The organism is Colwellia sp. D2M02 (assembly GCF_018860755.1).
Taxonomy (GTDB): Bacteria; Pseudomonadota; Gammaproteobacteria; order Enterobacterales; family Alteromonadaceae; genus Colwellia; species Colwellia asteriadis.
Genome location: NZ_JAHKPW010000085.1, coordinates 11,573 through 69,243 on the forward strand (window position 1 = coordinate 11,573; position 57,671 = coordinate 69,243).

The following is a 57,671-nucleotide window of genomic DNA, read 5'->3' on the forward strand; positions in this document are numbered from 1 at the left end:
CTCTTAAACCGAGTTCAGGCTAAATATTTTCAAGAGATATAGAGCCTGATGAACTTAAGTTAAATATCTCAACATCAAGTAAAAGAAAAGCGAGACAGTGTCTCGCTTTTTTGTGTTTAACAATTTTATTTAGCAATTGTTTTTAATAATAATGAGTTAATGTTTACTGGGTCATTATTTAATGACTTTTAAACTTGCCTTGCTTTTTACTTTAGGCAAAGCACTCTTATCTCTATCATCACTGTCTGATGTAACACTACTCAACGTCGTTTTTGACTTTTCAGGCGCAGGCTCTGATGTAAGCGTTTCCTCATCTATTTCTTCATCACTTGGATGTTCAATAGGTAATGACGTACCTGCACCATTTTCTTTAGCGTAAATAGCTGCAATAGCCCCGTAAGGCACTGTCATATGTTCAAGCTTACCACCAAATCTAGCGCTAAACTCTATAGCAGTTTCACCCATAGAAATTGCGCCCACTGCTGAGCTGGCAATGTTTAACACTATTTGCCCATCTGCCACATAGTTCATCGGTACCAAAACGCCATAAACATTAACATCAACAACAATATAAGGCGTTAAATCGTTATCCGATATCCAATCATAAAAAGCGCCAACTAAATAAGGCTTATTTGAAGTCATATTGTTAATATTTGAATCACTCATTAGGCAGGGTTACCAAAACGTAATTCGCGCTCAGCTTCCGTTAATGAAGCTTGAAATGATTCACGTTCAAACAAACGTAACATGTATGTTTTAAGCTCTTTAGCGCCTTGACCTTCAAGTTCAATACCAAAGGCAGGTAAACGCCATAATAGCGGTGCTAAATAACAATCAACAAGACTATACTCTTCACTCATAAAGTACGGCGCTTCATTTAAAATTGGCGCAACACTTAATAAGCTTTCTTTTAATTCTTGGCGAGCTTTCGCAGCTTGCTCAGCAGTACCTGTATTAATAGTTTTTGCAAGGCTGTACCAGTCTTGCTCAATTCTATGCATCATTAAACGGCTACGACCACGAGATACCGGGTAAACAGGCATTAATGGTGGGTGTGGAAAACGCTCATCTAAGTATTCAACAATAATTTTAGCTTCATATAACGCTAACTCACGATCAATTAGTGTTGGCACTGTACCGTATGGGTTTAAATCCAATAAATCTTCAGGTAAATTTCCCATTTCAACTAAGTGTATATCTACACCCACGCCTTTTTCTGCTAACACTATACGAGTTTGATGACTATACATGTCATCGGCAAGTGAGTACAAAGTCATCACAGAGCGTTTGTTTGCTGCTACGGCCATTGGGCCTCCTAAAATTCTATCTATTCAAAACTAACAAAGGGGCATTTGATAAAACTATCAAATCCCCCTACTTTTACCGACTACTTCAACAACTTAATGTACGTCTTTCCAATATTCTTTCTTAAGTAAATAAGCAATAATAAAGAAGAAGAATAAGAAAGCAATAACCCAGTAACCTAAGCTTTTACGCTCAAGTTTGTTTGGCTCACCAACATACTCTAAAAAGTTAGTTAAATCACGCACTAGGTCATCATATTCCTCAGTTGTTAGCGTGCCACCTCTTGCAGGCTCTAAATGGCTAACTTCTGCTTGCGCTTTAATGCCATTTTCAGGATCTGCGGCAATAGCTGGCTTATCAACAACCTTAACCTGTATCCCTTGAAGATCTTGCAATACATGTGGCATGCCAACATCTTTAAAGGTTGTATTGTTTACACCAAATGGACGCGACTCATCAATATAAAAAGTACGCAAATAAGTGTAAATATAATCAGGGCTTTTTAAACGGGCTATTAATGTTAAATCAGGTGGCGCAGTACCAAACCATTTAGCCGCGTCTTTCTTAGGCATAGTGTTAGTAATATGGTCACCCGATTTTTCACCAGTATACATATAGTTTTCAACACCATCCGCTTCTTCAATACCTAAATCAGTAAAAGTACGGTTATAACGTTGATACTGTAGCTGGTGACAACCTAAACAATAATTAATGTAAGTTTGAAAGCCTCTTTTTAATGACTCTTTATCTGATAAATCATTATTTGCTTTATCTACTGGCACACTTGGACCAGCAGCAAAAGCTGCTGACGGTGCAAGGGCTGCAATGCTAAGTGCAAAGGCTAAGATTAATTTTTTCATTAGTGAGAAACCCTCTCTGGTACCGGCTTAGTATTCTCGTTTTTGCTGTAGAACCATAAAGCGATAAAGAAACCAAAGTAACCACACGTTGTGATTACACCAATAAGGTTAGCAATTGGTGTTGCTGGCATAGTACCTAAAATACCTAATATTATGAAACAAATAGCAAATTGAATTAAGTTAGCTAAGTGCCACTTTGAGCGGAAACGCACAGATTTAACTGTACCACGGTCAAACCAAGGTAGAGCAAATAACATACCAATTGCCGCAAACATTAGAAGCATTCCACCAAGCTTGTCAGGTACTACACGTAAAATGGTGTAGAAAGGACCAAAGTACCATACTGGCGCAATATGCTCAGGTGTTTTCAAACCATTAGCAGGTGTAAAGTTTGGCGCCTCAATAAAGTAACCACCACCTTCTGGGAAGAAGAACATTACCCAACAAAATAAAATTAAGAAGCCTGCAACACCCATAATATCTTTAACAGAGTAGTAAGGGTGGAAAGGAATAGAGTCGACGATATCGTATTTCTTCGTGTAGCTCTCATGGAACTTAAATTTAGATAGCTCTTCAGGTTTAACACTACCCTTAGGCTTCTTCGTTTCTACACCTTCTGGGTTATTTGACCCAACTTCATGCAGTGCAAGAATATGTAAGAATACAAGTATTACTAATACCAATGGCAATGCAATAACATGTAGAGCGAAGAAACGGTTTAACGTTGCACCAGAAATAACATAGTCACCTTTGATCCACGTTGCTAAGTCTTCACCAACAATTGGAATAGCACCAAAGAGCGAAATAATAACTTGTGCGCCCCAGAACGACATATTACCCCAAGGTAATAAGTAACCCATAAATGCTTCAGCCATTAACACTAAGTAGATTAACATACCGAAAATCCACAATAGCTCACGTGGTTTTTGGTAAGAGCCGTACATTAGGCCGCGCATCATGTGTAAGTACACAACAACGAAAAATGCTGATGCACCTGTAGAGTGCATATAACGAAGCAACCAGCCGTAATCAACATCACGCATGATGTATTCAATTGAGGCAAAAGCACCATCACCTGATGGTTCATAGTTCATCGTTAACCAAACACCCGTAAGGATTTGATTAACAAGTACTAGCATGGCTAAAGAGCCAAAAAAGTACCAAAAGTTAAAGTTTTTTGGTGCTGGGTATTGCCCAACATGCTTATTCCAAGCTTCTGTTACAGGCAAACGTTTGTCTACCCATCCCATTAGGTCGGTAACGAGTTTAGTCAACATTATGCCTCTCCTGGTGCAACACCAACTAACAGGGTGTCGTCGTTAATGAAAGAGTGCTCTGGAACAACAAGGTTTAACGGAGCAGGAACACCTTGGAAAACACGGCCAGCCATATCAAACTTACTACCATGACAAGGACAGAAGAAACCATCATCAACGCCTTCAACGAATTCAGCGAAATCGCCACCGTGGTGAGTTGGGGCACAACCTAAGTGAGTACAAACACCTAAAGCAACCAAGAATTCAGGCTTAATTGAACGGTAAGCATTAGTGGCGTACTCGGGTTGCTGAGCATTTTCAGAATTAGGGTCACGTAATTGGTCATCGTGTTTAGCCAAGGCATCAACAGTTTTTTCTGTTCTACGCACTACGTAAACAGGTTTACCACGCCATTCAGCACGGATTAATTGACCAGGCTGTATTTTACCTACATTAACTTCAACTGGAGCGCCCGCAGCTTTCGCACGAGCACTTGGGTTCCAGGAAGCAATAAAAGGCACAGCCGCTCCGACGACGCCAACACCACCAACAACTGCAGTAGCAGCCGTTAAGAAGCGTCTGCGGCCGTTATTAACAGGCACATTGCTCATTCATACTCTCCAACTAAGACACTAATTTAAACAATTTTTTAACGCTTGAGGCTATATAATTATAATTACCAACAAGCATAGCGTTTGTTTTTATTAGATCAAATTCATACCAAGCGGTATATCGATAAAAAATTTTTCCGATCATAAAGAAAACCCCCATTTTTTACAAGGTAAAAAGGGACTTAGGCTAAGTAAAAGACGAAATAAATTGAAATAGTTTGAAATAAATCAAAACAGAAGAATATAAGTAAAAACAACACGGCTTTAATCATAATGATTAGCTTTTAAAGAAACCTTTTTAGGTACCTAGCACTCATTAATTTTTGGGCATAAAAAAACCGACACTGAATGTCGGTTTTTTAAATGTATATTTACTAAATATTCTGCACTTAAATGAGTCGTTTAATTATAATTTTTACGATTAGGTTACTAAACTATAAAAACCAATAATGATAACAACCAAGTACAAATACCGAATATAATAAAATTAACGTTTTGAGAATTGTGGTTTCTTACGTGCTTTATGTAAGCCCACTTTCTTACGCTCAACTTTACGCGCATCACGAGTTACGAAGCCAGCGTTACGTAAAGAACTACGTAAAGTTTCATCGAATTCCATTAATGCACGAGTAATACCGTGACGGATTGCGCCAGCTTGACCAGAAATACCACCACCAACTACAGAGATGTTAAAGTCAAACTTTTCTAACATTTCAACTAACTCTAATGGTTGACGAACAACCATACGAGCAGTTTCACGACCGAAGTACACAGAAATGTCACGTTTGTTAATTGTGATTGCACCGTTACCAGCTTTCATGAACACACGAGCAGTAGAGCTCTTGCGACGACCAGTACCGTAATATTGATTATCAGCCATTGCTTAAAGCTCCAAAAGTTGTGGTTGTTGTGCAGTATGCTTGTGCTCAGCACCAGCATATACTTTTAATTTGCGGAACATCTCACGACCTAAAGGACCTTTAGGTAACATGCCTTTAACAGCAAATTCAAGAACGCGTTCTGGTGCTTTTTCAATTAGCTTTTCAAAGCTAATTTGCTTAAGGCCGCCAGGGAACTCAGTATGCGAGTAGTAAATTTTACCTTTCGCTTTGTTACCTGTTACACGTACTTTCTCAGCGTTAATTACAACGATGTAATCGCCAGTATCAACATGAGGAGTATATTCTGCTTTATGCTTTCCGCGTAAACGGCTTGCAATTTCAGTAGCGATACGACCTAAAGTTTTATCTTCGGCGTCCACTAAGAACCATTCGCGTTCAACGCTTGCTGGTTTAGCTACAAAAGTTTTCATTAAAAAACCCAATTTTAAAAGTGTTACTTAAATGACAACCTAATACCCAACTAAAGCTAGTATAAGTAATAAATCATCGGTTAAATGGACTACGCCATTGCCCCTTCGAGCATCGAGCCCAGCGCCTTTATTGTTAAAGCCGACGTACATCAAGCAATAAAACAAAAGCATTTGTAACGTAGGGAGCGCGGATTATACAGAAACACTTTAAAAAAATCACGCACATTTTTTAATCTTTTGCATTTTATAGCTATATTAATAATGACTCTTAACTATAACGCTATTTATAGCAGATATAAGTTTCCTAGACTTAATTAAAATAAGGTACACAAATAACTACAATTACCCACATTTATAAATAGCAAGACAATACCAAACAAAAAGGTAACAAGTTATGTTTATTAACTCATAAAACAAAATTGGGGCACAGATCAATGTTTCTCACAATAATTAAAAATTTAAGTTAACTTATAGATAATAATGAGTTATAAAATAAATCATTGCTGGTATGCCAGCGACAAACGTAAAATAAGTTGTGAAAAAGTTTTACATTTGTAGAATTTTATCGCAGTATGAATTTAGTCCCCGTAGATAATTAAATGGAAATATAACTATGAAAAACTTACAACAAGTAAAAAACAACGCTCAAAAGGGTTTCACCCTAATTGAATTAATGATTGTTGTTGCAATCATCGGTATTTTAGCGGCGGTAGCATTACCTGCATATCAAACTTATGCTGATAGAGCTCGTTTCTCAGAAGCTATTTTAGCAACCAGTGTATATAAAAATGCAGCCAATATCGCAGCTCAAACTCGCCAAGCAGCTGTTGCTGATTTAGACGCCGGTGCTTTAGGTATACCAGCTGCAGATGATCCAGGCGCATTAGTAGGTGATACTGTTACAGCAGCCACAATTGCTGATGGGTTAATTACAATTACTACTAATTTAAGTGCTGGTACTGTAACTAACGCTACTTACACTCTACAAGCTGTAGATGCAGGTAATGGCGGCCTGACATGGACTGAAGGTGGTACTTGTCGAGACGCTGGTCTATGTTAATAACTACTATATAGACTTTAAAAAAAGCCCTTAAAGGGCTTTTTTTATATTTAAATAAAAGTAATATAAAGCATGTTTATTATATGTTTGTAATACACTTTATGCTTTAATTGTATAATGAATAATTTAAAGGGTTTTGATCTACATAATGAAAGGAAGTCACCAACAATCAAGCGTGTTATCTGCGCTTGCTAAACAAAACCTGATATCTCCTGAGCAACTTGATGAAATATCAGATGACTTTGCCGATAAAAGCATCCCTTTTATCCGTTACCTTATTGAAAACAAAAACCTTGATGGCGAAAAAATAGCTAAGGTGCTTTCTAAAAGCTTTGGTTACCCACAAATACAGCTTAGTAGCTTTGATACCAGCTTAATGCCTGAAGGCGTGCGCAATGAAAAACTGATATTAAAACATAATGCCCTACCATTGTATTTACGCGGAAAAGTGCTATTTGTTGCGATGTCAGACCCGACAAACTTAAACGCATTAGAAGAAATTCAATTTAATACAGGATATAGTACCGAGCTAATTTTATGTGATGAAAAAAGCTTACAAAGCTGTATTGAAAAAGTATTAGAAGATGAAAGCAGTGCTTTAGATATTAGTGATATTGACTCTGATGAACTTGCCGGCATTGATGTTGAAGAAACTAAAAAAGATGATAATAATGGCACCGATGAAGATGCACCCATTGTTGTTTTCATTAATAAAATATTATTAGACGCAATTAAAAAAGGCGCTTCGGATTTACACTTTGAACCTTATGAAAAATCTTTTCGTATCCGTTTTCGTATTGATGGTATCTTAGCTGAAATTGCTCGCCCGCCAGTAAACTTAGCATCAAGAATGGCAGCTCGTTTAAAAGTAATGTCAAAACTCGATATTGCAGAACGTCGTGTGCCACAGGATGGTCGGATAAAATTAGCTTTGTCCCAGAAAAAATCGATCGACTTTCGTGTCAGTACGCTGCCTACCATGTGGGGCGAGAAAATAGTAATGCGTATTCTTGATTCGTCCAGTGCTATGCTAGGTATTGATATGCTTGGCTATGAGCCAGAGCAAAAACAAATCTATATGGATGCATTAGAGCAGCCGCAAGGCATGATTTTAGTAACGGGCCCAACCGGCTCAGGTAAAACCGTTTCTTTATATACCGGCTTAAATATTCTTAATACTCAAGAACGAAATATCTCCACAGCAGAAGATCCAGTTGAAATCAACCTAGAAGGTATTAATCAGGTTCAAATTAATAATCGCGCTGGTTTAACCTTTCCTGGGGCATTACGCTCTTTTTTACGTCAAGATCCTGATATTGTAATGGTTGGTGAAATTCGAGACTTAGAAACCGCTGAGATTTCAATTAAAGCCGCACAAACCGGTCACTTGGTATTATCGACCTTACATACCAATTCTGCCGCAGAAACCCTAACCCGTTTATTAAATATGGGAGTGCCTTCATATAACGTTGCTAGCTCAGTTTCAATTATTATCGCGCAACGCCTTGCCAGACGTTTATGTCCGCAATGTAAAGAAGAAGAAGTGCTATCCGAAACGCAATTATCTGAGCAAGGATTTCCTGCAGATAAGCTAGCTGAAATAACCTTATATAAAGCGGTAGGCTGTACTCATTGCACGGGCGGTTATAAAGGCCGTGTTGGCATTTATGAAGTCATTAAAATCAGCCCTCAAATTGCTTCAATTATCATGGAAGGTGGTAACTCCCTTGATATTGCAACCCAATGTCAAAAAGAAGGTTACAACAACTTACGTCAATCTGGTTTGCAAAAAGCCATGAATGGTATGACTAGCTTAGCGGAAATTAATCGCGTGACTAGCAGTTAATATTAGTTTAAGTTATTGTACATTAAGTATAAAAACTGCACTTACCTTACCTCATAGTTACTTGTAAAACACAGTGTTAGCTTTTATTGATCACGTAATTAAATTTTATATTTGCTAGTTATAGCTAGGTATCACAATGGCAATATCAACAACAAAGAAGTCTAAAGCGTCAGAAAAAATAAAAGAGCAAGATATTTTTATTTGGCACGGTGTTAACCGTAAAGGCAAAAAAATAAATGGTGAACTTCCCGCTAATAATGTTATTGAATTAAAAGCACAACTACGCAAACAAGGTATAACTCCTAGCAGGGTTAAGAAAAAACCTAAGCCATTATTTGGTTTAGGTGGTGATAAGCCCATTAAACCTGCAGATATAGCCGTAATAACACGCCAAATAGCTACTATGCTTGGGGCTGGTGTACCACTAGTACAAACTATAGATATGATAGGTACAGGGCACGATAATGGCAAAGTGAGAAAATTACTTGGTGAAATAGGCCATAAATTATCTTCTGGTATTCCACTGTCTGACTGTTTACGGGAGCATCCATTATTTTTTGATGACCTATATTGTGATTTAGTTGCCTCTGGTGAGCAATCAGGAGCCCTAGAAACCATTTATGCTCGTATCGCAACCTATAAAGAAAAAGCAGAAGCTCTTAAAAGTAAAATTAAGAAGGCACTAACTTACCCCATTGCTGTACTTGTAATCGCTTTTGTAGTGACGGCAATATTACTAATTTTTGTGGTACCTGTTTTCCAAGAAATTTTTGCCAGCTTTGGCGCTGAACTCCCCGGTTTTACGTTATTAGTAATATCAATATCCGAATTTATGCAAGCCTATTGGTATATTGGGTTAGGAGTATTATTTGCTTTTTCTTATTTATTTAAACGCGCACATCGCAATAGTCAAAGCTTACGCGATAAAGTTGATAAAAATATTTTAAAACTGCCGGTAATTGGTGATCTTTTAGAAAAAGCGGCCGTTGCACGCTATGCTCGCACTTTATCAACAACCTTTGCGGCAGGTGTACCCTTAATAGATGCGTTAGCTTCTGCGGCTGGTGCTGCTGGTAATGCTGTATTTCGTGATGCTATTTTAGAGGTTCGCACCGAAGTATCTTCAGGTATGCAAATGAACTTAGCAATGCGTAATTGTAAAATATTTCCTGATATGGTTATTCAAATGGTCGCTATTGGTGAAGAGTCTGGCGCTGTAGATGACATGCTTTCTAAAGTAGCTGTAGTATACGAGCAGCAAGTAGATGATGCGGTAGATGGTTTAACGGCACTATTGGAGCCGATGATAATGGCCGTTTTAGGGGTAGTTATTGGTGGTTTAATCATTGCTATGTACTTACCTATTTTCCAAATTGGTATGGTTGTATAAAGCGATTAACTAAGCTATTAACTAAACTATTAATAAAGTTTAAGGTCTCGATGTATAAACTATTTCCGAGACCTTAATTAACACTATCATCATACTCAAACCGCTTAGGAACTCAACCTTGTTCAATATCAGCTTTATTTCAACCTTAACAGATAACATTTACCACTTATTTCAAACTGTACCTAGCTTCTTCTACTTGTCCGTTGCGCTTATATCACTGTCAGTAGGAAGTTTTTTAAATGTAGTTATTTATCGTTTACCTAAAATGATGGAATACACTTGGTACCAAGAGTGTCGGGAGTTTTTAGCTGATGAGGTCAAAGATGTTAAAGCAAAAAAGTTAGAAAAAGTTACCTTATCAACTCCCGTTTCAACTTGTCCGCACTGTCAGCATAAAATTCGTTTTTATGAAAATATTCCGTTAGTTAGTTGGTTGGTATTACGTGGAAAATGCAGCCAGTGTAAACAAAGTATCTCTAGTCGCTATCCATTGGTAGAGCTATCAACAGCATTGTTAAGCCTCGTTGTCGCCGCACATTATGGGCCAAGTATAGAAACCTTATATGTTCTACTGCTCACTTGGGGATTAGTCGCATTAACTATGATTGATTTTGATCATATGTTATTGCCTGATCAAATTACTCTACCGTTACTTTGGTTTGGGTTATTAATCAATATTAATGGTACTTTTGTCCCGTTAACCGATGCTGTTATAGGTGCTGCTGCTGGTTATATGAGCTTATTTTGTGTTTTCTGGTTATTTAAATTACTCACCGGCAAAGAAGGCATGGGCTTTGGCGATTTCAAATTGCTTGCGGTTTTTGGTGCATGGGCTGGCTGGCAATTATTACCCATATTAATTTTAATGGCTTCAGTTGTTGGCGCTATTATCGGTATTACGTTAATGCTCTTTAAAAACCACCAAAAAGATCAAGGGATCCCTTTCGGGCCTTATTTAGCTATTGCTGGTTGGATCACCCTGTTATGGGGCAATAATTTATGGTCATGGTATTTAGCAACATTACTATAATCTCTAATCTAGCCTCTAATTTAATCTCTTAATCTAAAAGATAAGAAGCAAAGTATGTCAGAGTTTATTATCGGATTAACTGGCGGTATTGGTAGCGGTAAAAGCACCGTAACAGCAATGTTTGAAGCCTTAGGTATCGATATTATTGATGCCGATATAATTGCTCGAACAGTAGTTCAACCTAACAGCGCGGCATTGCATGCAATTGCTGAGCACTTTGGTGATAGTTATATTAATGCTGATGGTCAATTAAACCGCGCTTTATTGCGTACTCGAATATTTAGCAATACCAATGACAAAGAGTGGCTTAATAATTTACTGCACCCAATAATTAGAGCTGAACTAGTACAACAAACAGCTGCAGCAAACTCCCCTTATTGTATTTTAGTGGCACCTTTACTTATTGAAAATAACCTAATGCCACTCATTGATAGACTACTAGTGGTTGATGTTAGTGAGGCAACTCAAATTAAGCGCACTCTGTTACGTGATACCAGTAATACTGATGAAATTAAAGCGATTATCGCCAGCCAAACGAGTAGAGAGCATAGACTCTCATTAGCCGATGACATTATTTGCAATGATGCAAATAATACTGAAAATAATGTAAGCAATCTACTTTTGGATAATGTTCACCAGCTTCACCGTAAATACCTTAGCTTAGCGTGACTTAACTTATTAACTTAGCCTAAGCAAAATAACAGTCTTTATTAAGTCACATCGCCTCAAAATACTATTGAAATCAAGCTAATTTTAAGTAAAATTGCTAAATAATTCGCCATTTAGCTTGGGTAGAGGTAGTATATCTTTACCTTTTTTGCAATTAGACTTTAGCTTTGTATGTCAACGGTTTTATATGAACACCCGCTCAATGAGCGTATTCGTAACTATTTAAAGCTTGAGCAGCTTTTTGCCCAGGCAAACCGTTGTATTGAAGGTGATCTACAAATAAACAATCAAGTATTTTTTAACAGTTTATTTGCCATTATCGATACGCTTGAGCGTTGTGATATTCGTGGCGATCTTATTAAAGACATGGAAAAACTTGAGCAGAACTTAGTTATTTGGTCTAAATCTCCAGATATTGACACTAGCGCTCTAGAAGATAACTTATCTGAAACAGTAAAGTTAATAAGCCGTTTACGCTCTAATAAGCCAACATGGTATCAACTCAAAGACAATAAGTTTCTTGCCGGTTTAAAGCAGCGTTTTGCTATTCAAGGTGGTAGTTCAAGTTTTGATTTGCCTCAGTTAACCTTTTGGCTTAACCAACCGCACCATATAATACAGCAAGAAGTCGTAAGCTGGATAACCTTACTCAATGACGTAAATCAAGCACTAAAGCTAGTATTACGTTTTATTCGCCAACGCGCAGAATTTGAAACCATTAATACCGATAGTGGCTTCTACCAAGATAACGGCGAAGGTCTATTATTATTGCGTATAAAATTAGCCCAAAACTTACAATATTACCCCACCGTCAGCGGCAATAAATTCCGGTACTCTATTCGCTTTATGTTACCTTGCCAGCATACGGGTAGACGGTATTCAAATCAGGCTACTGAATTTCAACTTGCTCGCTGTTAGCACATCCTCTTTCGGTGTATAATCCTTTCTACCATTAATAATAGCGCCTTGCCCTTATGACTCTTGAAGTATCATGTCCTCACTGTAAAGCTAAAGTAGCGTGGCTACCTAGCAATGAATTTCGTCCTTTTTGCTCAAAACGATGTCAGCTTATTGATTTAGGTGAATGGGCAGAAGAAGGGCATAAAATTAGCCAACCCATACAGATGGACAGTGCGATAAGCGAAGAAATGCTAGATGCCTTAGAAGATGAGTTTTTACTGCATAATAAATTTTTTGTTGAGCCAGAATAAGCGACTAAGGCACATTATTAAAATATTGTAACCTGAGTTCAGATTAATGTATCAAGTAGCTCAATAATAGTCTGATTAGCCGCAGGAAAATCTAGCGTTTTTAATGAGGGTAAAGAAAACCACCCTTGTAGCTGCCCTTCTTGCGCAATCGGCTCATGTAAGAAGTTTTCTACGATAAAAACCTCTAACGACACACACTTATCACCGTAGTCGTGCGTTATTACCGTTAAGGGTTGACCAGACAGCACCTCAATACCAACTTCCTCGTTAAGTTCTCTAGCAAGCGCTTGAGCTACGGTTTCGCCGTCTTCGACCTTACCCCCTGGGAATTCCCATTTCCCCCCCTGATGGACATGTTCTGCGCGTTTAGTTAGGAAAAATTCTCGCTGATTATTATTATCTACTCGGGTGATAACTCCAACAGCAACCTGAACAAGTTGACTCATAGCTTGCGTACTCCTCTTTAGCTTACTCGATATAAACGCTTCGTTTTATATTGATGTAACTAAACCTATGTATTAGGGGCTTTTGATGACAAAACAAAAAAATACCAGTCATTGACTGGTATTTTATAAACAATTCGATTTAAATACTTTTTAAGTAGTCATATGACTAGTTAAGAGAGTTTGCCATGACATTGTTTGTATTTCTTACCTGAGCCACACGGACATGGATCATTACGTCCTACCCTTGGCATTTGCGATGCAGCGCTTTCATTTTGCGTTGATTCATGCTGAAAGTCTTTAGCAACTTCCTCCGACTTTCTGTGTTGCTCTTCTACCGCTTCAACATCAGACTCTGCTCGGATTTGTACTTTTGATAAAATACCAACAACATCATATTTTAGGTTATCTAACATTTCTGTAAATAACTCAAAAGACTCACGTTTATACTCTTGCTTAGGGTTTTTCTGTGCGTGAGCACGTAAGCCAATACCTTGTCGCAAGTGGTCCATTGCCGATAAATGCTCTTTCCAATGCGAGTCTAAGCTTTGTAACATCACGGCTTTTTCAAACTGACGTAATACATCAGCGCCGACAGCTTCTTCTTTATCTTTATATTCTTGCTCAAATGCCGCAATAATTTTTTCACGTAAATTTTCTTCGTGTAAGGTATTATCTTCTTCTAACCATTTTGTAATTGGTAAGTCAGTTGAGAATTCACCTTTAAGCTGCTCTTCTAACCCAGGAATGTCCCACATTTCTTCGAGAGATTGCGCTGGAATATGTTGAGCAATAACGTTATTGATGACATCACTACGAATTGCTGCAACGACTTCATTAATTTCAGCCTCATCAAGTAGTTCATTACGTTGTTCATAAATAACACCACGTTGATCATTAGCAACATCATCATACTCAAGCAATTGCTTACGCATATCAAAGTTACGACCTTCAACCTTACGTTGCGCATTTTCAATACTGCGAGTTACCCAAGGATGTTCAATAGCTTCACCACGCTCCATACCTAACTTACGCATCATATTTGAAATACGCTCTGAGGCAAAAATGCGCATCAATGAATCTTCCATTGATAAATAGAATCGTGTTGAACCTTTATCACCTTGACGACCAGCACGACCACGTAATTGGTTATCAATACGACGAGATTCATGACGCTCTGTGGCAATAATATGTAAACCACCTAAGTCTAACACGCGTTGGTGATCAGCTTGCCATTGCGCTTTCGCTTTTTCTATTTGTTCTTCCGTTGGGTTATTGAGTCGCTCAATAATACTATTTAGGTTGCCACCTAATACAATATCGGTACCACGACCTGCCATATTGGTAGCAATAGTTACAGCACCTTCGCGACCAGCATCAGCAACAATTTCAGCTTCTTGTTGGTGAAACTTAGCATTCAATACTTTATGCTTAATTTTTTCTTTTTTCAGTAAGTTAGATAAAAACTCTGATGTTTCAATACTAATAGTACCAACTAATGTTGGCTGACCGCGCTCAACACAGTCTTTAATATCAGCAAGAATTGCTTCAAATTTTTCTTCTTCACTTAAGTAAATTAAATCGGCTCTATCATCACGTACCATAGGCTGGTTGGTTGGAATTAACACAGTTTCTAAACCATAAATGTGTTGAAATTCAAAAGCTTCGGTATCAGCAGTACCTGTCATACCTGATAATTTTTCATAAATTCTAAAGTAGTTTTGGAAAGTGATTGATGCAAGGGTTTGGTTTTCATTTTGAATGTTAACCCCTTCTTTTGCTTCAACTGCTTGGTGTAAGCCTTCTGACCAACGACGCCCTTCCATTGTACGACCAGTATGTTCATCAACAATAACAATTTCGCCGTCTTTTACAATATAATCAATGTCTTTCTGGAAAAGCTTATGAGCACGAAGGGCAGCCATTACGTGGTGTAACAGCGTAATGTTAGCGGCAGAGAATAAAGTATCGCCCTCTTGCATCAAACCTTTTTCAACCATGATCTCTTCAATATGAATTTGACCACGTTCCGTTAAGTAAATTTGTTTCGCTTTTTCATCAATAGTGAAGTCACCAGTACTCTCTTCACCCTCTTTGTCTTCTTCATCTTGCTGTTCAAGTGTTGGAACAATAAGGTTGATGCTTTTATATAACGCAGAGCTATCTTCTGCTTGTCCTGAAATAATTAACGGCGTACGCGCTTCATCAATTAAAATAGAGTCAACTTCATCAATAATTGCGAAGTTTAATGGTTTTTGCGTGCGCTCTTGTGCAGAGAACACCATATTGTCACGTAAGTAATCAAAGCCAAATTCGTTGTTGGTACCGTAAGTAATGTCAGACTGATACGCAGCTTGCTTTTCTTGTGTCGATAAACCGGCAATATTACAACCTACCGTCATACCTAAAAATTCAAATAATGGGCGACTCCAGTCTGCATCACGCGTTGCTAAGTAATCATTTACGGTAATAACATGTACGCCTTTACCCGTTAACGCATTCAAATACGAAGGTAGTGTTGCGGTGAGTGTTTTACCTTCACCAGTACGCATTTCGGCAATTTTACCGTCATTTAAAACCATGCCACCAATCATTTGTACGTCAAAGTGGCGCATACCAAAGACACGCTTACTTGCTTCACGCACAACAGCAAATGCTTCAGGAAGCAACTCATCAAGTGATTGACCTTCTTGAAAACGAGTTTGAAATTCAGCTGTTTTCGCTTTTAACTCTTCATCACTTAGTGCTTCAATTACTGGCTCTAGTGCATTTATCTTATTTACTTCTTTACCTATTTTTTTCAGTAATCTATCGTTACGACTACCAAATATTTTTGTTAATAAATTTACAAACATCTTCTTTAAACCATTAATTGAAAATTATTTCATAGCAATAATTGCTACAGCTGTTGATATTACTTAAATACGCCTATGTACTGACTTAACTACTGAGATTGTTGTTCTTATTTACTTTTTCGCTTTACGATAAACAAATTTCAATGGGTCTATCTGCGTGTTGTTACGTAAAATTTCATAATGAACATGAGGCCCGGTTGAGCGGCCTGTACTTCCCATACGTGCAATGGTTTGCCCTTTTTCAACAACATCACCAACGGCAACAACAATCGTTTTATTGTGCCCGTAACGTGTTTTAAGGCCATCGCCATGGTTAATTTCAACGAGTTCACCGTAACCGTAGCGTTTACCTACCCAAGTTACGATACCAGAAGCGGTAGCGATAATAGCTGCATCTTCCTTACCAGCAAAATCAATGCCCTTATGCATAGTCGCCTTACCGTTGAATGGGTCTTTACGAACTCCATAATAAGACGATAACCAACCTTTTGATATAGGTCGACCAGATAAGTAACGATTATTTTCTATATGGTGACCAAAAACCAAAGATTCAAGCATGTGTAGCTGTTTTTCTTCATGTTTTATTTCTGACTCAAACAAACTTATCTCGTTTAGCAGTTGCTCAACAGATTTTGAAGGTATTTTTTCACTTTGAATTGATGGGCCGCCAGCGGGTGGCAGCTCTGAAAAATTAAATTCTTTTTCGGGTATATCTGCATCTGCGGCTAGACGTTCACCCAAAGCATTAAGGCGCAAAACCTGGCTTTGTAATTCAGCTAATTTAATGGTTAATGCGGTTAATTGTTCATTATTTGGTTTAGCAATACTCGTTAAGTTTTCTTTTTCATGAGCTTTTGTTATTTGGTATTGACCAAGATCGGTTTGGTTAATATCGGTATGCTTATTCCCTGAAATAATTAAATGAATAATTGTTCCTGACAATAAACCGAAGCATAGAAGTGCAGTTAACCAACGCAACTTATTTAGTTGCATTGAAAATCTTACGTTCTTTCCTCGGTACAGTAATGTTAAACTCATATCATCTTAATTCTGTTAGTTTGCTTTATCGGTTAACTATTTTGTTGGCTTACACGCACTTTATATAACACATTATAAATTAAAGACTTTTATGGCAAGAAAACCCAAAGCTCCTATCAATATGTCATCGTTGCTAAAATCAACGACAGGCACTTTGGCACAAATTCAAGAAAAAACCAACTCTTTGACTATTTTGGCCAACATTGTAAGGCATATATGTCCTGATTTACCAGCGGATGCTTGGCATATTGCTAACTCTCGTGACGACATACTTATTGTTGATGTTAAGTCGCCCGCTTGGGGACAGCGTTTACAGTTTGAACGCAACAATATTTGTAATGCTCTTATAGAGCAAACCCATGGACAATTTCAACGTATTGAAATAAAAATTAATCCCCAAAGTTTCCGTCAAAGTCGAACTAACTTGTTTGATAAAAAGCCTCAAAATACTATATCACAAACAAGTAAGTCATCCGACGAGAATAATATCAACACAGTAAATAATGCAATAACCGCGCAGCAATTTTTAGAGGTTGCTAAAAAAGCACCAAAAGGGCTGAAAGAAAAATTAGAAAAACTTGCGAAAGTTGCGGGAAATAAACACATATAAAGCACGCTTATTAACTCGTATTTTATAGCTTGGTAAAGATAATCGTATTGTTAACAAGTTAGAGCATGAATGAGTAGAGAAATAAGCTAGGGCTATTTTAAAGTAAAAAGGCTGTTATTTGGTAAATAACAGCCTGAAATAACTACGTTGATCATAGATAACTAACTATATACTTATGTATAAGTTAAAAAGCAGTTGCACTGATCTCTTGATATTCGATAGGTGAAGGCTTGTCATCTTCATAAGTAACCCACTCCCACGCATCAACTTGTTTAAAAACTTCTCTTAATAAAAGGTTATTTAAACCATGTCCTGATTTAAATGCATTAAGTTCACCTAAAATGCTGGTACCACCCATATAAAGGTCGCCAATAGCATCAAGAATTTTATGCTTCACAAACTCGTCATCATAACGTAATTCATTTTTATTAAGCATACGGTACTCATCAAGTACAATAGCATTTTCTAAACTTCCGCCTAGCGCTAAGTCATGAGAGCGTAAAAACTCAATATCTTTCATAAAGCCAAAAGTACGTGCTCGACTAATTTCTTTAATGAAGGAACAACTAGAGAAGTCCATACTCATAGTCTGGCAAGTGTTGGCAATTACTGGGTGATCAAATTCTATAGCAAAATTAACCTTAAAACCTTCATAAGGTAATAACTCAGCCCATTTATCACCTTCAGTAACACGTATTGGTTTTTTAATACGAATAAAACGCTTCGCTGCATTTAGCGTTTCAATACCAACAGATTGAATTAAATAAACAAAAGGTAATGCACTGCCATCCATAATAGGGATTTCAGGCGCATCAACATCAATAATTAAGTTATCAATACCTAACCCAGCCACAGCTGATAATAAATGTTCGACTGTTGAAACTTTAACTTGTTGTTCATTAACTAAGCACGTACATAGCGTAGTTTCACCCACAGCGTCAGGTGTCGCTTTGATATCGACTACGGGATCAAGATCTACTCGTCGAAAAACAATACCAGTGTTTGCCGGTGCAGGACGGAGAGTAACCTGTACCTTTTCACCTTTATGTAATCCAACGCCAACCGTTGAAACACTACTTTTTAATGTACGTTGCTTAATCATAATTAGCCTCGATTTATTTACTTTAGCTGATTAGAGCTGTTGCGTGAAAACTTATAACTGCCCTAAGTTTAAGGTTTCAGCGTTAACTATTTTTATAAATAGCAAAGACTGTTACCGTAAAAATGCAAACTTAGTTACCTTTATTGATAAAAAGGGAGTGCAAACAAATCAAATAATGACGTGCTTACTATTACTTTTCATAAACAAAGTACGACAAAATATAAATAGCTCTATTTAATGGGCGCGTAATATACCAAAAAAAAGTGTATAAATCAAAAAACACCTCTTAGTGGACATACCACTTGCACAATAAATTATCACTTATACCTTTAGCATAGCGCTAACAATATGTTACTTTCTACTACAAATATGTAGTAAAAATGTAGCTAGTCTGCTTGTTTACGCAAAAATGCTGGTATATCTAAATAGTTTTCTAAGTCCGTTGCCGCAACTTTCTGCACATTACTATCGGTCATGGCAACAGTTTCAGTAGCAACTTGTGGTGCTGCTGGTGTGTAATCACTACCAACCACTTTTTGCTCTGCCATTGGCATAGGGTTAACCAGCGTAATATCAGGTTTGCTTTCTGCGCCAATACCCGTTGCAACAACCGTTACACGTAACTCGTCACTCATATCCATATCGATAACCGCACCAACAACAACGGTCGCATTTTCAGAAGCAAATGCTTTAACTGCATTACCAACGGTTTCAAATTCATCGATGCTGATATCCATGCCTGCGGTAATATTAACTAAAATACCACGAGCACCAGCTAAGTCGACATCTTCAAGTAATGGGCTAGAAATAGCTGCATCTGCCGCTTCTTGAGCACGGTCATCACCTGATGCGGTACCAGACCCCATCATCGCAGTACCCATTTCAGACATAACGGTACGCACATCGGCAAAATCGACATTGATTAAACCTGGACGAGTAATTAACTCAGCAATACCTTGTACTGCACCTAATAAAACATTGTTTGCCGCTTTAAATGCGTCAAGCAAGCTTGTACCTGGGCCTAATACTTTCAATAATTTTTCGTTAGGAATAGTGATTAAAGAATCAACGTTTTTAGCTAAAAACTCGATACCTTGGTCAGCATAATTCATACGTTTTTTCCCTTCAAAAGGGAACGGTTTAGTGACAACCGCAACGGTTAAAATGCCCATTTCTTTGGCAATTTCAGCCACTACTGGTGCAGCACCAGTACCAGTACCGCCACCCATGCCAGCAGCAATAAAGATCATATCAGCACCTTGAATAGCTTGCTTTATAGTTTCTCTATCTTCTTCTGCAGCACAGCGCCCAATTTCAGGGTTAGCACCAGCACCTAAGCCTTTGGTAACATCTGCACCTAACTGTAAGGTAACATTAGCTGATGAATTGCGTAGTGCCTGAGAGTCGGTGTTTGCTGTAATAAACTCAACACCTTCTATCGTTTGTGACACCATGTGTTCAACAGCATTACCACCGCCGCCGCCAACGCCGATAACTTTAATTACCGCTTCTTCGTTATGATCTTCCATCAATTCGAACATTTCATCTCTCCGTTTTACTAACAATACTTAAATTTACAAATTAAACGTTAAGTTTTCAGGCAATTAAAACTCGCCTTTAAACCACGCATGTACTCGTGTCCATAAACTTGCAACACTATCGTTTTTACTTGTTTCACTTATGGCTTCACTATTGGCTTGTAAGCCATAATGTAAAAGTCCTACAACAGTGGCATAGCTAGGGTCATTAACATATTCTTTCAAGCCCTGCACTGCTAGCGGTGCCGCTATACGTACTGGCATTTGAAAAATTTCTTCGGCAAACTCAACAACCCCTTCCATTTTTGCAGTGCCGCCGGTTAAGACATAACCTGCAGCAATTTGATCTTCTAGACCTGATTCACGAATTTCATCTTGAATCAGCTCAAACAATTCTTGATATCTTGGCTCTACAACTTCCGATAACGTATGGCGAGACATAGAACGCGCAGGACGTCCGCCAACACTTGGCACATCAATACTCTCTTCCATACTGACTAATTCTTTTAACGCGCAAGCATATTGCACCTTAATGTCTTCAGCGTGACTTAATGGTGTTCTAAATATTTTCGCAATATCACTAGTAACTTGATTACCTGCCACTGGAATAACTGCGGTATGGCGTAAAGCTCCACCAATAAAAACCGAAATATCCATAGTACCTGCGCCCATATCTACCACGCAAATACCTAGTTCTTTTTCATCTTCTGTTAATACCGCATAACTCGAGGCCAGTGCTGAAAATATTAATTGATCCGCTTTTAAGTCACAGCGTTCAACACATTTAACTAAATTTTTTGCCATGTCATTAGCACAAGTAACAATATGAACTTTTGCTTCCATACGTACGCCAGACATACCAATAGGACTTTTAATACCGTCTTGGCAATCAATGCTATATTCTTGTGGCAGTACGTGTAACATACGACGCTCTGCAGAAATAGGCACCGAGCGAGCAGTGTGAATAACGTTATCTACATCTTCTTGCGTTACTTCAGTGTCGTTAACGGGCACCATGCCATTTTCATTTTGGCAACTTATATGTTTACCCGATATACCTAAATAAATAGAGCTAATTTGACAAGCAGCCATCAATTCAGCTTCGTTAATCGCTCGCTGTACAGATTGAATAACTAAATTAAGATCGTTAACGCCACCTTTGTCCATACCGCGTGCTAATTGATTACCAACACCAACAATACTTAATTGATTGTCAGGTGTAATCTCACCTACCGCGACCGAAATCTTTGAGGTGCCGATATCAAGACCAACGACTAATTTTCTTTCTGCTGCTTTAGACATTAAACTCTATCTCTGAATTATTATTTTTAGTTTGCTCGCTGATGGTTTTCCAACCAACAGCCAATCCTGTATCATACCGCAGATCTATGTAATCAACTGCCTGATTTTTATCTTTTTCTACAATTATTTTTGCTTTAAGTCGTTCTTTTATCATCGGGTAAGCATCCATAAAACGTTGAATGCGCTCAACGCGTTCTTCTCGCCCTAAATTTAAGGTAACACCATCATCAAGTGTTAACTGCCAAGAAAAGCGCTCTGTCAATATAAGCTCATCAATACTAAGGCTTTTATAGTCAAGTAACGAGTTTAAATTACGGTAGTTTTCTAGCGCAATATGTTCTGTACCTTCAGGGCCAAAAAAACTTGGTAAATAGTGTTTAATCCTTGAAGCATCTGCTTGAAAAACATGTCCTGATTGACTAAGTAAGAAATCACCATTCCATAATGCAACCGGTTTTTGGTCAACAACATATATTTTCAACTCATTCGGCCACTCTTTTCTTACTGCAACCGAGTAAACCCAAGGCAATGCCAATACTTGTGTTTGCACTTGGTCGACATCAAGCTTAAAGAAGTTGCCTAGATCAACATGCTCTATTGCTTTAGCAATATCACTTCGTTGGCTATATGGCATTTCCCCAGAAATAACAATTGAGGTTACCGGTACACTTTCTTGTGCCATAAAGCGCTGAGAAAGCCACCAAGCTAAAGTGATAAAGCTAAAAACCACCACTAAAAAAAACAATAAACCAATACCAAAAGAAAACGATGTTCCTTGGTAGGGGCTATTGATTGGTTTAGTGTTGTTTGTCATTAATTACTTACCTGTTTTTCATTATTAATTTAATTAAAATATTCTTAAGCGGGTTCGCTCAGTAATAATATTTGCGTTACTAACTCGCTAAAACTTAAACCGTGCACTTTAGCTGACTTGGGTACTAATGATGTTTCTGTCATACCTGGCACTGTATTGACTTCAAGTAATTGCCATATTCCGTCACTATTACGCATTACATCAACACGTCCCCAGCCTTGCGCATTAGTTGCTTTAAAAGCTTGTAATGCTAATCGTTGAATTTCGGCCTCATCATCAGCACTTAAACCACTCGGGCAATGGTATTGCGTGGTAGTTGACTGATATTTAGCTTCATAATCATAAAACTCTCGCGGTGTTTCCATATGAATTGATGGCAGTGCCTGGTTGCCTAAAATAGCAACAGTGTACTCTGGCCCTTCAATCCATGCTTCAAGCAAAACTTGTTGGTCAAAGCTAAACGCTTCAATAAGCGCATTATTTAACTGCTCAACTGTTTTAGCTTGCGCCATACCAATACTTGAGCCTTCATTAGCCGGCTTGACCATGATACGACCACCAAGGTCCGTCAATATTTGCGCTAACGGCAAATCGGCGAAATCATCTTTATTAACCACAGTAAATGGCGCTGTTGGCAAATCATTCGCTTTAAATATTTGTTTACTGCGCACTTTGTCCATAGAAAGCGCAGAGCCTAAAACTTTAGAGCCGGTATAGGGAATATTTAAGTATTCAAGTGCGCCTTGCAAACAGCCATCTTCACCACCACGGCCATGTAGGGCAATAAAAACACGATCTATTTCTTTAGTGCTTAATTCGCTCAATGGTAATAATTTGGTATCAATAAGCTCAACATTAAATCCAGCTGCAGTTAACCCTTTAGCAACCGCGATGCCTGAGTTCAATGAAACGTCACGCTCAGCTGAGTTGCCACCGTATAATACGGCAACTTTATCTTGCTTAATTTTATCAAGTTGCTGACTTTGTTTTGTTGTTAGTTTCATCTTCTATTTGTTCACTTAAGTTATACAATCAGTTTTATTAGTTAAAAGTTAGACGTTTAATAATTCATGAGCCGCTAAGTTTCGCGCCACTAAGCCGATACTTCCTGCGCCTTGCGTAATAACCATGTCATTATCTTGTAGCTGTGCGGCTATTAACTCAGGTAACTTCTCAGCATCACTAACATAAACAGGCTCTATTTGACCTCGTTGACGAATAGATCTTGCTAAGCTTTTACTATCTGCTGACGCAAGTGGCGTTTCACCTGCAGCATAAACATCTAATAGAAATAAGCAGTCGACCTCTGATAGCACTTCAACAAAATCTTCATATAAATCACGTGTTCGAGAATAACGATGTGGTTGAAATACCATGACTAAACGTTTTTCTGGCCAACCTGCTCGCATAGCTAAAATAGTCGCTTTTACTTCACTTGGGTGATGACCATAATCATCAACTAAGACCATTTTTCCTGCGCCAGTAGATAAGTCAGCTAGTTGTTCAAAGCGTCGACCAATTCCAGCAAAGTCAACTAATGCTTGGCAAATAGCATCATCACTAACGCCTTCATCTTTTGCTACGGCAACACCCGCTAATGCATTAAGTACGTTATGTTGTCCAGGTAAGTTAACGCTCATATCCAGCGGTGCTTGCCCATCAACTTCAACCGTAAAATGACTCACACTACCGTCTTGCTGATAATTTACTGCTCGAATATCGGCATCTTCTGAAAAACCGTAGGTGATCACTTGACGAGAAATTCGCGGCAATAACTCTCTTACAACAGGATTATCAATACACACCACAGCTAAGCCATAAAAAGGTAAGTTGTGTAAGAAATCGATATAGGTATCTTTTAACTTTTCAAAGTCACCTTGATAAGTTTCCATATGATCGGCATCAATATTGGTAATTACCGCAACCATAGGTTGTAAATGTAAGAATGACGCATCACTTTCATCAGCTTCTGCCACTAAATAGCGACTACTGCCTAAGCGAGCATTAGTGCCTGCGCTATTAAGTAATCCACCAATAACAAAAGTAGGGTCAAGCTGTCCTTGGGCAAAGATACTCGCAATCAAGCTCGTGGTAGTTGTTTTACCGTGAGTTCCCGCAATAGCAATACCATGGCGAAAACGCATTAGCTCAGCTAACATTTCAGCACGACGAACAATAGGAATTCGCCTCTCTTTTGCAGCAATAATTTCAGGGTTATCTAAATCAATAGCGGTTGAAACTACAATAACGCTAGCGCCGTCAATATTGTCAGCTTGATGACCAATAACAATACTAGCGCCTAAGGTAACCAATCTTTTTACAACTTGATTTTCACCAATATCTGAACCTGATATTTGATAACCTTCATTTAATAATACTTCGGCAATACCGCCCATACCTGCGCCGCCAATACCAACAAAGTGAATACGCTTTACACGGCGCATTTCAGGTATCTGCATTACATGCTTTTTCATCGTATTGTTCAGGGTTGTATGCTTATTCATTTTATCTCTTTCTTATTTGGGTCTAACGACTTAGTAACATTTTTAACCGCGATATCTTGTGACAAGCGACTTGGTGCTAAAAGTTGTTGACATAAATTCGCAACCTTAACGGTTGCTTGACCATCAGCGGCATTTGCCGCTGCTTCAGCCATTAAAGTCAGTTTACTGGTTTCGGTAAAAAGCGCTGTTAGCATGTTCGTTAAACTGTGTTCATTAAATTCTACTTGCGCTAGCAATTTAGCAGCGCCGCAATTCACTAAATAATGTGCATTCTTCGTTTGATGGTCATCAACCGCATGAGGTAAAGGCACAAAAATAGCAGGCGTTGCTGCCATGGCGAGCTCAGATACAGTTAATGCACCCGCTCGACAAATAACAATATCAGCCCAGGCGTAAGCGGCTGCCATGTCATGAATAAACTCATCTACTTTTATTGCATCATGGCTTTGTTGCTTAATCAGCGCGCTATCATAAGCGTTAAGTACTTGCTCAGCATTGCCTTTGCCGGTTTGATGCCAAATAGCAACATTATCAAATCGCTCTTGTAAACTCTTAACGCTTGCAGGTAGTGTATTATTTAAAACCTGCGCCCCTAAACTACCACCAACAATTAATATATTACGTGTGCCTGTTGCTTTAACATCGGCCACTTGTCCGATACTTGCTCGTAACGGGTTACCTACAACCTCAGCATTAACGTTATTGCTAAATGCATTAGGAAATGCGCAACAAACTTTATTAGCAAACTTTGCTAATAATCGATTAGTTAAACCTGCCGCCGCATTTTGCTCATGTACCAATAATGGAATACCGCTAAGCCAAGCAGCGATTCCGCCAGGTGCGCTAGCGTAGCCGCCCATACCTAAAACCACATCAGGCTTAATTTCTTTAAGTACTTTACGTGCTTGCCATATAGCTTTAAACAACTTAAATGGTGTAGCTAAACGTGTTAACAAACCTTTATGGCGTACGCCGCCAATAGTAATAAAGCTAATTTCATAACCATGCTCAGGTACAATGTGAGCTTCCATTTTATCTGCCGTACCTAACCAGTGTATATTCCAGCCTTGGGCTTTTAATTGATCGGCAACAGCTAGCCCTGGGAAAATATGTCCACCTGTACCACCTGCCATTATTAATAATGTTGGTTGATGTGGGGCTTGGTTATTATTAAGGTGCGTCATGTGCTAACACCTCATCTTGCTGTTTCTGATTTTTACTCTTTTTAGGCGTACTAGTCGCTTGAATGCTTTGTAAACGTATTTCATGGTCGATGCGGATTAAAATAACCAAGGCTAAGGTCATTACAATCATTGAACTACCGCCATAACTGATTAATGGCATAGTTAATCCTTTAGTTGGCACGATACCGGCACTTGCGCCAATATTAACGCCAGCCTGAAAACACATCCAAATACCAATCGCGTAAGCAAAAAAACCTTCAAAATATTTTTCTTTACTTAAAGCGCGCTTACCTAACATCAACGCTTTAAATACCAATACCATACTTAATATTAAAATAACGCTAATGCCGACAAAACCGAACTCTTCAGCGAGCACCGCCATAACAAAGTCGGTATGCGCTTCAGGTAAATACGCTAACTTTTGAATACTATTACCAAGCCCTTGACCAAACACTTCACCTCGGCCATAGGCCATTAATGACTGCGTTAATTGATATCCACTGCCAAAAGGGTCTTGCCACGGGTCTAAAAAGCTCGTAACCCTGCGCCAGCGATAGGGCTCAAAAATAGCCAATAGTGATAATAATGTTACGCCAACAGCAGCCAGCCCCAAAAACTGCCATAACTTTGCGCCCGCTAAAAATAACAAACCAAAGGTCGTTACAAACATAACAATAATGGTGCCTAAGTCAGGCTGAAGTAAGAGCAGTGAGGCTAGAATAGCAAAAACAATAAGTGGCTTAACAAAACCTTTAATATTTTCCATTACTTGGTCACGACGGCGCACCAAGTAAGCGGCTAAATAACAAAAGAAAAACAGCTTAGCGGGCTCTGCTGCTTGTACTGTTATTGGGCCAATTACAATCCAGCGTGTTGAACCATTAACTTCACGACCGATCAATAGCACCACGATTAATAATAAAATCCCAAAGCCTAGCAGGTAGCCACTATTTTTATGCCACCACGACATTGGGATTTGTAAGGCAACTGCTGCGATTACTATGCTTAAGCAGATATAAATACCGTGACGGACCACAAAATGAAATGGATTATTAAAAAGATTTTCTCCAACAGGAATCGAAGAGGTAGCCACCATGACTAAGCCAAGCATATACATAGTTAAACCAAGTACCACGAAGCCACGATCGAAAGTGGCTGTACTATAAGGCGCGGGGGCTGCACTAAAACGATTGAACCATAGCGGCAATTGCACTTGAAAAAAGTTACCCACATTGCGCTTTGCATTGTTGGCGGTATTGTCAGCTTTTGCTGGCTCTACTACTTTGGTTAATTCAGCCGATTCAACGATTGACATCACAAACCTCCGTTGGTTGCGATACCTGTACTAAGTGCATAAATTGATTACCGCGTTCAACAAAATTTTTGAACATATCAATGCTGGCACAAGCAGGAGAAAGTAATACCATATCTCCTTTTTTTGCTATTGCTTTAGCCCGAGTTAACGCTTCAGCTAAATTATTAACTTGAATGGTGTTATCTACTAGCGCTGCTATTTTATCGCCATCTTTACCGAAGGTGATTAACTGGCTCACTTGTTGAGTAAGTAAAGGTTTAAGCACCGAGAAGTCAGCACCTTTACCATCTCCACCTGCAATGAGAATAAGTTGTTGAGAAGCTAAATTTAACGTTTGTGATAACCCGTCAATAGCAGCGAGTGTTGCGCCAACATTAGTAGCCTTTGAATCGTTAATCCATTGAATTCCATCAATTGAATGAACACGCTGACATCGATGCGCTAAGCCAGAAAAATTCGGTAATTGCTCTATCATTGCTGTTAACGACCAACCCGCACTGTAACCTAATGCTAGCGCCGCCAAATAATTCATCGCATTGTGCATACCTGCTAAAGGTAACTTAGCTACTTCAATTAACTGCTGCTCACCAAACATCAGTGTTGCTGTATTATTAACACCTATAAAATCAACACCAAAATGCCCCTCTTTGGGTTTATCTCTACCAAAAGAAATACTCTGTGATAACGCTGGTAAATTGGCAGCTAACGTATACGTGGCAGCATCATTACGATTAATGATGTTATAGTGCGATTGCTGATAAATGCGTTGTTTAATTTCTTGATAATTAGCTAAAGTAAGATGGCGATCTAAATGATCGTCACTAACATTAAGTACTGTTGCCGCAATGGCACGCATGCTCTTTAAGGTTTCAAGCTGAAAACTTGATAACTCTAAAATCAATAACTCAGGATGATTTGACTCACTTTTCTGCTCATTCAATGAGAGCAGATCAAGTACTGGTTGGCCAATATTACCGCCTAATTGCGCATTAACCCCCAACGCTTCGGCTAAGTGAGCTAAGAGTGAAACAACCGTGGATTTACCGTTAGAGCCTGTAACGGCTAATATTTTGATCGGCTGAGCTTGTTCATTATTAAGCTGACAAAATAATTCAACATCACCAATCACTTGGCAACTTGAACTGATTAACTCATTAATGCCGCTTTTATCTAAATCAATACCAGGACTAACAATAATGATATCGGCATTAGCAATTAATGTTTGTTGCCAGCTGCCAGTATGTAATGAAACCACTGGCTGATTTTCGTTGCTGACTTGAGGATTAATAAATTCATTGATAAAAGCTTGTTGCTGAGCTTTATCACTAAAGGGCATTTCTCGAGAATCGTTAACTGCAAATGATAAGCCGTGTTTGTGCAAGAATCGGACACAGGATACCCCTGTTAGTCCCAACCCTAACACTAGCACTTGCTTGTTTTTCATAGCAGTGATTACCGACATATATTTACGTTACCCTTACCTTTATCAATTTTTACATCTTTGTAAGTTGCGATTAGCGCAGTTTCAATGTTGCTAAACCGATCAAAACCAAAATCACAGAAATAATCCAAAAACGGACAATAACTCGCGGCTCTGGCCAACCTTTTAACTCATAATGATGATGAATAGGTGCCATACGGAAAATACGCTGACCACGCATCTTATAAGAGCCTACTTGTAAAATAACTGACAGCGTTTCTATAACAAAAACACCGCCCATAATAAATAAAACCAGCTCTTGGCGAACTAATACGGCAATAACACCTAATGCGGCACCTAACGCTAACGAGCCAACATCACCCATAAAAACTTGTGCAGGGTAAGTGTTGAACCATAAAAAACCTAAACCCGCACCAACAATAGCCGTACAAACCACAACCAACTCACTCGTTAGCGCGATATAAGGAATATTTAAATAGTTAGCAAAATTAACGTTACCTGTAACATAAGCAAATAACGCAAAAGCACCAGCAACCATAATGGTAGGCACAATCGCTAAGCCATCTAAGCCGTCAGTTAAGTTAACTGCATTAGAAGTACCCACAATCACAAAGTACGTTAGTACGATGTACAGCATACCAAGCTGCGGTAACACATCTTTCATAAAAGGAATGAGTAAAGCGGTTTCACTTGGATCTTGTGCAATCCAATACAAGAAAATAGCGGTAGATAAGCCAATAACGGTTTGCCAAAAATATTTCCAGCGGGCGATTAAGCCGTTAGAGTCTTTACGAATAACTTTACGATAATCGTCAACAAAGCCAATAATACCAAAGCTGATCACGACAAAAAGAACCACGAGCACATAAATATTACTTAAGTCGGCCCATAACAAAACACTCACCACAATGGAGGCAAGAATAAGTAAACCGCCCATGGTTGGGGTGCCTGATTTAGACAGATGGCTTTCAGGGCCATCATCACGCACGGTTTGACCTATTTGCATTTTTTGCAAATAACGAATTAATTTCGGACCAAAATAAAGTGAAATAAACAGCGCGGTTAACGTGCTTATAATCGCTCTTAAAGTCAAATAAGAGAAAACATTAAAACCTGAATAAAATTGAGTTAGATACTCACTTAACCATACTAGCATTAGGACACACCCTCTTCATTTTGCTTACAACTATAACGAGTGCCATCACGAGTGTTATCACTACTGCCTTCATTAAACCAATTCATAATATCGGCAACGACAAGTTCCATTTTTGCGCTGCGCGAACCTTTTACTAAAATGGCAATATCTTGCTGACCCTGTGCTAAATATTGCTCAATTTGTTTACATAATCTATTCATTAACTCAAGGCGTTGACTAAAGTGTTGCCCCTGCTCAGCCGACTGTTGCTCGAGTTCTTTTTTACTAAACACATCACTAGCACTTTGACTCAAAACACCTAATGAAAATAGCTGGTCAATACCCAACTCTTTGGCGTAATAACCCACTTCTTCATGATAACTACGGGCATCAGCACCTAACTCGCCCATATCACCTAAAATAAAGATTTGCTGACCGTTATACGATGATAGTAATAACGCTGCGGCTTTTGCCGACTCAAGATTAGCATTGTAACTATCATCAATAAGTTTAACTCGACAGCCACTGCGCTTATCGGTTAATTGATGAAGATTAAGACGGCCTTTTACAGCCTTCATCAGTGCTAAGCCTTGGTAAACATCATCCAAACTAGCCCCGAACTCTAAAGCAATACTGGCGGCAGCAACGGCGTTACAAACATTATGCTTGCCAGGTATTGGTAAATCGATTTGACACTGCCCTAAGCGAGTATGTAGTTGAAAACTTGCACAACCTTGTTGATCTAGCTGTACGTTGCTGCTGTAACAGTCAGCTTCTCCAGCACAAGAAAAAGTGGCAACGTTTTTATCAGTTAAACGCCACTGCCATTTGTTAGTGTATTTTGTATCTTTGTTATATAACGCAACACCATTGGTTCCGAGTCCTGAAAATATTTCACCTTTCGCTCGGGCTACGCCACATAAATCCCCAAAACCTTCTAAATGTGCTGCGGCAATATTATTAATCACAGCGACATCAGGTTTTGCCAGTGCCGTTGTATAAGCAATTTCGCCCATATGGTTTGCGCCCATTTCAATCACGGCAAAGTCATGGCTATGATTTAAACGCAATAACGTTAATGGCACGCCAATGTCATTATTAAAATTACCATTAGTGACCAGCACATTACCTAGGCGTGATAAAATAGCTCCTGTCATTTCTTTTACCGTGGTTTTACCGCTACTTCCGGTAATACCAACCGTTTTAGGAGCAACTTGTGCTTTAACATAAGCAGCTATTTGACCTAAAGCAATACGCGTGTCGTTAACAATAAGTTGCGCTATTACTGAGCTATCAAAGCCGGGACAATCAAGATCCGTAATTTCATGCTCAACAATAACGACTCGACAGCCCTTATTTACCACTTGCTCAATGAAGCGGTGTCCATCAAAGTTAGGCCCTTTTAACGCTAAAAATGCAGTACTGCTTGCATCACTACTTATTTCACGACTGTCTATCACTAGATCTTCTACTGATAAGTCTTTGAGTTCTTTTGAAGCGACAACTTGACCATCTGTTGCGGCTTTTAATGCTGATAACGTTAAGGTAATCATAAGTTACTCTCTGCATTGAACTGCTGGTAATAATTAGCAATAAGTGCTCTTTCGTTGTACATTATTTTCTGAGTACCGCCTTTGCCATCACTCAAAATGATGTAATCTTCATGACCTTTACCAGCTAATAACACAATGTCGCCTTCGCCTGCGATTTTCAGTGTGTTTAATACGGCTTGTTCACGGTCAAGTATGACGGTTACATTACTGCTATCTTGCTGGCTTAAACCAGCAAGAATATCATTCGCAATAAGCTGAGCATCTTCGGTACGTGGGTTGTCGTTGGTGATAACAATTACATCTGCATATTGCTCTGCTACTTGCGCCATTAAAGCGCGTTTACCTTTATCACGATCACCACCGCAACCAAATACGACATGTAATTTATTCGTGCAATGCTCTCGACACGCCAATAACGCTTTTTCTAAAGCATCCGGCGTGTGTGCGTAATCGACCACAGCTGTAGGCAAGTCACTACGAGGGTTAGTGAACGCTTCCATACGCCCTTCAATCGGTGCAAGCTGCTTTACCAAATCATTTAATTGATTAACTTCGGTGCCATCAATCAATAGCACAGCAATAGCCGCTAGCAAGTTATCAATATTGAAATAGCCTAATAACGGGCTATTAATTACGGTTTCACCTAAATGTGTTTTTAGCGTGAAACTTACTCCGTGGATATGCAGTGAAATATCTTGTGCGCAAATAAAATATGAAAATTGAGTGACTGAATTATCGCGAGCATAAAGCCAAACGGGTTGTGTTTCTGGCCAGTTTTGTAACCATATTTTACTCTGAGTGTCATCATAGTTGAGAACAGCTATTTGTTTATGATTAGCACTAAAGAGCTGTCTTTTTGCTAAAGCATACTCTTCCATAGTGCCGTGATAATCGAGGTGATCACGACTCAAATTAGTAAATACTGCAATATCAAATAAATCAGCGCTTGCACGTTTTTGCGATAGGGCATGCGATGATACTTCCATCGCAACATGGCTTACTTGCATAGCTGAAAAACGGTTAAAAAATTGATGAAGATCTGTTGCTGCTGGCGTTGTATTATTAATAGGAGTTAACGCTCCCAACATACCTGCACCGTTGGTGCCAATAACTGCACAACGCTTGTGGTTAGCCATTAACATCCCCGCAATTAATTGGCTAGTTGACGTTTTGCCATTGGTGCCAGTGATACCAATTAAGGTCATAGCATTTTGCGGACTTTGATAGTAACTTTTAGCCAGCCTAAACAAGTGCTCATTAAGCTGATAAAACTTAACTACTGGTGTATTTTCTTCTAGGTAAATATCGCCATGCTCAGCTTGTGTTTCACATTGAGTAATGACAACTTTAGCACCTTGATTTATTGCTTTACTAATATAGGCGCGACCATCTTGATCGTGACCGATAATAGCGCAAAAAATATCACCTTCACTAACAGTACGACTATCGTTAACCAAGTCACCGTAGCTGTTATCTAATAAAGTTAACGCTGCGCTGTTAATTGAGAATTCAGCTAATGCTGGAATAATATTGATTAATTCAGGCTTCAATGTTGTCTGATTAAACATGATCACCTCGACTTACCGTATCAAGAGGCGTTTGTTTATCCGTATTTTTTTGACTCTCAGCAACCTGTTTTTCTTGTCCGTCAGGCGCAATATTCAAAACACGTAACGCGCCCTTCATCACTCGAGAAAAAACAGGAGCAGCAACTTCGCCGCCATGATATAAATCACCACTGGGTTCATTAATAACAACTACCACCACAATTTCAGGTTTAGAGATAGGTGCCATTCCTGCAAATAAACCAACATAATCATTACCATAACCACCCGCTACGGCTTTAATTGAAGTACCGGTTTTACCGCCAACACGATAACCATTTACTTTAGCAAGGGGAACATGTTCATCAACAACCGCTTCGAGCATTTCTACCACAGCGTTACTATTCTTTTGGCTAAAAATACGCTCTTCTTGCATATCAGCACTTATTTTTTGTTCTGCTTTTGCCAACTCAGAGTCCGCTTTAATAATAGTTAACTTGCGCTTAATACCGCCATTAGCAACCGCCATATAGAATCGCGTTAACTGTGCAGGAGTAATCGCAAGCCCAGCCCCCCAAGATAGAGTAGCTAACTCAAATTGTGACCAGCGAGAGCGGTCATGCATCATGCCCATACTTTCGCCAATTAAGCGTGTTCCTGTTTCTTCGCCAAAGCCAACTTCAAAAAACTTATCCAGTAAATAATTTTTAGGTACCGATAATGCCAACTTGGTGGTACCCATGTTAGAAGAAGTTACTAAGATATCTTCAATTGATAATTTGCCGCGGTTTATTGGGTCACTTACTCGACGACCACCTAAGCGCATCCAGCCGGGGCTAGTATCAATAATCTCGTTTGGGCTAACAGAGCCAAACTCTAATGCAGTAAGCGCCGTCAGCGGCTTCATAGTAGAGCCCGGTTCATAAATATCGGTAATTGAGCGATTACGAAAACGATGAATAGCAGTGTTACGGCGATTATTAGGGTTATATGACGGGCTATTAGTCATTGCTAAAATTTCGCCCGTATGAATATTGGCAACAATGACTGACCCTGATGCGGCCTTAAAGGCTTGCACAGCACCTTTTAGCTCTTTATAAGCAATAGCTTGAATACGCTGATCAATACTCAAGGTAACGTCTTCAGCCTGCTCTGCCTGTTCTACAGAGATTATTTCAACTTTTCGACCTTGAGCATCTTTTCTAAAGCGCTTTTCACCGCCTTTACCAGTGAGTAGTTGGTCATACATACCCTCAATGCCTTCAATACCTTTATCATCAACATTAGTAAAACCCAATAAATGCGCACTAATTTCACCTGTAGGGTAAAAACGCTTTGACTCTTTGCGTAAGTGAATACCAGGGATTTTTAATTGTTTGATATAAGTGGCGATTGCAGGAGATATTTTTCGTTCAAGGTAGATGAAGCGCTTTCTAGAGTTTTTTGCAACACGTGTTGTTAACTGAGTAATATCTTGATCAAGCACATCAGCCAAGGCTTGCCAATGCTCAGTCATGGTTAGGGCATTATTGTCCATAATAATTTTAGGATCGGCCCATACAGTTTCAACAGGTACACTAATGGCTAATTCACTACCATTGCGATCTAAAATAGAGCCACGCTGTACTCTTTTTTCAGCCACACGCATTGAGCGCATATCGCCTTGCGCTTGTAGCATTTCAGGCTCGATAACCTGAATATAAGCACTACGTGCCATTAAGCCTAAATAAATAATCCCAACAGCAACCAGCACCAAATAATAACGCCAAGCGGCGGTATTTGGTTGAGAGTTACTGTTAGTTTTTTTATTTTTCACGTGATTACTCAGTTCTCTTATACGTTAGCCTATTTAGCTAACATTATTCCTAGGTTTATGATCACTTTAGGCTAATGATCACTTCTGAATTAACATCTGGTCGCTTCATTTGTAATAGCTTTTTAGCTTTGCTTTCTATTGCACTATGTTCTGCAAGGCTATTCTGCTCCAACAACAAATTACGCCACTCGGTATTTAATTCATCTTTTTTCGTTAATAACACTTCTAACTGACTCGTGCTTTGTCTATTAACGTGACTATAATAAATCACTGAAAATGCTGATATAACCACTAAGAGCAGCAAAATATAAGTCATGCTATATCGAACAATATCATGCCAAATATCAAAGACTAAAGCGGCTTTACGCGCTGTCATAAGTTAATCGTCGACTCTCGCCAGTCGCGTTGCAATACGTAACACTGAACTGCGTGAACGAACATTTTCTTCCACTTCCGTTTTACTCGGCTTGAGCTTTCTACCCACTAACGCTAATTTTTTGCCTTTATGCAATTCCGCTTCACTCACAGGTAAACCGCGCGGTACTTTTTTAGGTTGCGAATGCTTTTTCATAAACTGTTTTACCAGTCTATCTTCAAGCGAGTGAAAGCTAATAACGACTAAACGACCGTTTTCAGCTAAAACATCAAGCGATGCCGCTAAGGCTTTTTCAATTTGTTCAAGCTCACTATTGATATACATGCGAATCGCTTGGAAGCTTCGTGTGGCAGGATGCTTTTTAATTTCACGCTGTGGTGCGGTGGCTTTAATTAACTTAGCTAGCTCACCAGTACGTGTTAATGGGTTTTCTTCGCGGCTATCAACAATCGCATTAGCAATACGCCACGCATGTTTTTCTTCACCAAAAGTTCTTAATACCCATGTAATATCTTCAACATCAGCTATAGCTAACCACTCTGCTGCAGTTTGGCCACGACTTGTGTCCATACGCATATCAAGAGGGCCATCTTTCATAAAGCTAAAACCGCGATCGGCTTCATCAAGTTGTGGTGAAGACACACCTAAATCTAATAAAATACCATCAACTTTTCCGGTAAGTTGACGTGCTTCGGCAATATCAGCTAAATGAGCAAAGCCTTGATGCTCAATACTAAAACGAGGGTCATCTTTGAATTTATCTGCGGCAGCAATAGCGCTAGGGTCACGGTCAATAGCAAGTAACTGACCTTGTTCTGAAAGTTTCGATAAAATTAGCGTTGAATGCCCACCACGACCAAAAGTGCAGTCGATATAACTTCCTTCAGGGTTAATTGCTAAGCCGTCTACCGCTTCATTTAGAAGTACAGAGATATGTGTTGTATCAAATTCCATATTGTTATTTTTAGAACCTTTTATAAGCATTTTATGGGTGAAACCAGATTACCTTTAGAACATACACGTTCACTTATTAACAAAGATGCTAATTACAGTGATAAGTCGAGCAAACGTTCTGTTAATTCAATTTCACCTGATTGTATTTTGCTAATTCCCTGTTGCATTTGTGCTTGCCAAGCGCTCTCATTCCAAATTTCAAACTTTTTCAATTGGCCGACTAACATAATATTTTTTTCTAAACTAGCGTGTTGTCTTAATGGTCCGTTAATTAATAACCGACCATTTTTATCCATATCGCAGTCACTGGCATTACCCAAAATAACTTGCTGTAACAAACGCTCTTGTGGGTTCATGCTTGATAAACTACATAGCTTTAACTCTATTTCTTCCCATTCAGGGAGTGGATAAAGCAATAAACAAGGATGCTGAATATCAACGGTACAAATCATTTTTCCTTGGCAATCAGCAAATAGCTCTTCACGATACTTTGTTGGTATCGTGATCCTATTTTTGCTGTCAAGCGTTATTGCGCTGGTGCCTCTAAACATATGTTTTATAACGTCACTTTAATTAGTTACTTCATCACATCATTTATTAGAAAAAATGTCCTACCGAAAACACTTCGATCCACTTTTTCCCACTTTTTTCCACATTGGTACAGTTTAGAGAAAAATACAAGGGCCTGTCAAGTAAGCAAAATGAAAAATAAGCAGACATCGGTTAACGATAACGTCAGTAAAATAAAGGCATTCAAGGAAGTAGATGAATTTGTGGACTTTTGTGGAGAGCATCCCCAAAAAAGTCATAAAAAAAAGAATTAATTATGACTTTTAGTAGAATAATTCACCAAGAAGGTAACCAGAGGGGTAAAAAAGTGAGTATTATCCCAATAAGTAAAATTTGACTCATTGGGATATTAAGGCAATGCGACTAAACTAATTCAACGTTAAGCGTTAATAAGTGCCTAAAGTTAGGTGAAGTATTAAAACAAATCATCGTGAATATTAAATAAACAATCGCTACGGGTATTAATTGTTGCCATTAAAGAAAGTCGTCTTGGTAACAACCGCGTAAAAAAGTATCGTGCTGTGTGTACTTTGCTTTGGTAAAATATTTCGCTTTGCCCCGCGTCTTGCTGAGTTGTTTTTTGTAATGATGATTGCGCCATTTTCATCCAAACATAAGCCATTGCGGTGTAACCAAATAAATGCAAATAGTCATTAGCAGCCACACCTAAGTCATTTAAATTGACATCTGCCTGCTTTATAAGTGCCGACGATACTTGACTAAAGTCATCAAGCGCTTGTGATAAAGGTTGAGCAAACTCAGTAAGCTGACTATCTCCTGTAACCGTTTGCAAGTAACTACGCACTTCATCGATAAAAATATTAACTAACTTACCTTGAGAGCCTACAACCTTTCGCATGAGTAAGTCCATGGCCTGAATACCATTAGTACCTTCATATATTTGCGTTATCCGCGCATCACGCACTAGCTGCTCTTGCCCCCATTCACGAATATAACCATGCCCACCAAAAACTTGTTGCCCTGTTACGGTATTTTCAAAGCCAAGGTCGGTGAAAAAAGCTTTCGCTAAAGGAGTCATTAAGGCTGATAATGCTTCGCCTTTTTCTTGCAGCTCGCCTGAGCCGTAGGTAGCATAATCAAGCTGTAAAGCAATATAGCAACTTAATGCGCGCGAGCCTTCATTTAACGCTTTCATATTTAATAGCATGCGACGTACATCACCATGCACCATAATACTATCAGCATTATTTGCACTTTTCGTTGTTTCATTTTTAACTAAAGCACGACCTTGTTTGCGATCTTTCGCATACGCTAAGGCATTTTGATAAGAACGCTCCCCTGCTGATAAGCCTTGAATGCCAACACCTATGCGCTCAAAGTTCATCATAGTGAACATGCAAGCTAAACCTTTATTAAGTTCACCAATTAAGTAACCTTTCGCACCATCAAAGTTCATAACACATGTAGCCGAGGCGTGAATGCCCATTTTGTGTTCAATAGCACCACAGCTCACCTTATTTGGCTCACCTAAACTTTGATCGTCATTAACCAATATTTTAGGCACTAAAAATAGCGAAATTCCACGAGGTCCTGCAGGTGCATCTGGTAACTTGGCTAACACTAAATGAACAATATTTTCAGTTAAGTCATGTTCGCCACCGGTGATAAATATTTTACTACCCGTTACGCTATAACTATTATCATCTTGTAATACCGCTTTGGTTTGAATTAACCCTAAGTCTGATCCCGCATGCGCCTCTGTTAAACACATTGATGCTGTCCATTGACCTGAGTACATCTTAGTAAGAAACTTCTCTTTAAGCGCCTCGCTACCATGTTTCGCTAAAGATAAACCCGCCCCTGCTGTTAATACAGGATATAAAGCAAAAGCAATATCGGCACTTGAGAGCATTTCTTCATGAAAAGCGGTTAACACTTTAGGCATTCCCATGCCGCCATACTCAACATCGCCACCCAAGCCACACCAGCCACCCTCAGCGTATGTAGCAAATGCTTCTTTATAACCTTTTGCGGTAGTTACTTTACCGCCAATACCGTTGTCATTAAGCTTGAAGCTTACACCTTCTTCGTCACCTTCTCTGCTTATTGGTGCAATGGCTTGCTCTGCAATTTTTGCGCACTCTTGTAAAATAGCGCCAGCAACGTCTTTATCAAGCTGTTCTGCAAGTTGAGGAAGGCTTCGCCAAACTTCATCGACGTTAAATACGTCATACAAAAGAAAGTCCATATCATTTAAGGGTACTTTATATTCAGTCACTTTAACCTCTCTGTATTGTTCAATAGCTTAATAAACGGTTTGAATAATTTGTGTTATTACTATGCAGCTCTGTTAGACCAGCCAAGAAAACAACCAATTAAAACACCTGTTTTAATATAGCGAATTTATCACCAAAGTAAAGCATGCCAAATAAACTTTACTATCTATTGAAAATTTTTCCGTAAACAATGCTCTAAAAATAAATCACGTATATACTTAAACTAAGCTTAAGTAACATCATGTTATTAATATTAATTGTTTGGTGATTTTTGCAAGTATAGTCACTTATATTAAATATACGCTGTAGCACTAAAAACAGCGCGCCACTAGAAACGTCCAATGGAGAACACATGCCAACGATAGTTGATAGGCAACACCCTTCCTTATTCAGAGCCATGCAGCCTTTGGCTAACTTAATGGTGTTGTTCTGTTTATTCGTTGTTTCTACCACACTTAATGCTCAGCAAACGTACTTTAATAAAGCGGCTATCGATAAAGGTTACCAATTTACCTATCAGTGGCTCGATTATAATGACCAAACCCAAAAGCTAAGTTTTCAATTAACACAGCAAAGTTTATTTGACCGATTCAGACAGTTAAAAAGTTATCAAGCCAGCTATGCTCAAAAGGCTATTCTACGTCGCTTAAAGCAACATTTAAGAAAAAAACCAGTACAAGGTGTACAAGTCAGCTTTCGGCAAACTAATGGGGAATATCGCATTAATGTGAAAGGACAAGATCAACAGAAAGTATCTAAAACTTATCAACAATTAATAAAACTAGAGTCAACAATTCAACAACAATATTTTCAAGAGAATTATTATCAACCTTTTACTAACCACGATAACATTACCGGTATAAAAGTAGATCACGGAGCAATAGCTAATGACTCTGTTGATGATTTAAAACTGATGAAGCCGATTATATTAGAACAAGTGTCTATTCAAAATATTCGTCAAGTAACAAATTATGTATTAGGTTTTGTACAAAGTATCCCTTATAGCCCTTTAGAGTCACGTATTAACTCTTCTGGCTCAGGCTTTAACAATCCTACGAAAGTATTGTGGGAAAACCAAGGGGATTGTGACAGCAAAATGACATTAACCGCGAGTATATTAAGGGGGCTTATGCCACGGATTGAGATGGCATTACTCTATATAGATAAGCATGCGTTTATTGGTATTTCAATTCCAAGTGAGGCGGGTGAAGTGAGTATTGAACATCAAGGTGTTCATTATGTACTAGCTGAGCCAACTGGCCCAGCTTTATTGCCTTTAGGTCAACTAGCGCCTGAATCAAAGCTTGCCATAGACCAAGGCCGCTATACGGTTGAGCCTTATCATGAAGTCATCAACAGCACCGCCAATAATGACGATTAATTTTCTGCTAAAGCTTTCAAAAAGTTTAAGCTTGGGGCGAAAAAAGCAGCACCTGTTTCTGCTTGAGTATATTTAAGTAAGTGATCTGAATGTCCTTCACCATCGCCATGCACCATGCTTTTTAGCATTAATTCAAATGGCTTAGGAGAGTGACAATAAGAGACAAAAAACAAACCTTTTCGCTTCATATCCCCGTATGGCATACTTTGTCGTAATATCTCAAGGCTGTTACCATTTTCGTCTTTTAAACTAGTGCGCTTAGTATGCGCAGTTAACGGTTTATTTTCACTTTTATACTCAATGTTATCGTATTTCGTTCGTCCATAAACATCTTCTTGCTCATGCTCCGCTAATGAGTTCCATAAACGGATATTATGCTCATAACGCTGAACATGCAGATAACTACCACCAGCAAATAGTGGTTGATCTTGCTCTTTAACAAGCGCCACTTCACGTCGATGTAGCCCTTGTGGGTTTTCCGTACCATCAACAAAACCGGTAAGATCTCGACCATCTAAAAACCGGAAAGCTTGGATCTGTTCGCTTAACTCAACACTTTCGGCAAAAAGCTGACATATTTTAGTACTAACAATATGATTAACATCGGCCCTGTCACTGCGTATTTCAACATAAATATCATAGCTATCACTTGGCGCAACACGATCCCCACTATGCATAGCAGGAAAAGAGGCAAGTGAGTCAGGCCGTGCCTGAGGATAGAATTCATCCCAGTAAGCAGCCCCAATAGCAACAACGCCAATGAGGTTAGCTTCAGAGTAACGATCGGCATAATCATCAAATAGTGCAGGTAAACGTGACAATGCAGCGCGAATAAAAGCGTTTTTGTCATCTAAAACATTAAACAGCAAGTAACTACCATGTAAGTTTGGCTCTGCACATATACCAAATTGTTCTCTAGCCATTTAATACCCTACTTTAAATAATAATTGATGGTTTATTTTACACAAAATTGTTATTTTAACACAATAATTTAAGCTGTTACGGACGTAATTACATAACACTCCACAAGCCTTCATCATTACGACACATCAGCTCTCTAAGCACTTCTTTTTCTTTAGCAAACGAGTTCTCAAACGTGAGGTGATAACATAATTTTTCATGTTTAGTAACCTTCTCACCTTTGGTAATAGTGCCTCTATTGCCACTTTCAACGTTATACCAAATAACCTTAAGCTGGCTAGAGTGATCAAGCAGTAAAATAACCTTTTCTTGCATTAATGCAACATCTTTAGCGGTTAATTTTTTAGCTGAACGAGAGCTTGAGTCAACAATTCCGCTTAACCCTGAAACCACTTCAAAAGGCAAAGACACAACCCCTTTTAAAAAACCCGATACTAAACCGCTACTTGCCTCGCTACCTATAGTTTTAGCACTAATAACAATATTCTCAGCGCGCGTTAAATATTGCGGAATATATTCTTTAGATTGCTCTATTTCAGCTAAGTATTGTGTTGAATGAGGCCGCCAAAGTGCCGCTTCATTGACAACATTTTGCGTTGTAACGGTAATATTATCTATACGTTTAAAAATGTGTGGCAATTGCTTTTCAATAGACGATAAGTTCTGCTCTACTAAAGCAACTTGTTTAAGTATTGCTGGAATTTGCTGTGAGTAATGTTCGCTTTCCCTTATAACTTGCTGGATAACTGGTAAGGTCGCTGAGACTTGCGTTAAAACAGTCGGCACTTGCGTTGCTAATTGCTCCCTAACTAAAGTAACTTCTGCTCGAACTAAAGCAACCTCGTCAACTATACGATCAATTTCAGGGCTAATATTATCAACATGTTGCACAGTATTATTAATAGTAGTCAGTATTTCTGGAATATAGCGACTAATATTAAATAGCGAGGCAGCTAAAGCGAATAGTGCCAATGAAAAGGTAAGCTGTATAAGTGATATATTTTTGGGCATCATATTTGAGCATTATTCACTAGGCTGACTGCACTAAAGTTATTTCATCGATCAAGCAATGGATAAGATCATCAATAAAGCAACTTTGCTGTTTTTTCTCACTTGCTGTTAGCACGCGTTCTTCACTGCTTATTTTTTTAAGGTAACTATCAAGCTCTTTGGCTGCTTGACTTAACTCAGTAAAACCAAACATTTGTCCCGCCCCTGAAATTCTATGTACAGTCTTAGCGAGTAACTCTTGGTTATGACTTGTTAAGTAATCGGTTAGTACCTTAAGCTCCTCTTGTAAGCTTACTTTATAATCTTGCGTTAAGTCTTTTAAGCTTAAACTTGCTAACTTTGCTGTTGCTTTTGAAGCATCGATATTAGGGTAGTGTTGAGCAATAGTATGAATAAAACTTTCTCTTTCGATAGGTTTTTTCAAATGCCCATTAAAACCAAGTGTAATATATTGACTTACTTCATGTGACATTGCATTCGCCGTTAAGGCATAAATAGGTTGTATAAAGCCAATTTTTCGTAGTTGAGTAAATGCCGTAATGCCATCCATTTCTGGCATCTGGATATCTAATAAAACTAATCTTGGTTGATGTTTCTGGCATAACTCAATCGCTTCAAGACCATTTTTAGCACAGAACACTTCAAGTCCTAGGCTCTCAAGTAACCGTGCGATTAGACGTCTATTATCATCATGGTCTTCAGCTAAGAGTATTTTACCCGTAATCTGTATTGGCTTTACAGCTTCACTCTCTAGTGCTTTATGTGTTTGTTTATAGTCTACTGGCTCAGTCTTTGCTATAACCGAGCAAGGCAATATAAATGAAAAGCAGCTACCTTTTCCGGCTTCACTTTGTACAGTGATTTCACCGCCCATTAACCTCGCTAATTCATTAGATAATGACAGCCCTAAACCTGAGCCTCCAAAGCGTCGACTGATGCTGCTATCAGCTTGTGTAAATACCTCAAAAACCTGAGCTATTTGCTTTGATTTCAAACCTATTCCTGTATCTATAACGGTGAACTTTAGTCGGTCTATAGACCAATCTACGGTTAAGGTAACACTTCCCTTGGCAGTAAATTTAATCGCATTGGAGCACAGGTTTATTAAGACTTGCCTGACTCGCCTTGCATCAATATCAATAATAAATGGAAAGGAAATTTGATGCTGTATTGTAAAAGTAAGACCTTTACGTTGTGCTTGCTCTGCAAACATGTCACCTAACTCTTGGATGATAACTTCTAGGTTTTGCGGTCTTAACTCAAGCTGAAATTTTTCTGCTTCTATTTTACTTAAATCTAAAATATCATTAATTAGTGCTAATAAATGCAAGCTATTACCATGAATAACGTCAACCTCTTTAATAAGATCTTCATGGTTAACATCCCGGTGAATTATTGCTTCGGCATGGCCGACAATAGCTGTTAACGGGGTTCTTATTTCATGGCTCATATTCGCCAAAAACTGGCTTTTAATCTTATTCGCTTTCCTTAATCTTTTACCTGTTAACTCTAATTCATTGGTTCGCTGCTGTACTCTTTTTTCTAATACGGCTGTGACACGACTCTCAAGATAACGACGATAAACAAAGAAGATTAACAACAAAAGCAAAACCACCGATAACAGTATAAAGCTTCGTCGTTGATCCGTTTTTGCTGATTGTAACTCTTCTAACCTTTTCGCTTGGCGCAACTGTATAACTTGTTGTGCTAATTGCTCTGATTCAAACTTAGCCAACTGTTCGTTTAGCATTAAGTTATCTGCTTCATGCTGGTGTCTTTCGTGAGCATAAAAGTCATTAAGTGCATTTTCCTGCTGGCCTAAACCAGCATATATCAAAGCGGAAATAGCCAAGTTATCAATCAAAATTGTTTTGTAATTAATTTTTTTAGCAATAGCATTAGAGAGCTCGATACTCTCTTGAGCTAATAAAAACGCCCCCTGAAAGAAGTAAATTTTAGCCAATACTTGTAAGCTACCAGCATGGGCCTTTTGATGCCCAACCTGCTGACTTAAGACAATTGCTTTTTCAGCATACTTTTGGGCTTTTTTATAATCACCTAAAGAAGTATATACTGCGGAAATGTTATGAAATTGTGATGCGGTATCATGCCGATGGCCTTGCAATTGAAAATAAGTTAACGCTTCTAAAATATTTTTTTCAGCAAGTTTGTATTGTCCTGAGTACTTATAGGCAATACCTAAACCTGCAGTTGCTTTAGCAGCACTTAACTTATCCTGAAATTGATTAAACTGTGTAATAGTTTCTTTAAGCATACCAATTGCAATACCAAAACGTTTAAGATTGACATGCAATAGTGCAATATTAAAACGTACATCAACCTTATCAGCTTCACTACCGTAAGCTTGATACAAAGCTTCAGCCTGTTGATAGTGATATAACGAATTAGTACTATCTCCCATAGAACTAAAAACTAAAGCAAGATTATTAAATAAGTTAGCCCGTACAAGAGCGGTTTTACTATTATTTAAATCGCCTTTATCATTATAAAATGCCAAGGACTGCTGATAATGCAATAACGCTTTATCTAGCTCGCCCTGATAATAATAAACCACCCCTAAAAGATTATCAGCCTTAGCAATAAGTGAATTATCTTCTATCTCTTGCACGATAGCTTTCGCTTGTAACGCTTGCTCTATCGCTTCTTGGTAACGTGTGAGCACATAAAGCAACTTTCCTTGCTCAAATAATACTGAAAACTTTTGCTGGGCTGATAAACCGCTCGCCATAAATAGTTGTTGTAGTTCTTTTAAGGCATGGTCTTTATCTGCAGTATTACTAATAATAAATAGCTGTTTATTAAAGTCTTTATGATAAGTGCTTATATTACTTTCTGTATGCACATTGGCTGAAGAGGGGGTGACATTGCCAAATAAGCAAAGCAATAGTAGAAAGTAGAACTTTTTCATTATTATAATTTACGCTGTTGGTTGCTATACACAGAAAAACTGCATTAGATATTGCTCACTCCAAAGCCCAATATACTGTCTTGTATTAAAACGGCAACGACCCATCCATGCACAACATTCAAAAACTAATCAATACATTTATGTTTATAGCATTTATCGCGTTCAAAAAAAATAGTTATCCCGCTTTAGTGTATACAAACTGAAATAGAGCCCAGCATTACAAGTTAATAACATATCACTCTTGTTTATCTAGGTAGTGACATTTATTATGCTGACGTCTTAATAATTTTAAATAGAGTCTGATATGCAAAATACAAAAAATAAACTTATGATGAAAAGCTTGTTAGTTAGCACATTATTATCATTTAGCGCATTAAGCAGTGCAACCATTGTTGAAGTAACAACATCACAAGGCCCTATTACCGTAAACTTGTTCGATAAAACCACACCAAAAACTGTTGAAAATTTTTTAAATTATGTTGATGAAAATCATTACACCGACTCAGTTATTCATCGCGTTGTCACCGACTTTATTGTACAAGGCGGTGGGTTTGAGTTTACGGGTGCTTGGCCATTAGCACCATTAGCGGCAAATGCCAGTATTACTAATGAACCTGTTTACTCAAATGTTAAAGGCACTATAGCCATGGCAAAGCGTGGCGGTAATGTTAACAGCGCGACTAACCAATGGTTTTTCAATTTAGAAGATAATAGCGCTAACTTAGATGTGCAAAATGGTGGCTTTACCGCTTTTGGGCAAGTTATAGGTGATGCAAGTTGGGAAACATTAGAAAAAATAGCGCAACTGAGTCGTTGTAATCAAGGAGGCCTAACCGATATTCCCGTTGTTAAAGAAGAAAGCCAAACTTGCGCCGATCTATCAGCCCCTGGCATTGAAAACTTTGTACAAGTACAACAAGTCACCATTATTGATAGCTCAGAGGTAACTGATGCTAACCTTACGCCTAAGAAAAACACCTTAATTATAAATCAGCCAACGACACCTGACTCATCAAAAAGCAGTGGTGGCTCATTCGGTTGGTTAGCCTTAAGCGCTTTAGCATTTATTGGTGTAAGACGCCGCTTGTCATCAAAGTAGCGTTATCCATATAGCGTTAACTCTCAACAAGTAAACAAACTCCCAATAAAAAGCAGCTATCACGCTGCTTTTTGTTTATTCTAGCGCCCCTATATAAATACAGAGTAGCGCTAGTAATTAACTCTACTGTCCGCGAGTAAACTCAGGATATGCCTCCATACCACAGTCTGCTTTATCAGCACCTTCGTACTCTTCTTCTTCACCGACACGGATACCCATCACTTTTTTCAGGATAAACCACACAACAAAGCTAGTACTAAATACCCAAACAAAAATAGTCGCTGCGCCTAGTAATTGACCGGTAAATGTTGAGCCAGCATTCGTTAATGGTACAATAAGTAGACCAAAGAAGCCTACAACACCATGTACAGAAATAGCACCAACAGGGTCATCTATTTTAGCTTTATCTAACGCTAGCACTGACATAACAACAATAACACCGGCAATAGCACCAAAAATAGTAGCTTGTAAAGGAGATGGCGTTGACGGCTCAGCAGTAATAGCAACTAAGCCCGCTAATGCGCCGTTTAACGTCATTGTTAAATCTGCTTTCTTGAATAAAAGTTTAGCGACTACGAGTGCTGAAATAGCACCTGCTGCGGCGGCGGCATTAGTATTTAAGAAAACCATAGCAACAGAGTTAGCACTGTTAATATCAGCCAGTTTTAATACTGAGCCGCCATTAAAACCAAACCAACCCATCCATAAAATAAAGGTACCTAAAGTAGCCATAGGCAAGTTAGCACCAGGAATTGCATTTACTTTGCCATCTTTACCATACTTGCCTTTACGAGCACCCAGTAATAAAACACCAGCTAATGCAGCTGAAGCCCCAGCCATATGAACAATACCTGATCCGGCAAAGTCAGAAAAACCAAGGTCAGATAAAGTATATAAACCGAAAACAGCTTCACCATTCCAAGTCCAGCTTCCTTCCATTGGGTAAATGAAACCTGTTAATATTACTGTAAAAGCAAGAAATGCCCACAACTTCATACGCTCTGCAACAGCACCTGAAACAATAGACATAGCCGTTGCCACAAATACTACCTGAAAGAAAAAGTCTGATGCATTTGAGTACACCGCACCGCCATCAAAACCCTCTTTGGCTGACTCAGCAAGTACAGAGCTAACTAAAGCGTCACTACTAGCAGCTCCATCAAGTGCAATACTATTAAGGAAAACACCGCCACTATACATAATGTCGTAACCAACAACCAAATACATAACACAAGCAATCGCGTATAAGGCAACATTTTTGGTTAAAATTTCAGTGGTATTTTTAGCTCTAACAAGACCAGCCTCAAGCATAGAGAAGCCTGCAGCCATCCACATTACTAACGCACCACAAATCAAAAAGTAAAAAGTATCAAGTGCATATTGAAGTTGAAAAATATTTTGTTCCATTGGTACTCTCCTTAAATTGCTTCAGCGTCTTGCTCACCAGTACGAATACGGATGGCTTGCTCTAGGTTATAAACGAATATTTTACCATCACCAATTTTTCCGGTGTGGGCAGCTTTAGTGATCGCTTCAATTAAGCGCTCTACTAAGTCATCGTTTACCGCAATCTCAAGTTTAACTTTTGGTAAAAAGTCCACTTGATATTCTGCACCGCGATATAGCTCAGTATGGCCTTTTTGACGACCAAAACCTTTCACTTCGCTTACCGTGATACCTTCAACACCTATTTCAGAAATAGCGTCCCGAACCTCGTCTAACTTAAAGGGTTTTATAATTGCACTGATCAATTTCATTAGTATTCTCTTTGTAATGCAGGAATGATGTAAACAGTAATACAATTCACGTACCAAAAAAAATAAACATTTATTTTCAATCACATAAGGAAATAAATCATTATATCAACAAAAGGTTCGCACCATAAAAGTGCGTGAAATCACTAAAAATGTTGAGTGCTGGTGCAGGTAATAGAAAACAGATTAAGTGTGAAAAAATGCCTAAATTTATGAAAGATCAACATCAAGAAAAATAGCAAGAATCATAAGAATAACGTTATTTACAACTAAAAATCAGTACGGCTAAGTTTCATTGGTATTCATTGAAACTTATTAGCGAACAAATACATTAAAGTTGATTAGTATCAACTTAGCTAACGCAACGAAATGTAAGAATTCATGAATACAAAATGACAATAACTTCACACCTGTATAGTTGGAATATCATAATGAACTCTATTAAGTATGTTGCACAAAAAAAACTCGCACTATCTATTATGGCTACCGCCATATTAGCGACGCCAATAGCCTTTGCCACCGAAACAAAACACGGCAATGGTATTACTCATGCTTTAAATGACAGTAAGATCGATGTAAATTTACGCGCACGCTATGAAGGGGTAGACCAAGATGGCTTTGATAAAAGTGCTGAAGCCCTTACGTTAAAAAGCCGTATAACCATTAGCACAGGGAGTTATCATAACTTCTCTTTAGGTTTAGAAGTTGATGATGTTCATGCTTTTATAGATGACTATAACAGCCAAAAAAATGGTAATACTCAATATCCGGTGGTTCTTGATCCTCAAGGCACTGATATTAACCAAGCCTATTTAAAGTATCTCAACCAAGGGGTTAGCGTTACTGTAGGAAGACAACGTATTCTTCATAATAACCAACGATTTGTAGGTGGTGTTAGTTGGAGGCAAAACGAACAGACCTATGACGGAGTACGCGCTCAATATCAAACTGATAAGTTAGTTATTGATTATAGTTATATTCATAACATTAATGATATAGCAGCCAACGATGTGCAAGGTGACTTTCACTTAGCTAATGCTAAATATGAATTCAATAAAAATCAGGTTATCTCCGCTTTTGGCTACCTTTTAGATTACGATATTGCCTTAACAAACTCGAGCAATACCATTGGTGCCCTATACCAGGGAAATTTTAATGACTTATTTGTTAATGCAAGCCTTGCCAGCCAAAGTGAACATGGTAATAACCCTAATAATTATAACGCGCTCTATGTTAACGCAGAGGTTGGCTACAAACTCAATGCCATAGTATTACTCGCAGGTTATGAATTACTAGGCAGTGACAGTGGCGTTGCATTTAATACACCACTTGCCACAAAGCACAAATTTAATGGTTGGGCTGATAAGTTTCTAGGCACTCCTAATGAAGGCTTGCAAGATGTTTACCTGACCGTGAAAGGAAAGCTTTCAGAGATAAACTGGTCAGCTACTTATCATAAGTTTTCATCTGACCAAGATAATATAGATTTTGGTAATGAACTTGATTTGATAGCCAACTATAAGATAAACAACAATTATAGTATGTTAGCAAAAATAGCCCATTACAATGATGGTGGTAGTAGTAAAATCACTGATACTAATAAGTTATGGTTACAGTTAACCGCCCAGTTTTAAGACCAAACCTAAACTCTAAATGCAAAAGAAGTAGCTTTACCAAAATACTAAGTTAATTATACTAAGTTGATTACACTCAGCTTAGTATTTTGCAGCGCTAACGATTGCCCCATTAAAGTAAAACCATTAGAATGGCCCCGAATTTTACTGGCCTTACTATGGTGACCTTTTGTTGTTAATGATCGACAACTACGACTCATTTACCTTTAATTTAGTGCATTACTTTCAAGCATTAGGGCAAGAGGTTGTCGTTTATCGTAATGATGAAATTTCATTACAAGAAATCGAAAAAATGGCTCCTCACTTTATAGTGATTTCCCCTGGTCCTTGCGATCCCGATAGCGCAGGAATTTCACTAGCTGTTGTGAAACACTTTTCAGGTAAAATTCCATTATTAGGGGTTTGTTTAGGCCATCAATGTATTGCTCAATATTTTGGCGCGATTGTCGAAAAAGCGCGTAAAGTAATGCATGGGAAAACTTCCTTAATTACCCACAATAATCAAGGACTATTCTCAGGCTTGCCACAACCTTTAGAAGTCACTCGTTATCACTCACTCATTGTTAATAAAGCTTCCCTCCCCGAATGCCTTGAAATTTCGGCTTGGACTGTTAAAGATGAAAAGTTAGTCGTAACTGATACTCTCAATCAAGTAGAGGAAATTATGGCGCTACAGCACAAAAGCTTACCTATATGCAGCGTACAATTTCATCCTGAATCAGTATTAACAGAGCAAGGACAGAACTTACTCGCAAACTTTATTAAGAAATACCAAGATTATCCGATAGCTTAACTATCATTAAATTGGAGTTCATCGACAAACTCCAATACACTTACACAAAGCAATACTTAACAAAGCCTTTTGAACATTATGCAAATTTTTGATAATCATCCCACTATTAGCACTATTTATCAACGTGCAGTAGCCTTGTCTATTAGTAAAGAATTTGCAGAGCAATTGAGCGGAAAAATAGTCGTAGTAGACCACCAAGGCAGCGAGCAAGAGAACCGTCGCCGAGAACTCTTATCGGTTGAGGTAGCCACTCAGCAAGAGAAAATTATTGCTGCTCATGGCGAAGAGCACTTTAAAAAACAAGTAATGAACACCTTTGCAGCGCAAGTAAAAAGTAAGCTTAATAATGACTTTAATAGTAAAGAGTATTTGTACCAAGAAGTACTCGGTATTGAAGATACCGCACCGCGGATACTTGACACCCTATCAACCCGTGCGGCTTCGGTTAACCAAATTAAGCCACTAGCAACACTTCTGCCTTGGCTTTGTACTGATTTAATTAACTTGGTTAACAAACCACAGTACCGTAAAAGAGCTGACGTACAAGTAAATGACGCTAAACTCGCCTTAAGTTACATTGGCTTGGATAACTTAAAACAAGTAATGCCAACCTTTATTTTAAAGCATTGGCTACCCGCAAGTACTGCACCTTTTTCATTAATGAAACGAAAGTTATGGAACGATAGCTTATCTATCGCCTTGGCTGCGGGTGTTTTAGCAAAAGAGCAAGAGCTTGATTGGTTCACCGCTTTTACAACGGGCATGTTATCTAACATTGGACAGCTTGCTGTTACACAGTGCTTTTTCACTACCGTTAATACTAAACACAAAAAAGAAGTGCGTGAGGCTTTTCAAGCAAAAGACAAGCGTTTACACAATATATTGCTCAATCTAGATATTTCAGAACCACTATTACTTGAACAGCTTTTATTACGCAGTAGTAAGCTATCTGCCGACTTAGTCGAGCAAATGAACTTTGAACGCTTGGCTATAACTGAGCCAATGTTTGATTTAGCTTATGCTGATCACATCACTAAAATGTGCCCTATAGCGCAGGTTGTCGCAAAAGCGAAAGCCTATGTTGCCTTTCGGGCACTCGCTAAAGATAACTTGATTAATAGTGATGAAAGCAAAGCACTACTGAGTAATACTAAATTAACGTCAGCAGAAATCTCATTATTGAAAAAAAGTGACATTGATCATATTAAGTTAATTTTTAGCTAAGTTAGCAGCAATTTATCGCCTTTTAGACCCAAAAAAGGCCATAAAGAATAATTTTTTTCTGCGTAATTATGATATTTGCTCATTTGTGCATTTTTTATTAACAAGTAGCGAGCGCTATACCAGCCATTGCTAATTTGCTCAAAAAACCTCCTCAATAAATATTCATCTTTGTTGAATAAAATCAACCGAAGCTTTATTTTACCTAGCCTGCAGCCACGCAGAGCAAGACAAATAGCAGCTAACCTGTCATACTATCACTCTATTTTTTGGATAACAGCCGACGTATTTTTCAGCAAAAAAGTCCTGCTAACATTATTTAATTGGACAATATCTCTACTTAAAAAAGTAAGCTACTATGGCTATAGTTATTTAAAACATTACCACTTATATAAATGAGGATTTGAAATGTCAGAACATTTTTCTGTTGATCGCGAACTTTTTAATGAAGTTATGGTTCCTAACTATGCCCCTTCAGCGGTTATTCCAGTACGTGGTAAAGGTTCACGCGTGTGGGATCAACAAGATAATGAATACATTGATTTTGCTGGCGGTATTGCCGTAAGTGCATTAGGTCACTGTCATCCTGCATTAGTCGGCGCATTAAAAGAGCAAGGCGAAAAGATTTGGCACTTGTCTAACGTACTAACCAATGAGCCTGCATTACGCTTAGCCAAAAAATTAGTTGATAACACTTTTGCTGAAAAAGTATATTTTTGTAATTCAGGCGCAGAAGCGAATGAAGCAGCGTTAAAGTTAGCACGTCGTTGGGCATTAGAAGTTCACGGTGAAGAAAAATCACAAATCATTGCCTTTAAACAAGGTTTTCACGGCCGTACTTTCTTTACTGTAACAGTAGGCGGTCAGGCAGCATACTCTGACGGCTTTGGCCCGAAACCTGGCAATATAGATCACGCTGAATACAATAACCTTGATAGCTTAAAAGCACTTATTTCAGATAAAACTTGTGCGGTTATGATTGAACCATTACAAGGTGAAGGTGGTATTGTTGCACCAACAGATGAGTTTATTAAGGGTGTACGCGAGCTTTGTAATCAACACAATGCTTTATTAATTTTTGATGAAGTACAAACAGGTCTTGGTCGTTTAGGTAGCTTATATGCTTATATGGACCTTGGTGTAACACCTGACATTTTAAGTTCAGCCAAAGGTTTAGGTGGTGGCTTCCCAATTGGCGCAATGTTAACAACAACTGATATTGCTCAACATTTAAAAATAGGTACGCACGGCAGTACTTATGGTGGTAACCCATTAGCTTGTGCTGTAGGCGAAGCGGTACTTGATACCGTAAACACACCTGAAGTATTGGCCGGCGTTAAAGCTAAATCAACATTATACGTTGACGGCTTAAATGCAATTAATGCCAAATATAACGTTTTCTCAGAAATACGCGGTAAAGGTCTATTAATTGGTGCGGTTTTAAATGAAAACTATCAAGGTAAAGCTAAAGATTTTTTAAATGCCGCCATGGCTGAAGGTGTAATGACCTTAGTTGCTGGTGCAAGCATTGTTCGTTTTGCTCCTTCATTAGTGATTTCTGATGATGATATCACTGAAGGCTTAGTACGTTTTGAGCGTGCTGTAGCTAAAATGGTTAAGTAGAGCCTACTAAACAATCATACGCCGCAAGTTATCTGTCGATACTACTTCCTGTAATTATCGACAGATATAATATCAATTCATCGAGAGCATTTATGATCATTGTACGTCCTATTACACAAAGCGATCTGAGCGATTTACATCGTATAGCCGTAGAATCTGGCCATGGATTTACTTCACTTCCTGTGAATGAGCAGTTGTTAAACCAGCGTATTACCCATGCCGAAAAATCATTTAATAAAGCCGTTACCCAGCCTGGTGATGAAGGTTATTTATTTGTGATGGAAGATACCGAAACCGGTAAAGTCGTAGGTACCAGTGGCATTGAAGCCGCGGTAGGTTTAGATGATGCCTTTTATCATTATCATTTAGGCAAAGTAGTTCATAGCTCACGCGAGTTAAATATTTACAACACTGTTGAAACATTATCATTATGTAATGATTACACTGGCGCGAGTGAAATTTGTACTTTATTTTTAAGTGATACACACCGTAAAAATAATAATGGTCGCTTTTTATCTCGCTTCCGCTTTTTATTTATTGCTGAGCATGCCGAAAGGTTTTCTGAAACAATTATCGCCGAAATGCGTGGCATTTCAGACGAACATGGTCGCTCTCCTTTTTGGGACTGGTTAGAGAAGTACTTCTTTTCTATGGACTTTCCGACGGCTGACTACTTAACAGGTATTGGTAAAAAAGTATTTATTGCGGAGTTAATGCCTAAATACCCTATTTATGTCAATTTATTGAGTAAAGAAGCGCAAGCGGTTATTAACCAAGTACACCCTAAAACATTACCTGCGATTCGCTTATTAGAAGCCGAAGGTTTCTCACGCCGAGGTTATGTCGATATTTTTGATGGCGGACCAACAGTTGAGGCAAATGTAAATAGCATACGTGCCATTAACCAAAGCCAACGCTGTCAGGTAATTATTGGCGATGTACAATCTACTGATAATTATATTATTTGTAATACGCAAGTTGCTAATTTTAGAGCAACACAAGCGCCACTTTCTTATAGAGAAACTGCGCAACAAGTCGTAATCAGCCAAGCAGTGGCTGATGCATTATTAGTAAAAGAAGGCGATTGGGTTCGCTTACTCGCTAATTAAGTACACCAAAATAACTAACACACAACAGTAGTTTTCATCTTAGTAAATAAAAACTACTGCCATTACATTGTATTTGGTATTCACCTAATGTAATGCACTTAATATCAATGAGAAGGAATAATTATGTCTCAGCACAACGTTCAATTTATTAACGGCCAATGGCAAGCGGGCTTAGGCCATGAAGTAAGTTCATTAAACCCAGCACGTAATGAAGTTATTTGGCAAGGTAAAACAGCCTCTGTCGAGCAAGTCAATGAAGCGGTATTAAGTGCCCGTAATGCGTTTGAAACTTGGTCAAATATCAAGCTTGATGAACGTATTGCTATTGTTGAAAAATTTGCAGTATTACTAGGCGAAAACAAAGACGTCTTAGCAACCACCATAGCCCTTGAAACAGGAAAGCCTAAATGGGAAACCTTAGGCGAAGTTGGCGCTATGGTAGGAAAAATTGCAATTTCATTAAAAGCTTACAATGAACGTACCGGGACTGTTGAAAACCCAATGCCTGGCGCTAAAGCATTTATTCGTCATAAACCTCATGGTGTTGTTGCTATTTTTGGTCCTTATAACTTCCCAGGTCACTTACCTAATGGTCATATAGTGCCAGCACTTATTGCTGGTAATACCATCGTATTTAAACCAAGCGAATTAACGCCACGTGTTGCTGAAGAAGTACTAAAAATATGGGAGCAAGCAGGCTTACCTGCAGGCGTTATCAATTTAGTACAAGGTGAAGTCGAAACAGGTAAAGCCTTAGCAAGTAATAAATTTATCGATGGTTTATTCTTTACCGGTAGCTCTACTACGGGTCATTTATTACATGAACAGTTTGGTGGTCAACCGGGTAAAATTTTAGCCTTAGAAATGGGCGGCAATAACCCATTAGTTGTTAAAGACGTTGCTGATATTAACGCTGTGGTTCATGATATTGTACAGTCAGCTTTTGTAACAACAGGCCAACGTTGTACTTGTGCTCGCCGTTTGTTTATTGAAAACAATGAACAAGGTGACGCAATTCTTGCTAAATTAATATCAGTCACTAAAGACCTAACAATTGGTCACTATAATGATGAAAATCAGCCATTTATGGGTTCAATGATTTCAGAAAAAGCGGCTTTAGGTTTAGTTGATGCTCAACAAAAACTAATTGAGCTAGGCGCTACATCATTAGTTGAATTAAAGCACTTAGAAGCCGGTACTGGTTTTATCTCAGCAGGTATTATTGATGTTACCGCAATTGCCGCAGATGTTCCTGATGAAGAATACTTTGGCCCTTTACTAAAAGTTTATCGTTATAGTGACTTTGATAAAGCCATTGATGAAGCTAACAATACTGGCTTTGGCTTATCTGCGGGTTTACTCAGTGATAGTGAAGCAGACTACCAGCACTTCTTCCGCCGAATTCGTGCGGGTATTGTGAACTGGAACAAACCTATTACTGGCGCAAGCAGTGCCGCACCTTTTGGTGGTATTGGCGCGAGTGGTAACCACCGAGCAAGTGCATTTTATGCAGCTGACTATTGTGCATATCCAATTGCCTCAGTAGAAGCAGATAAAGTCTCTTTACCTGAAAGCTTAACACCTGGTTTACATATTTAATGGTTGCGCACACTATCAGCCAACAATTCACTGCTAACAGCAGTGAATTGTTCAAAAATGCCTTTCGCTTATTTATAAAAAATGGTGATTTTCTTGGCTTAACGCGTCAATTCGAGCATAGCTTTGATCACAAGTTCAGTGATGATCTTTCATCATTAACATTTAGAGTAACGGCGGCAACAGCGACCTTAATCGATACTGGTGTATTGCTTATTGAGCCTGATAGTTTATTGACTGCTGGTCATGATAAAGCCACATTCAATAAAAACATTATTATTTCATCAGGTATTCATGGTAATGAAACCGCGCCAATTGAAATAGTACAACAAATAGTTAATGATATTATTCAAGGTAAAACACAGGTTAAGCACCGTACCTTATTTATCATCGGTAATCCGGTATCGATGAATATCGCTAAACGCTTCCAAGGTGAAAACCTCAACCGACTATTTTGTGGCAAACACCAAAGCATTACCCCTTGCTATGAAAAATATAGAGCCGAAAAGCTAGAGCAATACGTTACTGACTTCTTTACCGCTAAAAGCAGCATTACTGACGTAGAAGACAGTAGCACAGACAAGCAAGCAAAAAATTATCATTATGATTTGCACACTGCCATTCGTAGCTCTAAATACGAAAAGTTTGCAATTTACCCGTACCAAGATGATAAACCTTGGGATAAAGAGCAGCTAACATTTATGGCCGCTTGTGGTGTTAACACCATCTTATTTGGTCACGCACCTAGTGGTACCTTCTCATATTTTAGTAGTGCCAATTTTTCAGCGCATGCCTTTACTGTTGAGTTAGGTAAAGTAAAAGCATTTGGTGAGAATGATATGCAAAATTTTACTGCTATGTACAGTAACCTAACACGCCTTGTTAGCGCACAGTCTATTTCATTAGACTTATTTGATAATAGTAATTTTACTTTATTTAATGTCCTTAACGACATCACCAAACACAGCGACGACTTTAAGTTATTGATCGATAATGATGTGAAAAACTTTACCTCTTACCCTATAGGAACACAGCTTTCTTCAGATAACGGTAACGACTATATCACCCGTGTTGACGGTGAAAGTATTGTATTTCCGAACGCTAATGTGGGGATTGGTCAGCGAGCTGCACTAATGGTTGCCCCTTGCAAGCTTTAAGTGACTGTTGTTAAATATGTTAAGCTATACTCAAAAAAAGTGAAAATATGAACTGAACTTACATTGAAGTAGCTTGAGTATAACTAGCTGCTATACTGAAATGAGTCACCACTTACTCTTGTGAAAGATGGCTCACTTCAAAGCTTATTCATTCGAGTAACTTTCATGTAAATTGATATAGCCACTGTTTTTAATGAGATAAATAAACGATAGGATAGAGATTGTATTATGGTTACAGATACCGACGGTTATGTGCAAATTATTAGCTACCTCACTGAGCATCTAAATTTATTTGAAAACTCGACTAGCTCAGCATTAAGCACTGATACTGTAATGGCAGCCATTGAGGTTGAATTGGGCGAGCAAATTATTGCGGTATGTAGTCAAAACGATAGCTTAACTTACAACCAACGTAATGCAATAATTCGTGAAGTAGACGCAATTCTTTACGACTTAGAAGAAATTTTATCAGGCGTAGTCAACAACAAAGTAAACAGCGCTCAAAAAGAGTTTATTGCAGAGTTTGCTGGTTTAATAAAAAACTTATTTGATGGCGTTATTC

At 38.5% G+C, this 57,671-nt stretch carries 50 protein-coding genes (1 of these 50 cut by a window edge); 18 read left to right on the forward strand and 32 right to left on the reverse strand.

Going from position 1 to position 57,671, the window contains the following annotated elements:
* Positions 1–174: 174 nt before the first annotated feature.
* The 7 genes from KO495_RS16035 to rplM all read right to left on the reverse strand — a co-directional run bounded on the left by KO495_RS16035 (position 175) and on the right by rplM (position 5,344).
* Positions 175–666, reverse strand: coding sequence for a ClpXP protease specificity-enhancing factor (locus KO495_RS16035; RefSeq protein ID WP_215981415.1), 492 nt, complete (start codon positions 664–666; stop codon positions 175–177).
* Complete coding sequence (sspA, locus tag KO495_RS16040) at positions 666–1,307, reverse strand: stringent starvation protein SspA (RefSeq protein WP_215981416.1); 642 nt, start codon at positions 1,305–1,307, stop codon at positions 666–668. The genes KO495_RS16035 and sspA overlap by 1 nt, the downstream gene beginning before the upstream one ends.
* 93 nt (positions 1,308–1,400) lie before the next feature.
* Positions 1,401–2,165: a cytochrome c1 gene (locus tag KO495_RS16045; RefSeq protein ID WP_215981417.1), complete on the reverse strand. Its 765-nt coding sequence runs from the start codon at positions 2,163–2,165 to the stop codon at positions 1,401–1,403.
* Entirely contained in the window at positions 2,165–3,442 is a 1,278-nt protein-coding gene (locus KO495_RS16050) for a cytochrome bc complex cytochrome b subunit (protein ID WP_215981418.1), read from the reverse strand. Before KO495_RS16050 ends, KO495_RS16045 begins: the two co-directional genes overlap by 1 nt.
* Positions 3,442–4,032, reverse strand: a complete 591-nt coding sequence (petA, locus tag KO495_RS16055) for a ubiquinol-cytochrome c reductase iron-sulfur subunit (RefSeq protein ID WP_215981419.1) — start codon at positions 4,030–4,032, stop codon at positions 3,442–3,444. The genes KO495_RS16050 and petA overlap by 1 nt, the downstream gene beginning before the upstream one ends.
* Positions 4,033–4,519: 487 nt before the next feature.
* Entirely contained in the window at positions 4,520–4,912 is a 393-nt protein-coding gene (gene rpsI, locus KO495_RS16060; RefSeq protein ID WP_215981420.1) for a 30S ribosomal protein S9, read from the reverse strand.
* A gap of 3 nt (positions 4,913–4,915) precedes the next feature.
* Positions 4,916–5,344, reverse strand: a complete 429-nt coding sequence (gene rplM, locus KO495_RS16065; RefSeq protein WP_215981421.1) for a 50S ribosomal protein L13 — start codon at positions 5,342–5,344, stop codon at positions 4,916–4,918.
* Positions 5,345–5,957: 613 nt separating this feature from the next.
* Between rplM and KO495_RS17710 the strand changes: the two genes are divergently transcribed.
* The 7 genes from KO495_RS17710 to yacG all read left to right on the forward strand — a co-directional run bounded on the left by KO495_RS17710 (position 5,958) and on the right by yacG (position 12,550).
* Positions 5,958–6,404, forward strand: a complete 447-nt coding sequence (locus KO495_RS17710) for a prepilin-type N-terminal cleavage/methylation domain-containing protein (RefSeq protein ID WP_215981422.1) — start codon at positions 5,958–5,960, stop codon at positions 6,402–6,404.
* Between the two features lie 148 nt (positions 6,405–6,552).
* Positions 6,553–8,250: a type IV-A pilus assembly ATPase PilB gene (gene pilB / locus KO495_RS16075; protein ID WP_215981423.1), complete on the forward strand. Its 1,698-nt coding sequence runs from the start codon at positions 6,553–6,555 to the stop codon at positions 8,248–8,250.
* Between the two features lie 136 nt (positions 8,251–8,386).
* Positions 8,387–9,640, forward strand: coding sequence for a type II secretion system F family protein (locus KO495_RS16080; protein ID WP_215981424.1), 1,254 nt, complete (start codon positions 8,387–8,389; stop codon positions 9,638–9,640).
* Positions 9,641–9,758: 118 nt separating this feature from the next.
* Positions 9,759–10,670 (forward strand): A24 family peptidase, encoded by a 912-nt coding sequence (locus KO495_RS16085; protein WP_289847634.1) that lies wholly within the window; start codon positions 9,759–9,761, stop codon positions 10,668–10,670.
* A 54-nt stretch (positions 10,671–10,724) separates the two neighbouring features.
* Positions 10,725–11,339, forward strand: a complete 615-nt coding sequence (coaE, locus tag KO495_RS16090; protein ID WP_215981425.1) for a dephospho-CoA kinase — start codon at positions 10,725–10,727, stop codon at positions 11,337–11,339.
* A gap of 171 nt (positions 11,340–11,510) precedes the next feature.
* Positions 11,511–12,257 carry a cell division protein ZapD gene (zapD, locus tag KO495_RS16095; RefSeq protein WP_215981426.1) on the forward strand — a complete coding sequence of 249 codons (747 nt, stop codon included), beginning with the start codon at positions 11,511–11,513 and terminating at the stop codon, positions 12,255–12,257.
* Between the two features lie 56 nt (positions 12,258–12,313).
* A complete protein-coding gene (gene yacG, locus KO495_RS16100; RefSeq protein ID WP_215981427.1) occupies positions 12,314–12,550 on the forward strand; it encodes a DNA gyrase inhibitor YacG in 237 nt (78 codons plus the stop codon).
* 38 nt (positions 12,551–12,588) lie between these two features.
* Here the strand turns inward: yacG and mutT are convergent, their stop codons facing one another.
* The 3 genes from mutT to KO495_RS16115 all read right to left on the reverse strand — a co-directional run bounded on the left by mutT (position 12,589) and on the right by KO495_RS16115 (position 16,841).
* Positions 12,589–12,996 (reverse strand): 8-oxo-dGTP diphosphatase MutT, encoded by a 408-nt coding sequence (mutT, locus tag KO495_RS16105; protein WP_215981428.1) that lies wholly within the window; start codon positions 12,994–12,996, stop codon positions 12,589–12,591.
* A 170-nt stretch (positions 12,997–13,166) separates the two neighbouring features.
* Positions 13,167–15,848: a preprotein translocase subunit SecA gene (secA, locus tag KO495_RS16110; protein WP_215981429.1), complete on the reverse strand. Its 2,682-nt coding sequence runs from the start codon at positions 15,846–15,848 to the stop codon at positions 13,167–13,169.
* A 111-nt stretch (positions 15,849–15,959) separates the two neighbouring features.
* Entirely contained in the window at positions 15,960–16,841 is an 882-nt protein-coding gene (locus tag KO495_RS16115; RefSeq protein ID WP_252739021.1) for a M23 family metallopeptidase, read from the reverse strand.
* Positions 16,842–16,977: 136 nt separating this feature from the next.
* On the opposite strand from KO495_RS16115, the gene KO495_RS16120 reads away from it, so the two are divergent.
* Complete coding sequence (locus KO495_RS16120; protein ID WP_215981431.1) at positions 16,978–17,496, forward strand: DciA family protein; 519 nt, start codon at positions 16,978–16,980, stop codon at positions 17,494–17,496.
* 184 nt (positions 17,497–17,680) lie between these two features.
* On the opposite strand, the gene lpxC is transcribed toward KO495_RS16120, so the two are convergent.
* The 17 genes from lpxC to KO495_RS16205 form a co-directional block, all read right to left on the reverse strand.
* Positions 17,681–18,598, reverse strand: a complete 918-nt coding sequence (lpxC, locus tag KO495_RS16125; RefSeq protein ID WP_215981432.1) for a UDP-3-O-acyl-N-acetylglucosamine deacetylase — start codon at positions 18,596–18,598, stop codon at positions 17,681–17,683.
* Between the two features lie 386 nt (positions 18,599–18,984).
* Positions 18,985–20,139, reverse strand: a complete 1,155-nt coding sequence (gene ftsZ, locus KO495_RS16130) for a cell division protein FtsZ (RefSeq protein ID WP_215981433.1) — start codon at positions 20,137–20,139, stop codon at positions 18,985–18,987.
* Between the two features lie 63 nt (positions 20,140–20,202).
* Positions 20,203–21,438, reverse strand: a complete 1,236-nt coding sequence (gene ftsA / locus KO495_RS16135) for a cell division protein FtsA (RefSeq protein WP_215981434.1) — start codon at positions 21,436–21,438, stop codon at positions 20,203–20,205.
* A complete protein-coding gene (locus KO495_RS16140; protein WP_215981435.1) occupies positions 21,431–22,252 on the reverse strand; it encodes a cell division protein FtsQ/DivIB in 822 nt (273 codons plus the stop codon). The genes ftsA and KO495_RS16140 overlap by 8 nt, the downstream gene beginning before the upstream one ends.
* A 44-nt stretch (positions 22,253–22,296) precedes the next feature.
* Entirely contained in the window at positions 22,297–23,256 is a 960-nt protein-coding gene (locus KO495_RS16145) for a D-alanine--D-alanine ligase (protein ID WP_215981436.1), read from the reverse strand.
* Positions 23,257–23,304: 48 nt separating this feature from the next.
* Positions 23,305–24,726 carry a UDP-N-acetylmuramate--L-alanine ligase gene (murC, locus tag KO495_RS16150; protein WP_215981508.1) on the reverse strand — a complete coding sequence of 474 codons (1,422 nt, stop codon included), beginning with the start codon at positions 24,724–24,726 and terminating at the stop codon, positions 23,305–23,307.
* A 26-nt stretch (positions 24,727–24,752) separates the two neighbouring features.
* Positions 24,753–25,940, reverse strand: coding sequence for an undecaprenyldiphospho-muramoylpentapeptide beta-N-acetylglucosaminyltransferase (murG, locus tag KO495_RS16155; protein ID WP_215981437.1), 1,188 nt, complete (start codon positions 25,938–25,940; stop codon positions 24,753–24,755).
* Complete coding sequence (gene ftsW, locus KO495_RS16160) at positions 25,927–27,255, reverse strand: cell division protein FtsW (protein WP_215981438.1); 1,329 nt, start codon at positions 27,253–27,255, stop codon at positions 25,927–25,929. Before ftsW ends, murG begins: the two co-directional genes overlap by 14 nt.
* Complete coding sequence (gene murD / locus KO495_RS16165) at positions 27,242–28,717, reverse strand: UDP-N-acetylmuramoyl-L-alanine--D-glutamate ligase (protein ID WP_215981439.1); 1,476 nt, start codon at positions 28,715–28,717, stop codon at positions 27,242–27,244. Before murD ends, ftsW begins: the two co-directional genes overlap by 14 nt.
* Before the next feature lie 52 nt (positions 28,718–28,769).
* A complete protein-coding gene (gene mraY / locus KO495_RS16170) occupies positions 28,770–29,852 on the reverse strand; it encodes a phospho-N-acetylmuramoyl-pentapeptide-transferase (RefSeq protein ID WP_215981440.1) in 1,083 nt (360 codons plus the stop codon).
* Positions 29,852–31,384 carry a UDP-N-acetylmuramoyl-tripeptide--D-alanyl-D-alanine ligase gene (gene murF / locus KO495_RS16175; protein WP_215981441.1) on the reverse strand — a complete coding sequence of 511 codons (1,533 nt, stop codon included), beginning with the start codon at positions 31,382–31,384 and terminating at the stop codon, positions 29,852–29,854. Before murF ends, mraY begins: the two co-directional genes overlap by 1 nt.
* Complete coding sequence (locus KO495_RS16180; protein ID WP_215981442.1) at positions 31,381–32,952, reverse strand: UDP-N-acetylmuramoyl-L-alanyl-D-glutamate--2,6-diaminopimelate ligase; 1,572 nt, start codon at positions 32,950–32,952, stop codon at positions 31,381–31,383. The genes murF and KO495_RS16180 overlap by 4 nt, the downstream gene beginning before the upstream one ends.
* Complete coding sequence (locus KO495_RS16185) at positions 32,945–34,744, reverse strand: penicillin-binding transpeptidase domain-containing protein (protein ID WP_215981443.1); 1,800 nt, start codon at positions 34,742–34,744, stop codon at positions 32,945–32,947. The genes KO495_RS16180 and KO495_RS16185 overlap by 8 nt, the downstream gene beginning before the upstream one ends.
* A 61-nt stretch (positions 34,745–34,805) precedes the next feature.
* A complete protein-coding gene (gene ftsL / locus KO495_RS16190; RefSeq protein ID WP_215981444.1) occupies positions 34,806–35,120 on the reverse strand; it encodes a cell division protein FtsL in 315 nt (104 codons plus the stop codon).
* 3 nt (positions 35,121–35,123) lie between these two features.
* On the reverse strand, positions 35,124–36,074 hold the full coding sequence (gene rsmH / locus KO495_RS16195; protein ID WP_215981445.1) for a 16S rRNA (cytosine(1402)-N(4))-methyltransferase RsmH: 951 nt from the start codon (positions 36,072–36,074) through the stop codon (positions 35,124–35,126).
* A 92-nt stretch (positions 36,075–36,166) separates the two neighbouring features.
* Positions 36,167–36,625 (reverse strand): division/cell wall cluster transcriptional repressor MraZ, encoded by a 459-nt coding sequence (gene mraZ, locus KO495_RS16200; protein WP_215981446.1) that lies wholly within the window; start codon positions 36,623–36,625, stop codon positions 36,167–36,169.
* A gap of 434 nt (positions 36,626–37,059) precedes the next feature.
* Complete coding sequence (locus KO495_RS16205; protein WP_215981447.1) at positions 37,060–38,883, reverse strand: acyl-CoA dehydrogenase C-terminal domain-containing protein; 1,824 nt, start codon at positions 38,881–38,883, stop codon at positions 37,060–37,062.
* A 350-nt stretch (positions 38,884–39,233) separates the two neighbouring features.
* Between KO495_RS16205 and KO495_RS16210 the strand changes: the two genes are divergently transcribed.
* A complete protein-coding gene (locus KO495_RS16210) occupies positions 39,234–40,262 on the forward strand; it encodes a hypothetical protein (protein WP_252739022.1) in 1,029 nt (342 codons plus the stop codon).
* Here KO495_RS16210 and KO495_RS16215 read toward each other — a convergent pair.
* The 3 genes from KO495_RS16215 to KO495_RS16225 all read right to left on the reverse strand — a co-directional run bounded on the left by KO495_RS16215 (position 40,259) and on the right by KO495_RS16225 (position 45,123).
* On the reverse strand, positions 40,259–41,185 hold the full coding sequence (locus tag KO495_RS16215) for a Dyp-type peroxidase (RefSeq protein WP_215981448.1): 927 nt from the start codon (positions 41,183–41,185) through the stop codon (positions 40,259–40,261). The genes KO495_RS16210 and KO495_RS16215 overlap by 4 nt on opposite strands.
* Before the next feature lie 88 nt (positions 41,186–41,273).
* Positions 41,274–42,197 (reverse strand): hypothetical protein, encoded by a 924-nt coding sequence (locus tag KO495_RS16220; RefSeq protein WP_252739023.1) that lies wholly within the window; start codon positions 42,195–42,197, stop codon positions 41,274–41,276.
* A 16-nt stretch (positions 42,198–42,213) separates the two neighbouring features.
* Positions 42,214–45,123 carry an ATP-binding protein gene (locus tag KO495_RS16225; protein WP_215981449.1) on the reverse strand — a complete coding sequence of 970 codons (2,910 nt, stop codon included), beginning with the start codon at positions 45,121–45,123 and terminating at the stop codon, positions 42,214–42,216.
* A 304-nt stretch (positions 45,124–45,427) separates the two neighbouring features.
* On the opposite strand from KO495_RS16225, the gene KO495_RS16230 reads away from it, so the two are divergent.
* Entirely contained in the window at positions 45,428–46,222 is a 795-nt protein-coding gene (locus tag KO495_RS16230) for a peptidylprolyl isomerase (protein WP_252739024.1), read from the forward strand.
* 123 nt (positions 46,223–46,345) lie between these two features.
* Here KO495_RS16230 and KO495_RS16235 read toward each other — a convergent pair whose 3' ends face one another.
* The gene (locus tag KO495_RS16235) at positions 46,346–47,629 is read right to left on the reverse strand and encodes an ammonium transporter (RefSeq protein WP_215981450.1); all 1,284 of its coding nucleotides are present in this window, start codon (positions 47,627–47,629) and stop codon (positions 46,346–46,348) included.
* Between the two features lie 11 nt (positions 47,630–47,640).
* Positions 47,641–47,979 (reverse strand): P-II family nitrogen regulator, encoded by a 339-nt coding sequence (locus KO495_RS16240; RefSeq protein WP_215981451.1) that lies wholly within the window; start codon positions 47,977–47,979, stop codon positions 47,641–47,643.
* 428 nt (positions 47,980–48,407) lie between these two features.
* Between KO495_RS16240 and KO495_RS16245 the strand changes: the two genes are divergently transcribed.
* The 8 genes from KO495_RS16245 to KO495_RS16280 form a co-directional block, all read left to right on the forward strand.
* Complete coding sequence (locus tag KO495_RS16245) at positions 48,408–49,610, forward strand: alginate export family protein (RefSeq protein ID WP_215981452.1); 1,203 nt, start codon at positions 48,408–48,410, stop codon at positions 49,608–49,610.
* Between the two features lie 169 nt (positions 49,611–49,779).
* Positions 49,780–50,403: an aminodeoxychorismate/anthranilate synthase component II gene (locus KO495_RS16250; protein ID WP_215981453.1), complete on the forward strand. Its 624-nt coding sequence runs from the start codon at positions 49,780–49,782 to the stop codon at positions 50,401–50,403.
* Between the two features lie 78 nt (positions 50,404–50,481).
* Positions 50,482–51,627, forward strand: coding sequence for an HDOD domain-containing protein (locus tag KO495_RS16255; RefSeq protein ID WP_215981454.1), 1,146 nt, complete (start codon positions 50,482–50,484; stop codon positions 51,625–51,627).
* A gap of 405 nt (positions 51,628–52,032) precedes the next feature.
* Positions 52,033–53,247, forward strand: a complete 1,215-nt coding sequence (locus KO495_RS16260; RefSeq protein ID WP_215981455.1) for an aspartate aminotransferase family protein — start codon at positions 52,033–52,035, stop codon at positions 53,245–53,247.
* Between the two features lie 92 nt (positions 53,248–53,339).
* Positions 53,340–54,356, forward strand: coding sequence for an arginine N-succinyltransferase (gene astA, locus KO495_RS16265; RefSeq protein WP_215981456.1), 1,017 nt, complete (start codon positions 53,340–53,342; stop codon positions 54,354–54,356).
* A 123-nt stretch (positions 54,357–54,479) separates the two neighbouring features.
* Entirely contained in the window at positions 54,480–55,955 is a 1,476-nt protein-coding gene (gene astD / locus KO495_RS16270; RefSeq protein ID WP_215981457.1) for a succinylglutamate-semialdehyde dehydrogenase, read from the forward strand.
* On the forward strand, positions 55,955–57,109 hold the full coding sequence (gene astE / locus KO495_RS16275; protein WP_215981458.1) for a succinylglutamate desuccinylase: 1,155 nt from the start codon (positions 55,955–55,957) through the stop codon (positions 57,107–57,109). Before astD ends, astE begins: the two co-directional genes overlap by 1 nt.
* Positions 57,110–57,337: 228 nt before the next feature.
* Positions 57,338–57,671, forward strand: partial view of a DUF3802 family protein gene (locus tag KO495_RS16280; RefSeq protein ID WP_215981459.1) — the 5' portion only. 23 nt of this gene lie beyond the right edge of the window; only the first 334 of its 357 coding nucleotides appear in the window; it begins with the start codon at positions 57,338–57,340; its stop codon lies beyond the right edge, outside the window.

Bases quoted from the DNA above. Each gene is read 5' to 3' on its own strand.
- rpsI (WP_215981420.1), bottom strand. From the start codon at position 4,912: ATGGCTGATAATCAATATTACGGTACTGGTCGTCGCAAGAGCTCTACT.
- KO495_RS16080 (WP_215981424.1), top strand. From the start codon at position 8,387: ATGGCAATATCAACAACAAAGAAGTCTAAAGCGTCAGAAAAAATAAAA.
- petA (WP_215981419.1), bottom strand. From the start codon at position 4,032: ATGAGCAATGTGCCTGTTAATAACGGCCGCAGACGCTTCTTAACGGCT.
- astD (WP_215981457.1), top strand. From the start codon at position 54,480: ATGTCTCAGCACAACGTTCAATTTATTAACGGCCAATGGCAAGCGGGC.
- ftsA (WP_215981434.1), bottom strand. From the start codon at position 21,438: ATGTCTAAAGCAGCAGAAAGAAAATTAGTCGTTGGTCTTGATATCGGC.
- lpxC (WP_215981432.1), bottom strand. From the start codon at position 18,598: ATGATTAAGCAACGTACATTAAAAAGTAGTGTTTCAACGGTTGGCGTT.
- rsmH (WP_215981445.1), bottom strand. From the start codon at position 36,074: ATGGAATTTGATACAACACATATCTCTGTACTTCTAAATGAAGCGGTA.
- yacG (WP_215981427.1), top strand. From the start codon at position 12,314: ATGACTCTTGAAGTATCATGTCCTCACTGTAAAGCTAAAGTAGCGTGG.
- coaE (WP_215981425.1), top strand. From the start codon at position 10,725: ATGTCAGAGTTTATTATCGGATTAACTGGCGGTATTGGTAGCGGTAAA.
- ftsW (WP_215981438.1), bottom strand. From the start codon at position 27,255: ATGTCAATCGTTGAATCGGCTGAATTAACCAAAGTAGTAGAGCCAGCA.
- KO495_RS16115 (WP_252739021.1), bottom strand. From the start codon at position 16,841: ATGCAACTAAATAAGTTGCGTTGGTTAACTGCACTTCTATGCTTCGGT.
- KO495_RS16215 (WP_215981448.1), bottom strand. From the start codon at position 41,185: ATGGCTAGAGAACAATTTGGTATATGTGCAGAGCCAAACTTACATGGT.
- KO495_RS17710 (WP_215981422.1), top strand. From the start codon at position 5,958: ATGAAAAACTTACAACAAGTAAAAAACAACGCTCAAAAGGGTTTCACC.
- sspA (WP_215981416.1), bottom strand. From the start codon at position 1,307: ATGGCCGTAGCAGCAAACAAACGCTCTGTGATGACTTTGTACTCACTT.
- KO495_RS16230 (WP_252739024.1), top strand. From the start codon at position 45,428: ATGCAAAATACAAAAAATAAACTTATGATGAAAAGCTTGTTAGTTAGC.
- KO495_RS16140 (WP_215981435.1), bottom strand. From the start codon at position 22,252: ATGACAAACAACACTAAACCAATCAATAGCCCCTACCAAGGAACATCG.
- astE (WP_215981458.1), top strand. From the start codon at position 55,955: ATGGTTGCGCACACTATCAGCCAACAATTCACTGCTAACAGCAGTGAA.
- KO495_RS16180 (WP_215981442.1), bottom strand. From the start codon at position 32,952: ATGTTTAATCAGACAACATTGAAGCCTGAATTAATCAATATTATTCCA.
- mraZ (WP_215981446.1), bottom strand. From the start codon at position 36,625: ATGTTTAGAGGCACCAGCGCAATAACGCTTGACAGCAAAAATAGGATC.
- KO495_RS16035 (WP_215981415.1), bottom strand. From the start codon at position 666: ATGAGTGATTCAAATATTAACAATATGACTTCAAATAAGCCTTATTTA.
- mutT (WP_215981428.1), bottom strand. From the start codon at position 12,996: ATGAGTCAACTTGTTCAGGTTGCTGTTGGAGTTATCACCCGAGTAGAT.
- murC (WP_215981508.1), bottom strand. From the start codon at position 24,726: ATGAAAAAGCATGTAATGCAGATACCTGAAATGCGCCGTGTAAAGCGT.
- KO495_RS16235 (WP_215981450.1), bottom strand. From the start codon at position 47,629: ATGGAACAAAATATTTTTCAACTTCAATATGCACTTGATACTTTTTAC.
- pilB (WP_215981423.1), top strand. From the start codon at position 6,553: ATGAAAGGAAGTCACCAACAATCAAGCGTGTTATCTGCGCTTGCTAAA.
- murD (WP_215981439.1), bottom strand. From the start codon at position 28,717: ATGTCGGTAATCACTGCTATGAAAAACAAGCAAGTGCTAGTGTTAGGG.
- KO495_RS16255 (WP_215981454.1), top strand. From the start codon at position 50,482: ATGCAAATTTTTGATAATCATCCCACTATTAGCACTATTTATCAACGT.
- KO495_RS16120 (WP_215981431.1), top strand. From the start codon at position 16,978: ATGGCAAGAAAACCCAAAGCTCCTATCAATATGTCATCGTTGCTAAAA.
- ftsZ (WP_215981433.1), bottom strand. From the start codon at position 20,139: ATGTTCGAATTGATGGAAGATCATAACGAAGAAGCGGTAATTAAAGTT.
- mraY (WP_215981440.1), bottom strand. From the start codon at position 29,852: ATGCTAGTATGGTTAAGTGAGTATCTAACTCAATTTTATTCAGGTTTT.
- ftsL (WP_215981444.1), bottom strand. From the start codon at position 35,120: ATGACAGCGCGTAAAGCCGCTTTAGTCTTTGATATTTGGCATGATATT.
- KO495_RS16045 (WP_215981417.1), bottom strand. From the start codon at position 2,165: ATGAAAAAATTAATCTTAGCCTTTGCACTTAGCATTGCAGCCCTTGCA.
- secA (WP_215981429.1), bottom strand. From the start codon at position 15,848: ATGTTTGTAAATTTATTAACAAAAATATTTGGTAGTCGTAACGATAGA.
- KO495_RS16245 (WP_215981452.1), top strand. From the start codon at position 48,408: ATGAACTCTATTAAGTATGTTGCACAAAAAAAACTCGCACTATCTATT.
- zapD (WP_215981426.1), top strand. From the start codon at position 11,511: ATGTCAACGGTTTTATATGAACACCCGCTCAATGAGCGTATTCGTAAC.
- KO495_RS16145 (WP_215981436.1), bottom strand. From the start codon at position 23,256: ATGAAACTAACAACAAAACAAAGTCAGCAACTTGATAAAATTAAGCAA.
- KO495_RS16050 (WP_215981418.1), bottom strand. From the start codon at position 3,442: ATGTTGACTAAACTCGTTACCGACCTAATGGGATGGGTAGACAAACGT.
- murG (WP_215981437.1), bottom strand. From the start codon at position 25,940: ATGACGCACCTTAATAATAACCAAGCCCCACATCAACCAACATTATTA.
- KO495_RS16210 (WP_252739022.1), top strand. From the start codon at position 39,234: ATGCCAACGATAGTTGATAGGCAACACCCTTCCTTATTCAGAGCCATG.
- KO495_RS16220 (WP_252739023.1), bottom strand. From the start codon at position 42,197: ATGATGCCCAAAAATATATCACTTATACAGCTTACCTTTTCATTGGCA.
- astA (WP_215981456.1), top strand. From the start codon at position 53,340: ATGATCATTGTACGTCCTATTACACAAAGCGATCTGAGCGATTTACAT.
- KO495_RS16260 (WP_215981455.1), top strand. From the start codon at position 52,033: ATGTCAGAACATTTTTCTGTTGATCGCGAACTTTTTAATGAAGTTATG.
- rplM (WP_215981421.1), bottom strand. From the start codon at position 5,344: ATGAAAACTTTTGTAGCTAAACCAGCAAGCGTTGAACGCGAATGGTTC.
- KO495_RS16225 (WP_215981449.1), bottom strand. From the start codon at position 45,123: ATGAAAAAGTTCTACTTTCTACTATTGCTTTGCTTATTTGGCAATGTC.
- KO495_RS16240 (WP_215981451.1), bottom strand. From the start codon at position 47,979: ATGAAATTGATCAGTGCAATTATAAAACCCTTTAAGTTAGACGAGGTT.
- murF (WP_215981441.1), bottom strand. From the start codon at position 31,384: ATGATTACCTTAACGTTATCAGCATTAAAAGCCGCAACAGATGGTCAA.